Consider the following 57671-nt stretch of genomic DNA (forward strand, 5'->3'; position numbering starts at 1 on the left):
GAAGTTTGGTTCGTCCTCTGAATACTTTGATCCGAGGAGTAGGAGAAGTAAATTTAGGAAATCTTACGATACGAATTCCTGTACTTGTACAAGATGAGATAGGTTATCTTTCCGAATCTTTCAACAAAATGGTGGGAAGTATCCTAGAAGGAAGAACAAAGTTAGAAGAGTACGCAGATACTTTGGAAGAAAAAGTGGATGCTCGTACGAAAGAAGTTACCGAAAAAATGGAAGAGATCCAGTCGCTCAAGGTGCAACAGGATGGAGATTATTTTTTAACTTCTCTATTAAGTAAACCCTTGATGACGAATTGGAATCGTTCCTCTTCTGTTACGACTAACTTCTATATTGAACAAAAGAAAAAATTCGTTTTTAAGAGCAAAGAATCGGAAATCGGAGGAGATATTTGTATCAGCGGAAATCTTCTATTCGGTTCTGAGAAAGAAAGATGGTCTGTGTTCTTAAACGGAGACGCGATGGGAAAATCCATGCAAGGAGCAGGAGGAGCCATCGTACTCGGAACGGCTATGAACAATATCATGGCTAGATCTGCGAGCCAAGGAAAGGTCTTAAATATTTCTCCAGAAGACTGGGTAAGAGAAGCTTATCGAGAGTTGGATGATATTTTCAGAACGTTCGATGGAGTTATGATGGCTTCTGCCATTCTTGGTCTCATCAATGAGAAAACCGGAAGGATGTACTATTTTAATGCGGAACATCCTTGGGCGGTACTCCTTCGAGATGGAAAAGCATCTTTCTTAGAAAAAGAATTAACTTTACGTAAACTAGGTTCTCCTTCCGAAATGAGTTTTAGAATTTTAGAATTCGATCTGATGCCTGGAGACATTCTTTATATAGGTTCAGATGGAAGAGACGATATCAATTTAACCGAAGATGGTGTGAATTGGATCATGAACTCTGACGAGAATATGTTTCTCAAAACGGTAGAAGAGTCCAAAGGAGATTTAGATAGTTTAGTGGATCGTATCCATAGTTTAGGTGCATTATCCGACGACCTTTCTTTAATACGGATTGGATTTCACGAAAAACTTTCTCCGAATATTACAGAATCCAAAACTGGAATTCCTGAATCCGTATTAAGAAAATACACCGAAGCTAAAGCATTATTACAACAAAGAGAGATCGGCACCGCAGTTGTATTATTGGAAGAAGCATTACATTCTGTTCCTTCTTTCAAAGCAGCCGCAAGATTATTAGGGCAAGTATATTATGATCGAAAGGAATATGATTCTTCTTCTCGTTGGTTTGAAAAATATTTAGAGTTTGATTCAGATTCTCCTAATATCTGGTTCTTACTTTCAGTATGTTATAAACATTTAAAAGATTACTCCAAGTCTAGCCAAGCGGCGGAGAAGGTCCGGACCTCTCAACCTCATCGTCTTGCGAACCTGATCAACCTCACGGATAATTATAGATTATTAGGTCGCTTGGACGAAGCACGTTCGATCCTGGAAGCTGCAGTGTCCATAGACGGAGAGAGTCCAGGAGTCAGAAAGCTGGACGAACTCTTGAAATCGAAGGGGTACTGAAACAAATTTAGATTGTGGAATCGGCCATTTCACAATGTTTTGTAAAAAAGACGCCTTTTTAGAACTCCAAAGGTGGAACTCGAGGTGCCACAATGGCTAATTTATACTACGATAAAGATACGGATCTTTCCGTATTAAAAGGAAAGACCATCGCCGTAATCGGATACGGAAGCCAAGGTCACGCACAAGCTCAGAACATGAAAGATTCAGGGCTGAAAGTTATCATCGGTCTTAAAGAAGGATCCAAATCCAAAAAAGAAGCTGAAGAAGCAGGTTTTGAAGTATTCTCCGTTTCTGAAGCAGCTAAAAAAGCAGATATTATCCAAATCCTAGCTCCGGACGAGATCCAAGGCGACATCTACAAAGCAGATATCGAGCCTAACCTTAAAGACGGAGATGCATTAGTTTTCTCTCATGGATTTAATATCCATTTCGAATTCATCCAACCTCCTAAAACTGTAGACGTTTACATGGTAGCTCCAAAAGGACCAGGACACTTGGTTCGTAGAGTATATGTAGAAGGTGGTGGAGTTCCTTGTTTGATCGCTGTAAACCAAGACGCAACTGGAACAGCAAAACAAAGAGCACTTGCTCATGCAGCCGGAGTAGGCGGGGGAAGAGCAGGAATTCTTGAAACTTCTTTCAGAGAAGAAACAGAGACAGATCTTTTCGGAGAGCAAGTAGTTCTTTGTGGTGGTCTTTCTAACTTGATCATGGCTGGTTTCGAAACTCTTACTGAAGCTGGTTACGATCCTGAGATCGCTTACTTCGAATGTTTACACGAAGTTAAATTGATCACTGACCTGATCTACGAAGGTGGATTAGCTCGTATGCGTTATTCTATTTCCGGAACCGCAGAATACGGGGATTATGTTTCTGGACCTCGTATCATTGATGCTGGTGTTAAAGCTCGTATGAAAGATGTTCTTGCTGATATTCAAAAAGCAAATGGTTCCAAATTCGCAAAAGCTTGGATCGCAGAAACCAAAGCTGGTTATCCTGAGTTCAACAAAATGAGAGAGAAAAATGCAGGACATCCAATCGAAGATGTAGGTAAAAAATTACGCAGCATGATGAAATGGCTGAGTAAATAATAAAATCCTAATACTTGGATTTAAAAGGCCGGAATTTTCCGGCCTTTTTTATTTGGTATGCTTACTAATATCTTCTCGCCCCATACTTAATTAAAAAGATCCCTAAAAACCCATAGTTGTTCGAAAACCGGAACAGATTACCGGGAACATAAGTTGGAAATTTCTTGTCCAAAGTCTTAAAATCGTTCTAAGTTTGGAAAAAAAATCGGAAAATCTCAGGTCTTAAGTCCGGTACTTGCTCTAGGAAGGTATCTATCCTTAGGGCAAAAAAATAATGACAAAGCCTAGCTTTTTGCTATTTTGAGACACCCAAGCCAGGAGGCTCTGATTGAAATCCTTAATTTCCATAATCGGAATTTCCCTCTTTTTGTTTTCTACAGATGTGTTCGCACAGAAAAGGTTCGGCCTTATCTTCGGATCCAACTATAAAGGAAACAAAGCCGGAATCCCTGAATTAAATCTTTGTGAGGCTGACGCCAAATATCTACACGATGAGATCAAACGTGTAGGAAAATTCGACGAGATCAAAATTGTTTTGGGTCAAGACGTAACCAAAAACAATATCCAAAAAGAAATTAAGGCTCTTGCTTCTAAAGCAAAAGCAGATGATACAGTATTTCTTTATTTCTCAGGTCACGGCGCTTTTCAAAGAGATGAAAAAGCAAAGAACGGAATGAGGAACCTGATTATCTGTTATGATAGGCCTCACCTTTCTGATGATGAGTTGAATGATTATTTAGAAGGTATTAAATCTCCTAAAACCGTTTTCGTTTTTGACTGTTGTTTCTCTGGAGGAATCGCTAAAAAAGGAAAGGCAACCAGAGGTTCTACTAACGTTCCAATTCCAGAAGGAAGTGATGGAACAGTTAAACAAGACTCTCAGGACTTTTTCTTCCAAGATAAGGCGATCATTTCCAGCGCGGATGATAACCAAACTGCGATCGAAGTCGGCGGAACAATCAATCACGGGATCTTTACTTATAATTTCGGAAAGGCTCTTTCTAACGGGGACTTAAACCAGGACAATGTGATCACTGCACTCGAAGCCTTCTTCGCTTCTAAAGATGAAACAGTGAATATGGCTAAAAAGTATGATCACGAACAAGTACCTCAGATTTCGGGTAACGCGTCCGGTATCTTCTTAGCTGGAGAAAAAAAGCCTGATCCTCCAAAACCTGTAGAGCCTGTTAAACCTCCTGTAAATCCTACTCCAATTCCGGATGTTCAACCTCCTAAACCAGAGCCTGAAACTCCAGTTGTAACGAACGAAGAACCTCCGGTTGTTCCTACAAATTTGAAAGGTGACTTGGTTATCAAGACTACAATCATCCAAGACAGAGCTTATGCAGTATCCGATCTTCCTCCAGAGATCCGTATAACTTCTGGAAAGAAGAGAGTTGGGAATCGTTCTATCAGAGTACTTATTGACGATAAGGAAGTGGATAAGACTATCACTACTGAATCTTCCAATTATTGGGGAGCAGTGAAAAGAATGGGGAAACTCATTCCAGGCGCGACTTATACTTTGACTGTAAAAGGTGTACCAGCTGGTGTTCATAAGGTAACCATCCAAGCGGATGATTATCCTGAAGTCCAAAAGACTCAGGCAGTTCTTCCTAATAAGAGAAATGATCTGGAAGTTGTAACTTCTATGACAGGTTATGGAGCTATCCGAGGAAAAGTATTCTACAGAACCTTGGACAACCCTGTACTTAACCAGCCGATCTTTATGCCTACAATTACAAGTGTAAGCGGTATCCAAAAATTGAATACTGACCAAAACGGTAACTTCTGGTTTACGAATTTAAAACCGGGAGAGTATGAGATCAAGGCTACATTCGCAGAAGATCTAAACTTAAATAATGCTGATATTAAGGTGAGAGAGGGAGAAGTAACGGAAGTGGATATTATCCTGAACGTTAAGTTACCTTCTACAAAAACTAAATACTAAGAACAGAATATTTAGTTTCAGGAGAGCCTCTCGAGAGATCGAGGGGCTTTTTTTGTTCCTGGTTTGGGTTTTAATCTTTTTGAAAACTATTCCATTGTTTGGAATTGATTCTTCTTTTACGAATTTCGACTAAGATTTTCATTTGTCTTCTGTCTAACAAATTCCCAGCTTTTAGACCGGATTCCGGTAAAGCAGTGTCGTTTGTAAGATTAGCAAAGGTTTTTCCGATTTTTGCGAAGGAACTCCGTAGATCCGGATCCATTTCGGGATATATCATAAATCGCCTCCGTGCGACCCCATTCGGGAAAAAAGGGAGAAAGTTCCGGATTTCCATCCTTGGAAAGGAAGCTTTCTCCCAAACTGTACTTCGGGACTTTGCGAAAATACTTGAGATATTTTTTTTCTTGTACGAAAAGAAAGTACGGAGTAAATTCGGTAAAATGCAGATCCGTCTGGAAAATAGGACTGGCAAAAGATCGGGAAGATTCGTCGTATACGAGTACGGAACGGATCTATTCGGTTACGTCTACGTGGACAAATTTTTGGGCCGCGATAGGGGTAAAATGGTCTCTACTTGGTTGATGCAGGATGTAGGTTCTTTGGTTCGTCTTTTGGATCATGAAATATACAAAAGAGAGACTGAAAACTACGAGAACGTTACTTTAGCGGTATGAACGCCACGAGTAGGGTCCACCGACTCGGATCCGAAATTTCCCGCCTGGGCAGGATCATCCAAAAAGAAGAATCCACCCTTTCTCTATTATCCACTTTCAGAATACTTTCCTTCTTATTCTTTATTTCCTGGATTGTCGGAGTTTATCTCTTACGAACTGTATCTGATCTATATTATTTACCTTCTATACTTATCTTAGTCGTATTCTATCGTTTATTGTCTGCATACCAAAAGAGAAGAGAGAAGATCAGAAGGTTACATGTCTGGACTGATTTTTTAACCTCTCAGATATCCAGGATCCAATTGGATGGAAAACATTATCCAAAGTCCAAAAGAGAATATTATAAAAATCTGGTATTAGAGTCAGGGCTTCCTTCTTGGACCAAAGATTTAGATTTTTTAGGGGAGAAGGGGATCTTTTCCAGAATAGACACCACCGTTATTCAAAAAGGAACTTCTAAATTTTTAGAAAGTTTTTTAGAAACTCCAGAAGAATCAAAAGTAATCGCAAGACAAACTGCAATTATTGGCCTTTCTAAAAGAGCAAAGGTTTTACAAAAGTTACTCAGACAATTTAGATTATACGAGGCTTCTTTCCCGGCAAGAAGAGAAGGAGAAGAAGAGAAACTTCCTTCTTATATTCCTAAGATCGGGAATTTACAACCAGAACGTTCTGAAAAGAATAAGATAGATTTTCCATTCAATTTATTTGAAGAAGAGCCAAATGATTTTTGGAAATCTTCTTTTGGAAAAGTTTCAGGAGCGCTTAGAGTTTTATTTCCGATTTGGCTAGCTCTTGTTTGGCTTTTAGTATTAGGAAGTTTTCTATTTGGGCAAAGCTGGGGATTTGGGATCTTTATTCTTCATTCAGCATTTTTCGGATCTTATAGAAATAGATCCTTAAAAATGTTACAACCAATTGCGGAAGATTCTGAAACGTTAGAAGAATTAGGAAAACTTCTTCTCTATATACGCTCTTCTAATCTTTCCGGAACAAACGGAGAAGTTTTCTTATCCAATTGGAAAAAGAAAGATCTCAAAAATTCTTGGAAACAATTTCTTAAAATTTCCAATCTGGCAGCTTATACCCAGTCTCCTTTAGCACATGCATTCTTAAATATTCTATTTTTCTTTGATCTTTGGATATGGAGAAGATACATTTCTTGGTGGAATAAGGATGGAGCTTCTCTAAAAGCATCTATGTCGGATCTTGCAGAGCTAGATTCTTTACTTCCTCTTGCAAATTTAAGCTGGATAGAACCTGGATTTACTTTTCCTAAATTAGAAAAATCAAATACAACGATCCATGCTAAAGATCTTGTACATCCACTAATTCCTTCTGACAAAAGAGTTTCGAATGATCTGGAACACATGCAACCAGGGAAACTTCTTCTTTTAACCGGATCGAATATGTCTGGAAAAACTACCTACTTAAGAGCTTTAGGAATTTCAGGAATATTTGCGATGGCAGGAGGACCTGTACCTGCTTCTGAATTTATAACTCCTATCTTAGAAGTACATTCTAGTATCCGAAACGAAGACTCTGTAGAAGAAGGGATCTCTTTCTTTTACGCGGAAGTCAGACGCCTAGGAAAAATATTACAAGAAGTCAAAAATTCCCAAAAAGGCAGATTAGTACTGTTAGATGAGATCCTAAAAGGTACGAATTCAAGAGAAAGAACAATCGCCTGCAAAGGGATCTTAAAGAAGTTAAGACAGTACGGAGTTTTCGGGATTATTACAACTCATGATTTGGAATTAGCAGACTTGCCTGAGCTTTCTTTATTTCATTTCAGAGAAGAGATCGAGAATGGAAAAATGACTTTCGATTATAAGATTAGATCCGGAATAGTCCAGTCTAGCAACGCTTTAGAAGTATTAAGGTTAGAAGGTTTGGATCTGGACTAAATCAGACTTTGGTTGATAGTCAGTATCTCTCTTTTTTGTCTTGCCCGACAGGCTCTCTAAAATTCTAATCAATTGGAAAAGATGAAACGTTTACCAAGCAATCTTAAATTGATCGGCGGATACGCCATCTACTTTGTTCTCATTCTTATTCTTTATAAATCAGCTTTCCTTTGGGTGTATTCCTATCGATTAGAAGGGGCAGAAACCAAGGATGTTTTGTGGGCAATCTTGGTAGGGCTTAGGTTCGATATCTCGGTAATTGGAATGATCTTAGGGCCATTCGCTTTTCTTTCCTGTCTTCCTTATATAAATCGATTTAAGTTTTTCAATTTTTTTTGGGGATACTTTCCAATCCTAATCAGCGTTTGGATGCTTTCTCATTTGATCGCTGATATAGTCTATTTCGAGAACGCGAATAAACATATAGGCTACGAAGGTTTTGTATTCATTGGAAAGGATATGGGTGTGATCTTAAAATCCGCCTTTGAACAAAATCCATTCTTAGCTGTGGTGGCTTCTCTTTTAGTTTTAGTCTTCTTACCCTTGTCCACATATCTTTTCTTAAAATTTAATCCATATAAACATGAACCTGAGTCTTGGAAAAGGGACTCTATTCTCTCGTTCGTTGTGTTAGTACTGGTTGTTTTTGCAATCCGAGGAGGAATTCAAGAAACTCCTTTGAGAGCAAGTAATGCAATTGTTTCCGGACATTCTTTTGTGAACAATATTGCATTGAATGGTGTATTCACTTCCATTATGGATTTGAAAAGCCAATCCATTCCGAACTATTTAAAATTAGAAACTAAAGAATCAGTTCGTATCGTTAGAAAAGAGATTTCTTATGATGGTGCTGAATTTGTCGGAAAAAAATATCCTTTATTAAGAAAACAGAAACAAACGAATAATGGAAAACCTCCGAACATAGTTTTAATTCTACTCGAAAACTGGACTGGAAAATTTATAGATCCGATCAGTGATGGGAAAGTTTTCGGAAAAGAACTCACCCCTAATTTTAATAAACTTTTAAGAAAGGGCAGATTTTATACCAGGTTTTTTGCCTCAGGGGGAAGAACAACTAATGGTATGATGTCTATCTTGACTGGATTGCCAGATCGTCCCGGATTAACCGTCGTCAGAACTCACCAAGTATTAGGAAATTTTTCTGGCATAGGAAATATCTTCAAAGGTTTAGGATACGATACATTCTTCGTAACGGGTGGAGATTTAAGTTTTGATAATAAAGCTACTTTAATGCCTCATTGGGGATTCGATTCTGTTTTGGGCGAAAAAGAGATCGCTAAGTTGAATAGATTTAAGATCGGAGCCTGGGGTTATGATGACGCAGATGTACTTCAGGTACTTCACGAAAAAATTTCAGAATCTAAAAAACCTTTCTTAGGAGTTTCTCTTACATTATCCACACATTATCCCTATCGCGCTCCAGATCCTAAGTTCCGGATCTTTAAAGAAGATGAAAGAGACTATGAATATTTAAATGTGTATCATTATGCGGATTGGGCTCTGCGAGATTTTATGGATCGAGCGGAAAAATCTCAATACTTCGACAATACGATCTTTATATTTGTGGCAGATCATACTCACCATCGCTATTTAGATTATTATGAAGATAGGAATATTCCATTTTTAATATATTCCCCGGGAAAAATATTACCTGCGATAGATGATAGAGATGCTTCTCAGTTGGATGTGATCCCTACTATTTTGAGCCTTGTTGGTAAAGAGGCTTATTTCTCCGCAATGGGAAGAAATCTACTCGCTCCTAAAAAGACTGAGTCTGCGTACTTCGCTTACGGAAATTTGATCGGTTGGATCGAGTCCGATCTATTCTATATCCATTTCGTGGATGGAAATCGTAACTTAAAATATTCTGCAAAAGGTCCAAGAGAAGAAGTTAATCTTTGTGATACGGAAGCCCGGATCTGTGATTCTCATTTTAATAAGGCGAGAGCGTTCTTGAATCTTAGCCATGAATTGATGAATCAGAATTTAGTGTTTCCAACTAAAGAAGAATTGGAAAGAAAAGAGTATTAATTATTTCTCTTTTTGTTTTTTATCAGGTTCTGAGCTGCTACCGCCAAATAAACCGGTAACACCATCCCAAAGATCTCTGACATATTCTCCGATTACGGACCCCGCAACACCGCCTGCATAAGGTCCACCGAGAGGAATCAAATAAGGGCCTAATAAGGTCATACCAGTATACACACTTCCAAGCCAGATTGGATCTACATAAGGTATACTTTTTCCGAAAGTCCCTGCGTAGATAATTGGGATCTGTAAACCTTTGCCGATGTACTTTCCGCCTAGACGGAGATGTAATCTCATATCTATCTTTTGGTCAAAACCTACAGTACCTTTTCCATCCACATCCATTCCGCTGTTTTCGATTTCCAGTTTCATGTTGGGAAAATACATCTCGTTGCCTGAAATTTTTACATCAGATCTAAGAGTTTCAAATTTTAATTCTCTACCATCTACACCTTTGAATGCGATAATTTTACCGACGGTATTCAAAACTGGGACCATGAAGTTTGCGTAACCTACTAGCTCTCCATTTTTAATGGTGATATTCCCGATCCCTTTCATGTTTGCGAAAAGTTCGGTCACAGAATCTCTGGAATGATTTCTGATCTGTGTTTCAAAGGAGAACCAACTGGAAAGTTCACCTTCCATGATTTTTTCTGATAAATAAGGAAGAAGGACTTTATCCACTTGAAGCCTATGAGCATCTCCCTCTACTTCTATTTTGGGAATATCAGGATATATTTTAGCTTTTCCTAATATTTCTCCATTATAGATATATGCGTGGAAGTTTGGAATAGAAAGAAGTGGATCCACATACTTTGCTTCCATTTTTATATGAGCAAATCTATGTTTGAACGCGAAAATATTATTCAATTCTCCTGTAAAATAGAAGATACCTGGAGGAGAATTTGGATCGAAAAGATCTTCTCTTACTTGGAATAATTTTCCTAGTTTTAAAAGATTATGATAATCTCCATAATCTGCTTTGATATCGAACTGGCCTAAACTTCTATTTTTCCAGTTCACACTTCCTTTTGCTGTGGCTTTTGCTACTCCTTCCCAAACCGCTTCAATAAAAGGAAAGGCTACTTTTTTATTGATAAGGTCCAGATCAAAATCCACGTTCAATCTGATATTGCCGAAAGGTAGTCCTCCTTTATATGCAAGATCCTTAATTTGATTTCGGACCTTAAATTTAAAAATAGTACCTTCTTCTTTTATTACTTCCGTTCTTCCGGATAGTTTTGTTTTGGAGAAGTCTCCTGAAGGAAAAATATTGAATATTTCTCTAAGTAATGATAGAGAAAGTTCTTCTGTTTTTAGAACCGCGCTAAATTGCAATTTTTCCCAATTCACTGGGAAGTTTTGCAGGCCGCCTGTCATCTCCAGATCAATAGGTTGATCGTCTATACTTCCTTGGAATAAAAGATCTACATCCTTTCCGTAAAAGGAAACGGAGATCTGAGACTTTTTGAAATATACTATGTATTTTTTATCGTGACTTTGTTCGTTATATACTAATGTGAAATTATCTATTTCAATATTTTTCAAGCTGACTGCGAAAAAATCCTCAGTAGAAAATCCGATCCTAGAATTTACATCATCCAGAAGTTCTTTTACGTTACTCTTCTGTTCTATTTCCTTCTTCTTTCCGTTCAGATATTCTACTATATCAAAAGATCCATCTTTTCTTCTTTCTAAATGAAGGGATCCACCACTGATAGAAATATCTCGGATCTCTATCATTCTTTTGATTAGGCCGAACCAAGAAATATCGATATCTACTTTGTCGCTGACTGCGATTAGAATATTATCTTTTCGGATCTCAATTTGATTTAATTCGATCCCAGGAAAAGGAAGAAGATACAGATCAGAATCTGCGACCTTGATATCCAAGTCCGTTGAACTTCTGAGGCGGTCTAGTATGAACTCTTTATATACATCCTTTCTTTGAACGAAAGGAATGTAGACAATCAATACGAATAATAATACAAAAAAGCCGAGAGCTGAGATATAGCGGATCTTATTCTCTTCTAGATACCGATTGACTACATCCCATGAGCGCATTTTACTTTCCGTCCGGAAAATGACAATAGGACTTATGGCCCTCGCCAAGATCCTTCCATTCTGGAGTTGTTTCGGAACAGATCTCTTTAGCGATAGGGCAACGAGTATGGAAATGACAACCTTTCGGTTTTTTTAATATACTCGGAACTTCTCCTTGCAGAGGAGTTTTTCGGACCTTACGATTTTCTACTTCGAATATAGCTCCAAATAATGCTTTTGTATAAGGATGAGAAGGTTTCTCTGCGATCTGTGACTTAGTACCGATCTCTACGATCTTTCCTAAATACATGACTGCGATCTTGTCAGAGATAGATTTTACAATACCTAGGTCGTGAGAGATGAATAAATAAGAAAGTCCGAAATCTGCTTTCAGCTTTTGTAATAAAAGAAGTACCTGGGCTTGGTTGGATACATCCAAAGCGGAAACTGCTTCATCAAAAAGTATAAATTCAGGTTTTAGGATTAAAGCTCTTGCGATTGCGATCCTTTGTCTTTGTCCTCCGGAAAATTCGTGAGGATATCTGTTCAGGATTTCTGGAGATAGCCCTACTTTTTCCAGAATGTCTGATGCTTCCTTCTCTGCTTGCTCATCTGTATAATTTTCATGGATAAACAATCCTTCCGTTAAAATATCTTTAATATTTCTTCTTGGGTTTAAAGAAGAATAAGGATCTTGGAATACGATTTGGATTTGTTTTCTAAGAGGTAAAAATTCTTTTTCTTTTAGATCTAAGATCTCTTTTCCTTTAAAGAATATGGAGCCTGAATCTGATTTTAAAAGTCTGAGTATTGCTCGGCCTAATGTTGATTTTCCGCAGCCGGATTCTCCTACAAGGCTGAAGGTTTCCCCTTCTTCCATTTCTAAGTTTACATTTTCAACGGCTTTGATTACTGATTTTCTTCCACCAAAGAAACCTTCTTTTCCGTAACTTACGTTCAGATCTTTGATCTCTAAAAGTTTCATCCCGCAAGCTCCTTTTTCTCATTTAAGAAGCATGCGGATAGATGCCCGGATCCATTCGTATTCTTTAATATAGGTTTTACGGTGTTACAGTGAGAGAATACAAAATCACATCTGTCTGAATAATGGCAACCTTTAGGATAATTTCCAGGAGAAGGTAATCTACCTTCTATAGGTTTGAAAACTCCAGTTTGTGAAAAATGAGAAGGTAAAGAATCCAAAAGGTCTTTTGTGTATGGATGATTGGGCTCATCCAAAACTTGATCCACTGTTCCGAGCTCAGCAATTCTTCCTGCATATAATACGCAGATACGATCTGCTATATGGCTGACTAAACCAAAATCATGAGAGATGAATAATACAGATAAGTTCATCTTTTCTTTGAGCCTTAGTAGGAGTTCCACCAACTGGGCCTGGACAGTAACATCCAAAGCAGAAGTGGGCTCATCCGCGATCAAAAGTTCAGGATCACACATCAATGCCATTCCGATCCCGACCCTTTGCAAAATCCCGCCGCTCAACTGATGAGGATAACAATTCATCCTTAACTTTATGTCTGTAATTCCTACAGCTCCAAGAAGATATTCGGCCTTATCTTCTGCTTCTTTACGAGTTCCAAGCCCATGTTCTATAAATCCTTCTGTCATTTGGTCTTTTATTTTGCTTAAAGGATTTAAAGCGGAGAAGGGTTCCTGGAATACGTATGAGATTTTTTTTCCTCGGATCTTTCTTAAAGTTTCTGAGTCGGTTTGAAGAAGGTCCGTTCCTTGGAAGATTACCTTTCCATTCGAGTATCTAAAAGATTCATGCGGAAGTAATTTTGTGATCGCAGCGGAACATACTGATTTCCCACAACCTGATTCACCTACGAGTGCTAAAACTTCTCCTTTGCGGATCTCGAAATTAATATCTTCTAATAATGGTACGAACCTTCCTTCTTTGGAAAGTTCTAGATTTAAGTTAGATACTTGGAGAATAGCTTCCGAATTCATTCGTACGTTACCTTCTCCTTAGAATCAAAAGAATCACGTATCCCTTCCCCTATAAAAGAAGAAAGAAGAATGGTCGCTGCCAAAGACAAAGAAGGAAATGCGATCAACCACCAAGCTCTAAGATTATCTCTTCCTTGGCTGATCATTTCTCCCCAAGAAGGATTTGGTGCCGGGATTCCGTAACCTAAAAAGTCCAAAGCACTTAAGATTGAGATCGAACCGATAAGTGCAAAGGGTAAGAAGGTCACAAGTGGAGTGATCGCATTCGGGAGAATATGATTTTTCATGATGCTCCAAGAGCTAGCGCCTAATGCTTTAGCTGCATCCACATAAGTAAGAGCTTTGGATCTGTAAAATTCTCCTCTCATGTACATGCTGATCCCTATCCAGCTCAAAGCTGAGTAAGTGATCCCGAGTACTATAAATCCTCGGCCGAAGAAGGAACCCATGATGAGTATCAAATACAAGAAAGGGATAGCGGATAAAATTTCGATGATCCTTTGTAGTATGATATCAGTTCTTTTTCCGTAATATCCTTGGATCCCACCTATAATTGTTCCAAATAGAAATTCAATAATTACTAAGATCAGTCCGAAACTCATAGAATTTCTATACGCATAAAAGATCCGAGTAAACACGTCTCTTCCTCTATCATCAGTTCCCAACCAATGTTTCAGGCTAGGAGAAGAAGGAGGATTTTCGTCATCATCAATTGTTTCTAAATTGTCTTCGTTATATCCGTATGGAACTGGGGGAAATAAGATCCAGTTATCATCGTCTTCTTTGAAACTTTCTCTTAATTTTAGTTTTTTATAATTTATAGGAGAATATTCAGATCCACCGAAATCTTTATCGGTATAACGGAAGAAGATCGGGAATTTCCAAGAATCATCATAAGAAACAATCCAAGGTTGATTATTCGCAAGTATTGGTGCAAATAAGGAAATGATATAGGAAGTCCCTAAAATCCAAAGAGAGATCCATGCTTTTGTATTGGATCTGAATTTTTCGAATCTTCTTTTTGCTAGAGAGTTCATGCTTCGAAATTGATCCTAGGGTCGATGATAACATAACAAAGATCTGAGAGAATATTTCCGATCAGTGAAAGAAAACTTTGGATCAATAATAATCCCATCATCAGGTTTGTATCTCTTTCAGTAACTGCCTGGAAACCAAGCAGTCCGATCCCATCAATACTGAATACCAACTCGATGATTAAAGATCCTGCTAAGACCAAACTAAGATTAGAACCGAAACCAGTTGCTATCGGGATCAGACTGTTCCTAAAAGCGTGTTTATAAATTGCATCTTTAAAAGATAAACCTTTGGAAATCGCAGTTCTAACATACTCTTTAGAGATTTGATCTAATAGAGAATTTTTCATTAAAAGAGTGAGCATCGCAAAAGATCCGGAAACATAACAAAGTACCGGTAAGAACATATGTTCTGCTCTATCTATGATCTTTTCGAAAAAATCCAGATCATCATAATTATCAGAATATTCGTGACCTAGAGGAAAGACCGAAAACACTTCTCCGGAAGAGAACAGATATAATAATAACATAGAAAGCGCAAACACTGGAATAGAATATGCGATTAGAATGATTATACTTGTTCCACTATCGAATGCTTGTCCACTTTGGATCGCTTTACGGATTCCTAATGGAATACAGATCAGATAGGAAAGTAAAAATCCGGAAAGGCCAAATGTTAGAGATACAGGGATCTTCTCAAAAATGAGCTCGTTTACCGGACGAGAATGTAATCTGGATTCTCCCAAATCCAAACTTGCAACATCCCATAACCAGTACAAGTAAGCGACCGGAAGAGGTTTATCTAAACGAAGTTTTTGTTTTAAGATCTCTATCTCTTCGTTATTAATTAAAGAAGATCTAGCCCCGTCTTCGTTGCCGTATCCTCTTAATTTTGCGATCTCTCTTTCTAACGGTCCACCTGGAGCCAAATGGGATAAAATAAATACCAGGAAGGTGATTCCTATGATTGTGGGAACAATCAGAAAGATCCTTTTTAAAAAATAATTTCTCATTCGGATTAAAGTCCGTTATAAATCCCAGCCCTCTTAGAGCATCGAACAACTTTCCATACCGTTTGCCAGGGATAAAGGTTTTTTCTCCGGCCTAAATCGGCAATTAGCGGAAAGGTTTTAGTTCTAGATAACCTTTTCCTTTTACGGATTTTCCATCGATATCTCCGCCAACTTTGACTGCGCCTTCCCAATAAATTAGTCCAGTGCTAGATCTTGCGTCGAATTCCTGCTCTTCGAATTTGGGCGAGATATTCAAATTAAATCGTTCGGAAATTAATTTCCATCGTAATTTGTAGGAATTCCCAGTTTGGTCGCTTTTCCAGGTCTTATCTTCCGGAACAAATTTCAGATCGTTTTCATTTTCTAAAGAGATTACTTTTCCATCTGGAGAACGATAAGTCCCGAAAGTTTCCACATCTCCGGATCTGTTCTTAAAATTGAATGCCATGATATCGGAGCCATCTTCCATTTGGATACAGATCCAGTCCCAGGAAATGTCTTTGGAAGAAAGATCAAATGCAGCCTCGGTTCCTTCTGGACTACTCCATTCATGGTCCATCCAACTTGTGCCTGATTTGACATGATATTCTTTTCCTTCCAGATAAAGAGAACCCTTGGTTTCTAAACGAGGGATGCTATAATAATAAGAGAAAAATTTAGGATTCTTTCTGCTCTTGAGTGACTTTCCGTTTTTGCCGTGGATAAGAATATTTTTTGGTTTGGCGCTCAGCTCTAATTCTAAACCGAAGCCAGAGTCTGTTCTTGGAAAAGCAGAGATTCTAAAATCCGCAGGACCTGTGACTTCCATACGATAGTCTCCGCTCCATAAGTTGCTCTTGTCTTGGCCTGCAACTCCCCCTAATTCTCTTTCGATGGTTTGGGAGATTTTATGTTTTTCGTCTTCCAGATCAGAGATTGCAAAGTGAACAGGATACAATGCAACTTTAGGTCCAAGGTAAGCTCGGAAGAAGCTTAATTCATATCCTAATTCTTTACCTTCTTCCGTATCTAAGATACCGATGAAATAACACCATTCTACTCTGTATCCTTTATGGAAAAAGTGGTCTTGGGGAAATTTAAAACTTTTGCCTTGGCTTTCTTTTAGATCGGTTTTAGGGGCTGCGAACCCGCTTCCGCTCGTGATTAGGAACATAGATGAGAACAGAGCTAAAACTAGGATCGCGGAGGTTCTATTTGGTCTTGCGACTTTATTTTTTAAAAATTGAAAGGGCATATATTGTCCTTATTATTCTGTCGGACAAAGTCCTGAGAAATTAGACCCGACCATGGTTTCTTTTTCTTTTTAACTATTCAATCGATTCGTTTTTTTTATTATTAGATTTGGAGAAGATCCTAAAATTTAAAACAAGTCGTGTGATCCTGGATCTGTTTATAAAGGCGGGATTGATGTTATGGCGAATCCAAAACCTCGAAGCGAAAGACAAAAAGTCAAAAAATTCCTGCAGTACCTATTTGCGAGAATATTGGTAGGCACACTTTCTATATTCCCTTACGTTCTTAGGGGAAAAATCCTATTTTATATCATTCGATTCCTGGCCAAAACGACAGGTGCTACCAAAAAAAGGATCGAAAGACATGTCCGAACTGCTTTCCCTCAAATATCCGAATTAGAGATACAAGAGTATATTCTTCATAACCTCAGAAATCTTTCTCATATGGCTAACGAGTTCTGTGAAGAACCTAGAATGAACAGAAAGTTCATAGATAAATGGGTGAGCTTCTTACCAGATAAAGAAACTCACACTAGACTATTTGAGAAGGGCGGGATCTTAGTTTTAGGTCATTTAGGAAATTGGGAAACTATGGGAGTTTCCATTTGTTACACAGCCCCTAAAAACGATCTATACGTATTCGCAAAAAGACAATCCAATCCTTGGTCCAACGCCTGGATCGAGAAAAATCGAGCTTCTCAAAGAATTAAATTGGTTTATACGGATGAAAGTCCTAGAAAGGCTCTGACTTTGTTGAAGCAAGGAAAGTTAGTCGCCTTTATCTCGGACCAGGACGCAGGCAATACAGGCTCCTTCTTTCCTTTTTTAGGAAATATGGCTTCTACATTCTTAGGGCCTGCAACATTCTCCAGAATGACAGATGTCCCTATCTTATTCTGCAGCAGCTGGTATGATAAGACTGGAAAATTATATTTTCATGTAGAAGAATTCGAAAAACCAAATTTGGATCCCAGAAAGGACCCAGAATTATGGGAGAGAGAATTTACTTACAAATGGGTAAAACGTTTAGAAGAAGAAGTTTATAAACATCCAGGTGATTATTTCTGGTTGCATAGACGTTGGCATACCAAACCTGAAAACAAAGAAGAACTAGATAAGTTCTGGAAAGAATTTAAATCTTCTTCTGAAAGATCTAAGGTTTAATTAAAAAGCTGCCGGTTTAGTAGAACTTCTTTTTAGTTCAGCAGTTTCCAGATTTTCTTCTGAAGTCTGGTATTGTAAACCTTGGGAAGTGAATAATTCCACGCAGACCCCACAGTCTTTTACCACTTCTCTAAAATGGATCCTATTTTCTTCACTCGCTTCTGCCCAAAGATCTTTTAACTCTTTCGGATCTTTTGAAAGATCGAATAGACGTTCTTTGGAAGGGTTTGAGTTCAGGTTCATTATATAATGATAATTTCCCTTAATATAGCTGATCCCAACTTTATATAAAGAGATCTCATTATTATTGGTGATAATGATCCTACGATCTCCGTAAATATCTCTGAGTAAGGATTTACCTTCCAGATTTGTAGAATACCTTTTGACTGCAGGATTGTTTTCCAGATTTAAAATATCAATAAAGGTTGGAATTAGATCTGTATTTGCAACAGGTCTTTCAGTGTTTCTGCGTATAGCTTGCAGATTAACTGATTCTTTAAGAGAATTTGGAATGTATACCAACATTGGAATGGCAACAGTTTCTACGTAATTGCTATCAATATGCCCTAGATAATCATGTTCAAAAAGAGATTCTCCATGATCAGAAGTGAAGATCACTACAGTATTCTCTAAGAAACCTTCTTTTTTGAGATAAGCGTAAACTTCTTCCAGAAGACCGTCCATATGACGAACAGAGTTATCATATTGGTCTGGAACTGAATCTACTGCAAAGACCTTCGATTCTTCTGGGACTATGTATGGAAAATGATTCGTATTGAAGTGTAAAACTCCCGCGAATCTTTTACCCGAGGTTTTAAATCCTGTAAGATATCTTTTGAATTCTTTTACAGTTTCTCTATCATCTATCCCGATATCGTTAAATACTTTTAAGCCGCTTTTTTCTTTATCCCAAAGGAAATCGATCCCTGAGTTTTTGAAAAACCCTTCGAAGTTATTCCACTGAAGGTTATGGCTCGTAATATAGAATGTAGAAAGCCCGGCAGATTTTCCATACTCCCAGAATAATGGATAAGTATGAGTCATCGGAACAGGTTGAGAAGGAGATACTCCAGTTAAAATACTCGGAAAAGATAGAAGAGTAGAACTGGAATTTGAATATGCTTTCTTAAATAAGAAGTATTGGCTGCGGTCCGCTGTCTGAGCAAATTTAGACATGAAAGGAGTGGTGTTTCTTTCGTAACCGTAAACTCCTAAACTTCCTTTTCTCAAACTTTCTGTTACTACAAACAGAACATTGAATCCAGGATTAGAAACGATCTGAGGAAGTCTAGGTTTGTTCCTAGATTGTAAACCGGCAGATCCTAAACTATCTCCTGTTAGATGATTGTATAAGTTTCTCCAAACGAATGCGACCGTGTTTGTATCAGAAACATATACTTGGTCATTAAACCTAGTATTATTATGTAAGAATCCGCTGATCGCTAAAAATACGATGACTACTCCAATCCTTACTGGAGTTTGGAATTTGTACTTTAAAGGTTCCTTAATAGTTGTGAACCAAAGAGAAGCACCTAACACGATAAAGGATAAAAGTCCAAAAACTAAAGAGGATTTAGTAAATCCACCTTCTACGATTGTCCAACTGTTTAATGGTTCATGGAATATAAAAGAAAACACGAAAAAGTTAGGCATGATCCCGGTATACGCATAGTATCCGTAAGAACCTAATAGTGTTCCGACATAAAAAGATAAAATCAGAGCAAATACGATATAGTACGCTATTTTAGATTTTCGCTGGTATAATATTCTGAGAAGAATGATCGCTGCAGAATATAGAATTACTGAATAAATGAATGAGAGAAGATAAAACGCCCACTGTAAGGGTTTGAATGTAGGTAAAATTTCATCTCTGACAATGATGTCCGAAATTAGTATTACTGCAGGCAGGACCCAAACTGAATAACGGGAGAATAGCTCTAATATATTTTTTTTATTTATGGTTCCCATCTTTATCCAAAATTCCTAAGGACATGTAATTCGTCAATTACACCAAGTATATCATACCTTCTCAATGACTAAAAAGAAAGTTATAAAAAATGAATATTAGACCGATGTTCAGTCGTGATTGAGATCGATTCTAATTTATTCTTCTAAATTTTAAATTGAACGAATCCAATAAAAAAATTTGGACGATTCAATCTCAATCGAATACGAGGAGTTAGACGTTCTTTGTAAATAGATGGTTAAGTTTTTTTGAAAGTGTATACAGCATGAGATTATAAGTTTTGGAACATTGGAAATAAATTATTTCATAATATAGTTCCAGACTATTTCGAGTCGTTACACTTGCTCATAATTTCTGTGACATAACTGAAAGTATCATTTTATAGAATTCAAAATAGGCAGTAAATTCGGCAGAGAGATAAAATTCTCAAAGCAAATCGGAGAATTTCTATATTCTATAAAAATTCTCTATTCTGTACCGGCTACGGTGGGATCCTTGTAATATAGCATCAACTATACTTTACAAATAGTCCAATATATAAAACTTTGGTACATTATATTGGTCAGCCTTAATTTGGGCAGGTCCAATATATAAAGGTTCGATTTCGATGAGTCCATCCGATCTGGAAGCAAAATTAAAAGGTCTGAGTTTAGAAGATTCTTTGGCGAAAATCTCCCAAGAATTTCCGGGACAAGCAGTGTTCTCTACTAGCTTCGGTCTAGAAGATCAGGTAATTACTCACTCAATCTATTCCCAAAATTTGGACATTCGTATCTTTACATTGGATACAGGTAGATTGTTCACCGAAACTTACGAACTTCATAAACGTACGAATGGAATGTATGGTAAACGTATCCAAACATTCTTCCCAGATGCACAAGCGGTAGAAGATCTTATTAATGAGAAGGGCCCCGATTCCTTCTATGATTCTATAGAAAATAGAAAAGAATGTTGTCATATTCGCAAAGTTGTCCCTTTAAACAGAGCTTTAGAGGGAGCAAAAATTTGGATCACCGGAATTCGTAACGATCAATCCGGTTCCAGAGAAAATTTAACTAAAGTGGAGTTGGATGCAGGAAGGGATATTTTGAAATTCCATCCTATCCTGGATTGGTCTTGGGAGAATGTACAACAGTACGTTCAAGACAAACATATTCCATATAATCCTCTTCATGATAAGGGATATCCCAGTATCGGATGCGCTCCTTGTACGAGAGCGGTCATGGCGGGCGAAGATTTTAGAGCCGGCCGTTGGTGGTGGGAGAATGAATCCACGAAAGAATGCGGACTGCATTGGGTGGATGGAAAACTGGTAAGAAAAAAAGGATCAGAAGTATGACGACTAGAACTCGATTGTCGCATCTCCAACAACTAGAAGCGGAGTCCATTTATATACTTAGGGAAGTAGCCGCTCAATTTGAAAGACCTGCGCTTTTATTTTCAGGGGGGAAGGACTCGATCACTTTGGTGCATCTTGCGCTAAAAGCTTTCCGTCCAGGAAAATTCCCATTTCCTTTGGTTCATATTGATACAGGGCATAACTTTCCAGAAGCATTACAATTTCGTGATGATCTTGCAAACCGTATCGGAGAAAAACTGATCGTTAGATACGTTCAGGATTCCATAGACCAAGGAAAAGCTGTAGAGGAAAAAGGAAAATTCCCAAGCAGGAACGCAATCCAAACAGTTACATTATTAGATACTATCGAAGAATTCAAATTTGATGCATGTATAGGCGGAGCTAGAAGGGACGAAGAAAAGGCACGCGCGAAAGAAAGAGTATTCTCCGTGCGCGATGAATTCGGAAGCTGGGACCCTAAACTGCAAAGACCAGAACTTTGGAATATTTATAATGGAAAGATCCATGTAGGAGAGAACGTAAGAGTTTTCCCTATTAGTAACTGGACGGAGCTGGATGTTTGGGAATATATCAAATCAGAAAATATCCCTCTTCCTTCATTATATTTCTCTCATAGAAGACAAATTGTATGGAGAGAAAATGTAGTATTCCCTGTTTCAGAATTCGTGACCTTAGATTCTTCCGATAAGGTAGAAGAGAAAACTGTACGTTTCAGAACTGTTGGTGATATGACTTGTACTGCAGCAGTAGAATCTGAAGCAAATTCCTTAGATGATATTATTCGTGAGATCCAAACTTCCAGAACAACTGAAAGAGGATCCAGATTGGACGATAAGCGTTCCGAAGCTGCGATGGAAGAACGCAAAAGAGGCGGTTACTTCTGATGGACTTATTACGTTTTATTACTGCTGGAAGTGTAGACGACGGAAAATCCACATTGATCGGTCGTCTTTTGTACGATAGCAAATCAGTATTCCAAGACCAGTTGGAAGCGATTGAAAAAACAGGCCAAGTAAATGGTCAGATCAATTTAGCACTTCTTACAGACGGACTTAAGGCAGAGAGGGAGCAAGGGATCACAATTGATGTGGCCTATAAATACTTCTCCACTCCTAAAAGAAAGTTTATCATCGCAGATGCTCCGGGGCATATCCAGTACACTCGAAACATGGTGACTGGCGCTTCTAACTCTGAGCTAGCAATTATTCTGATCGATTCTCGTAAGGGAGTGATCGAACAAACTTACAGACACTCTTATATCGCTTCTCTATTAAAAATTCCTCATGTAGTTATCTGTGTGAATAAGATGGACTTAGTGGATTTTTCCAAAGAACGTTTCCAAGAGATTGTAGAAGATTATAAAAACTTCGCTTCCGATCTGGATTTTAAAGGGTTGGAGTTCATACCAATTTCTGCCCTGAATGGGGACAATGTTGTAGATACTTCTCCAAACATGACTTGGTGGAAAGGTAAAACTCTTCTGGGTTATTTAGAAGATCTAGAGATCGAAGTAGATGAGACCAAACATGAGCCTAGATTTCCAGTTCAATACGTGATCCGTCCTCAAACGGAAGAGCATCATGATTATAGAGGATATGCTGGCCAGGTCAGGAGTGGCGTTTTCAAAAAGGGAGATGAGATTGCAGTTCTTCCAAGTGGTTTACGCTCTAAGATCAAATCTATTCTAACACACGAAAGAGAAGTGGAAGAAGCTTTTGCTCCTATGTCTGTTACTATTCTTCTGGAAGACGAAATAGATATTAGTCGCGGTGATATGATCGTAACCGATAAACACCAGCCGGTTGTTTCCCAAGATCTGGAAGCTGAACTTTGTTGGATGGATGCCAAGTCTTTGGTTCCTGGAAATAAATATCTTTTAAGACAAACTACAGGCTCTGTAAAATCCGCAGTTAAGGAAATATCTTTTAGGATAGATATCCAAACTCACGAAAAATTAGAGTCTTCTCAACTTGCTTTGAATGAGATTGGAAGGATCAAGATCAGAACTGCGAAACCTATTGCATTCGATAGTTATTCCGAAAATCGCGGAACTGGAAGTTTCGTATTAGTAGATGAAGGTACGAATAATACCGTTGGCGCCGGAATGATCGTAGGAGCCTACTGATCTAATTTAATGAATACCGAAGTAGGAAAAGTATATTTGGTGGGTGCAGGTCCCGGAAATCCGGAATTAATGACCTTAAAAGCCCTTAGAATATTAGAAAAAGCGGAAGTAATTCTGTACGACGCTTTATTAGATTCTTCCTTTTTGGAATATTTTCCTTCTTCTTGTCTTGTCCATTATGTAGGTAAAAGGGCGGGGCAACATTCCGCCACCCAAGAAGAGATCCAAGAGCTGATAGTTCGATATTCTCTCCAAGGTAAAACCGTAGTACGTTTAAAAGGAGGAGATCCTTTTGTATTCGGTAGAGGTGGAGAAGAATTACTCACTTTAAGAAAACATAAAATTCCTTATGAAATTATTCCTGGTGTAAGCGCATTGAGTGCAGGATCTTCCGGTGCAGGTTTTCCTTTAACACATAGAGGATTGTCCAGACAGGTTCTGATCATGGACGGTCACACTGTTTTACAGGAAGATACTGATTGGAAATGGTTTGCTGAGTTCAAGGGCACGATCGCTCTATTTATGGGAACTTCTTCCATTGTACAGATCTCTAAAAATTTGATCGATAACGGAGCTTCTTCTCTTGTTCCAGTAGCTTTGGTAGAAAATGCGAGTTTAAAAAACCAAAAGACAACTGTGACTAGCTTGGGTAGAATTATAGAAGAAGGTTTATCCAAACAAAGTTCCGGACCTGGAATTATTTATATAGGCCCTGTTGTACATCTGATCGGAGAAAATCCTGAACTAGATTTTCAGGGATTTGCTTCTCAAGGAGAAGGGGTATGAACCAACTTCTCCCAGTTTTTATAAAATTAGAAAATAAAAAAGTGTTAGTAGTCGGCGGGGGTAATGTTGCTCTCGAAAAACTTCAACATTTGAAAGATACTGGATGTAAGCTAACAGTTATCTCTAAAGAATTCAAACCAGAAACTGTTCGTTTACTTTCTTTCATTAAAGATGCAAAAATAGAAACAAGAGAAGTTCAGATCTCTGATCTAAATGATTTTGATCTAGTATATTCTGCTACAAATGATAGGCAGACCAACCGTGACCTGGTGGAGTACGCCAAACAAAAAAAGATTTGGATCAATTGTGCAGATGATCCTTCTCTGTGCGATTTTTATTCTTCTGCATATTTTGATAGGGGGCCGATCCGTGTGGCGGTTTCCACTCAAGGAGGGTTCGCTGGGCTTGCAGGAACCATCCGTACGATTCTTGAAGAGATCCTTCCTGAGGATCATGATCCAGAATTGGAAAATTTATTAGAAATCCGTAATTTAAGTAAGAGTAAACTGGGAGATCCTGAAAAAAGAAAAGCGGCTCTCAAATTTCTTCTTGGAGAGTTTAAAGAAAAATATCTCTCCACGGATGCGAAATCATAGGAAAGCTATAATCCAAAAGGACGATACGATCGATGTCAGAACAAAAAGAACTTAGCGAAGTCGAGCATATTAAAACCACCTCTAAGGGACTAAGAGGAAAAATCGGTACTGCTATCGAAACAGGTGCAGATGGATTTGAGGAAGATGATAAACAATTAATCAAATTCCACGGAATGTACCAGCAAAAGGACAGGGACCGTAGAAAGGATGATGCTGGAGAATTTATAGAGAACCCAACCTCTTTTATGATCCGAGGAAGGATCCCTGGCGGAAGACTTACTTCGGACCAATACATGGTTTGGGACGATCTTGCTGATAAATTCGGCGGTGGAGCTTTACGTTTAACGACTAGACAGTCCATTCAAATGCATACGATCCTTTTAAAAGATCTGAAACCGATCATGCAAGCAGTTCATAAGGTGAATCTTTCTACCATGGGAGCATGCGGTGATGTTGTGCGTAACGTGACTCAGGCTTTAAATCCTTGGGGAAATAAAGAACTTACACAATTAGATCCGATCGCTCAATTATTATCCGATCATTTTAAATATAAGAGTAATGCATACGCCGAACTATGGTTAGGCGAGAGCCAACTTAATAAAGAGGATGAGCCGGATCCGATCTATGGAACTACTTATCTTCCTAGAAAGTTCAAAATAGCTGTTACACTTGCTGGTAATAACTCAGTCGATATTTATACGAACGATATGGGATTCGCGGCTACATTGGATGCAAATGGTAAAATAGACGGTTATTTCGCTTTTGCGGGTGGTGGACTCGGGATGACTCATAATAAGCCTGAGACTTATCCTAGAGCTGCTGACTTACTTGGTTGGATCCCTGAAAAAGATCTGATCTCCGTTGCAGAAGGTATCGTAACTTCTCATAGAGATTTCGGAGATCGTACTAACCGCAAACATGCTCGTTTGAAATATGTTTTAGCGGAGAAGGGCGTGGAATGGTTCCGCTCCGAAGTTGAACGCAGATCCGGTGCAAAATTCGATATCGATCGTAAACTTCCTAAATGGGAAACTCCAAATTATCTGGGTTGGACAGAAAGAGCAGATGGAACTCTTGCATTAGGATTCCATACTCTTTCAGGAAGGATCAAAGACTTCCCTGAGAAACCATTAAAAACTGCTTTGAAAGATATTATTTCTGGTTTTAACCTGAGTGTGCAGGTAACTGCGGATCAGGATCTAGTTTTGATGGGAATCAAAAAAGAAGATAAGGTAGTATTAGAATCTAAATTAAAAGAATATAATATTAATCCAGCTTCTCCTAAACCTTTGTATGACCGTGCGCTTGCATGTCCTGCGCTTCCTACTTGCGGTTTAGCATTGACTGAATCCGAAAGGACTTTCCCTCAATTATTGGAATCTATCCAAAAAGTGATCGATAAATTGGATCTGAATGATAGAGCCCCTATCGTAAGAATGACTGGATGTCCTAACGGTTGTGCAAGACCTTATTCCGCAGAAATCGGAATCGTTGGCCAACAAGCTGGAGGAAAATATTCCTTATTCTTCGGAGGAAATCCAGAAGGAACCAAAGTGGGTGACTATGTTGCTAAGAAGGTTCCATTCGCAGACATTCCTGTCCAATTAGAGAAAGCATTCGAAGTTTGGAAAAACGAAGGAAACGCGAATGAAAGATTTGGAGACTTTGCTGCTCGATATTCCTTAGATAAGTTTAGGGAATTGTTAGGAGCGATGTAATCTTCAGCGATGTGTTTCACTTTGAAGGAGCGCTCCAATCGGGGCGCTTTTTTGTTTAGAAAAACATCTCCAGGGTTTCAAACTTCCACTTCCAAACTTTCTGGGAAGAAAATCCAGCAAGTAAAAGTCCGGATCCGTACTGCAAAGCAGATGTAATTGATCCTAATTTATCCGAAGTATTGTCCATCAAAGAGAGACTGATATCTCCTTCTTCATTCATCGAAAGAATATAAGCTAATTCTCCTTCTAAGGGTTTGAAGAAGAATGGAAGTGCAGCGATTGCCTTTTTCAAAATTGGGAAATTTTGTATCTTATCGATTGCGATATGTCTGGGAGAAGATAAAGCGATCCAGAAATTTCTCTGAGAGTCTGAGCTGATCAATGCTGGGCTTCCTGGAAGATGTGTGATAAGGAACTGGTCTTTGCCTGCCTTCTTCCCTTTTAACCAAATACGAGAAACACGATGCCTATACTTTTCTCCAAAGACCAAAAAATCTTCGAAAGAAGATAAACTGATCCCAGTAGGATGATATAGATCTTCTAGAACTGTTTTTACTTCTTGGGTTCTTGGATCATAAGAAAGAATTCTGCCATTAGGTTTGGATTCCAATTCTTCCAAATAGGAATCTTCATAGGAAAACTTTCTACTTACTTCTGTAAAATAAACAGTTCCATCTGAAGCAATATCTAAACCGTACAGATTTGTTAATGGATTTCCTTCCGAATCTTCTCTCAGAAGTACATTTTCATTACCTTTAGAATCGTAAAATGCAAGTCCTAATCCGGAAACACAGGCGACTAGATTTTCCTTTCCATCAAATACAATTCCTAACGCTCTGCCAGAAGTTTTAGCAAATAGTTCTGTTTGCCCGTCAGTTTTGATCTTATAAATATTTCCATCAGAAGAACCTGTATAAATAGATCCTCTTGAGTCAACCGCAAGGCCGAAAGGTTTCTCGATTGGGGATTTTTCATTTACTACATTAGATATAAATAATATATCTCTTTCTTCTTGGCGAATAATATCATCTGGATCATAATCTGTCGGATCGGTTTTAGCCCAACCGAATAGAATAAATGTACCGAAAATTAGGAATAATAGAATAGAAGGAATAAGTATCCTAATTGCTGGATTCGAAAGTGATCTATGAAACATCAGACATGACCCTTAAAAATGGGCCTCTGTCTCAAACTATTTCTTAATACTTCAAAATGTAAATGAAATCCGGTGGCTCTTCCGGTCATTCCAACTTCTCCGATCAATTGTCCTTTTTTGACCTTTGAGCCAGGAGCTACCAATAATTTACTTAAATGTCCGTACTTGGTTTCGTAACCTAATCCATGTTTTAAAACGATTAGGCTTCCGTAGCCGCCTCTTGTTCCGGAAAAAGAAACTTCTCCTTCTGCAGATGCATAGACTGGGGTTCCTTCTTCTGCAGCAAGATCAATACCTCCGTGAAAGGTGTCCTTTTTAGTGAAAGGGTCTTTTCTTCTTCCGAACTTGGAACTGATTCTTCCTTCATCTGCTAAAGGATCAGAGAATACTAATCCGTAAAAAAAGTTTTTCTCTTCTTTAGGTAATCCTCTTCCTGGAACGAACCATGATTTTCTGAGGTCATCATAGTATAAGAATTTGGGAGAGATCCGAAAACGGGCCGCGACTTTTTTGCGTGTGGATTCGTCGGGAGAATGTTCTTCCGAGTCGTAAACTCCTCTCATGTTCGGGATCAAAAGTTCCATCCCAGGATAAATGTCTTGGGGAGAAGCTAATTCGTTTACAGAGGAAAGAGTGTCCAAGTCCATTCCGGTCCTGGCCATGATCTTAAAAAAAGTATCCTTGGGTCCAACTTTGTAGACTAGGAATCTAAGATGGACTAGATCTTTTTGATCCAAGTTGGAAACTGAAATTTGAAGGTTATATTTTATCTCTTCTCTGACTCGGATGATCTTAGTATCCGAATATTCTAAACTTTTTAAGGGAAGGCGATCGTAAACCGCGTGGACCTCGTTTAGAGAGACTAGTATGAGTGCGGATAACCAAACTAGGAAATGTCTTTTGAAGGAAGGCATATCTTTTCTCTAGTCGGCAGATTATAAAAAAACAATGACGCAAAAAATCCCCCATAAATGATTGGAAGGGCCCTTTGGAATGGATTTAGAAAAGGAAGATCAAAAACTCGCACCCGGCAGAGACGTTCTGCTTATGGGTCTGATCCAGGTTTTCGTACTGTTCATCGGTATGTATTCCTATATGAGGATCACCCGTCTCCAAGTAGAGAGCACCTTATCTCTTAAAGCCCCCAAGCAGAATTTTGTTAAAACAAAAGAAGTAGTAAATACAGTATCTTCCGAAGTAGCTTGGAACGAACCAGCCTCAGCTGAAAAAGCAGTTAGAGAATATACAGAATATGTAGTCACTAAACGTCCTTGGTTATTGTCCTTGGACAGGATCATCTGGGGATTATGTTTTTTAGTCCCTTCTTACTTTTTTATTCGTAAGATCGCTAGGATAGAAACTGCCGAGTTTACTGATTCAGCAAACGGCAGAGATATTATAGCAGGTGTAGCAACTGGATTTGCTACATTCTGTTTTGTGAATGTAGCCAGTAGCTTGATCTTTTTTATTATAGGTAAACCTCAATCTAATTATCTTGAGATCATTCTTACCAAAAATCTCTACATGAATTGGAAGTTATTAGGATGGACCTTGCTTGCAATTTCTTTCGGAGCCGGGATTTTCGAAGAATTTTTCTTTAGAGGTTTTTTATTAAAATACTTTGAAGAAAAAAGCTTAGGTTCTATCGGACTCATTATCACCTCCGTTATTTTTGGTGTGGTACATTTTAACGGAGGATCTTATGTGGCACCGTTCCTGCTTATATTTGTGGGACTTTCATTCGGAATTTCTTATTTAAAAACCGGTAATATATGGGTGCCTGTGACGGCGCATATTACTTATAATGCGTCCATGCTTTTAGCCGGATTTCTACTTGGAGACAGGATCTCTTAATGAACATGCAAAAATTTTTTCAACATAAAATCCTAAATACCTTATTCGTATTTTTCTTTTTGTCTTCCTTCTCTTCTATATATGCTGGAGAAGTTTTCGAATTAGAAGGTGATCCTGGAGAGAACGATATCAGGCTTCTTTCCGCATTGAATCGATTGACTTATGATAGAGTATTATCCAACCAAAACACAAAAGGTTTTGCATTTAGATATACCTCGAAATGGTATTCTCCTCTGCAATTGGATGTATTCGTTTTAGGACTCGCTAAAAGAGAAAAGATGAGTTTGATCCGGATCGAATCTTCTAAGAAGGGATCTGAAAGAGTTTTTAGGAATTTTATACAAGAAGAGCTTACTAAAAAAGAATTAACAGGTGGACTTACAAATTATACCGATGTTTCGGAAGCAGCAAAGTTCGAACCTTATCGTAAGAGCTATTTTTGGAGTGAATCTTTGGCTATAGTCCAACCTGCAGCTTCTGTTTTTTATAACTCTTACAAATCTCCAGTTTATGGGGGTTCGGATAGACTCAAAAGTATGTTCGGTTATATCGGTTTGGATCTTTTACTCGCAGGGATTGGATATTATTACGCAACCACTACGATGGAAAAGAATAGTGCACTTGAGACTTACTTTTTCAAGCCTACTCCTTCCGGAAACGTATTGGATTCTCCTGGAGCACCTGTATTTATTGGTTTGTTGATCCTACCTAGATTGTATAGAATGATCGGTGGTTGGCAAGATACGTACACTCATAATCGGATCATGGAGATTTCGGTTTCGAAATCATTTTAAGGATCTTTTATGTTCGGAAAAGCCTTCACAGAATTCCGACAAAGACCAATTTTATCTTATTTTACAATTAAGGGTAGAAGGTCCTTATATCTATATTGTGTTCTGACAGGTATTGTTTCCGGCTTGGGCGCCCTTCTTTTTTCCAGAGCGCTTGCTTGGGCAGAATACATTTCTTTAGAATCTATATCAGGTTTGCATAATACACATTCAGGTGGAGAATATTTCGTTTCTCTCGAGCCGATCGCTTCTGTCTATTTAGGACGATGGGTTCTTTTGATTCTTCCTGTATTAGGAGGATTGATCGCTGGTTTGGTAATCTGGAAATTCTCTCCTGATTCTGCAGGCACCGGAACAGATTCACTAATAGATTCTTTTCATAATAAAGAAGGTAAGGTAGATCCTAAGGTTCCTCTTATCAAGTCGATCGCAACCATATTCACATTATCTTCTGGAGGAAGTGGAGGGAAAGAAGGTCCTATCTCTCTAATTGGTGCAGGATTTGGTTCTTTGGTCGCAAATCTTACTAAAGCAGGTGCGAGAGCAAGACGCACATTACTGCTAGCAGGGACCGCGGGAGGCCTAGGCGCAATTTTTCATGCTCCATTAGGAGGAGCATTGACCTCTGTAGAGATGATGTACAGAGAAGATATCGAAAGTGATACATTGGTTCCATGTATCATTTCATCCGTGACAGCATTCCTAACATATTCTTCCTTTAACGGATTTGGTTCTGTGTATAAGGTTCCTGAGATTGGATTTATAGAATATAAGGAACTCATCTTTTATTTATTTTTAGGGATCTTATGTTATATGAATGGAGCCTTTTTGATTAAGGTATTTCAATTCATACAAGAATGGTCCAAGTCTTTGAAACTTCCAATGTGGATCAAGCCTGCTTTAGGTGGAATTCCTGTAGGCATCATTGGTTATTTTTTGCCTGAAGTTCTCGGAACTGGAGCTGGCGCTTTGCAAGATGTATTGGAAGGTAGCTTTCAATTTCCTATCTACACTTCTTATCTAAATCAGGATCTGCAGATTATATTCTTTTTCTTACTTCTCGCGTTCCTAAAAATTATCACAACTTCATTTACAATTGGAAGTGGTGGATCAGCAGGAATGTTCGGTCCATCTTTATTCATTGGCGGAATGTTGGGAGGAGCACTTGGAACATTTGCAAAATTAGTTTTAGGTTACCAAGTGTCTGTTGCTTCCTTTGTGCTCGTCGGGATGGGCGCTTTTTATGCAGGTATAGCGAGCGCTCCGATTGCAGGAATGGTGATGATCTGTGAGATCATAGGAAGTTATTCTCTTCTTCCCCCATTGATGATTGTTTCGATCATCACATTTGTTCTTTCTCATAAACTGAATTTATATAAAAGCCAGAAGAACACTCGTTTCCAATCCCCAGCTCATGATTGGGATATGAATCGAGATTTGTTAGAAGGTATCCTCATCCAGGATATCCGGGGCAAACTCAGAAATATAGCAGAGGTAAAAACTTCTACCCTTCTTTCTAAGTTGGAAGAAGAAGCGCTGAAGATCAACGCAAGTGACTATATTGTTCTGGAAGAGAATGGAAACTACTTCGGAATGATTTCCTTGCGTACAAGCCGCTTATTTTTAGAAGGAAGAGATCTCACTCAGAACCTGGTCCTTGTGAAAGATGTTACTGACACCTCAATTCTACCGATTTCCGTTCGAACCGACCTAGCAACTGCATTCAAGACTCTCTTAGATATGGGGATGGATAAGATTCCCGTTGGAGAGAATGGTAAATATTTGGGATATTTACGTTATGCTGACATCATTTCGATATATTTTGAAAAGACTAGGTCCTCAAAGCCGACTCCAGGCGTTTAAACTGGATTTTTAGCTCTTCTTCAAAACCCAAAAATATATGTAGCGTTCATTCTTTTACAATAATCAATATTTATCTTTAAATTTTAATCATTTCTACCGTTTTACGATAAAAAATGACCAATGGTTCTTTTTTTGATTTTAGTGGACAATTTTAGGCTTTCCGCTAAGATACGGAAAATTTTTAAAAAATAACTGATGTGTAATAAAGAGATCAGCCAATTCTAGATGGGTTAGGGTAAGTTATGGAATTGGTTCAAAGCAGGAAGGAAAATGCGAAACAGAGCTTATAGTCAAAAAATTATCTCCGGATCGAGGATTATCCTCGCAGTTTTGGGGATATTAGGGGTCGGCACATCTGAGCTGACTGCTGGTAGTTACGGGGATATCTACGGTGCCCATGCAGGTGCAGCGGGGATGGCAGGCGCAGTTACTGCTACAGTGAATAACTCATCTGCGGTTTTCTATAACGTTGCCGGTTTGGGAAGATTGAACGAAGCAGATTTGTTTGTCGCTCAATGGGAACAAAAGGAAAAAGATAAAGAAGCAGCAGCAGCGAATGGAGAAGTTCCTAAGGATGCGAATGGGAATCCAATCCCTCAAGAAGGTCCTTTACTTAACACTGAACCTCAAGCTGAAAACGGCGCGCCTCCTGATAAATGGTATAAACGAACTTGGTTTAGTTTCAGAGATGGCTTTGCGAATATGGGAAAGGGGATGTTCACTTATCAGCCTCTTCTCCGCCCGAACCGTCCTTTTCATGAAGTGTCTTTTTTAGGAACATACGCGAACCCTACTTTAAAGAACAACGCTCCTAAGAATGAGAACACAAAAAACCCTGACGACAGTTTTGTTGGTTTGGGTTTTACAATGAACCTAAACGAAATTTTCGATATAGGTAGAACTATCCGTTTCGGATTGAACGCTATTGTTCCTGCTTCCGGAAACTTAATGGTGGTTAACGATCAGAACCCTACTGTTCCTAGATACCTTCAATCAGGAAAAAGTAATGAACGTCCTACCATCATGGCTGGGGTAGGTGTGGAACTTTGGAAAGACCGTCTTTTTGCAGGGGTTGGTATCACCGCACTTGCAGGTGGTTCAGGTGCGATCTTATTAAAAGACGTTCCTATCTCTCCAGATCCTGTACAAGCAAACTCGCAAGTAGTTCTAACTTTAAAACCGATCATCAACCCAACTTACGGACTTCAATTTACTTATGGTAAATGGAGTGCTGGGGTTTCCTATAAAAGAGAAACCTATCTGTCTGCGGATCCTATTCCTGCTCGCGCTCAAACTACTCTTTTAGGGATCCAATTAGATTTCGATCTGGCTTTATTGGATCAGTACAACCCAAGAGTTTGGTCTTATGGTCTTGGATTCAGACCTTCAGAAAAACTTTTATTAAGTTTAGATGTGAACAGAGAGATGTGGAGTTTATATAAACTTTCTAGAATTAAGGAAAAATATTCCGAACCTCTGGATTTTCATGATACCACAAACGTTCGTATGGGAGCTGAGTATGCTTTCCGTCCTTTCTTGAAGTTTAGAGGAGGTCTTGGGAAAAGACCGAGCCCAGTTCCTCATTATGCAGGAGCAAACAACTGGATGGATAATGATCGTATGATCTACTCCGTCGGTGTTTCCTATATCTTCAACGGAAAGAATTTTGCATTCTTGAAAGACAGATTGAAAAACCCAGTGATTTTCGATTTGGCAATTACGAACCAACAGTTGAAAAACGTGGAGATCAATAAAACTTTCCCTACTGAAAGGAATCCAAGCTATAATTACGGCGGATATATCTGGTCCGTGAACTTCTCCGTAAGCTTGTTCTTCTAATCTTTTTTCCCTTCCTGGGAAAATGAAATAACATCTGTTATCTAATAGCTCCATCTGAGGCGGAATTCGAAAACCGCCTCGGTTCTTTTTCTTGACCGAATGATCGCTACAGAGATAGTCGAAACTCGGTAATAGAGATGGAAAAGAATATAATTGAACTGATCACCCCCGTATTTTTCGTTTTGATAGTAGTAGAACTACTTTATTCCGTGTTTGGAGACAAACCATTCTATCGTTTTAAGGATTCTATCAATAATCTTTCAGCCGGGATCTTCATGCAGATCTTTACAGTGTTTATCACTCTGGCATTGATGGCGGTATACTCCTGGGTATATGCAAAATTTGGAATATTGAATATTTCGAACGATTCCTGGATAGGTTGGGTGTTTTGTTTCGTTCTCGCGGATTTTTTCTATTATTGGTATCATAGATTTGGACACGAGATCAATATTTTCTGGGCTTCTCATGTGGCTCACCACCAAAGTGAAGATTATAATTTTACAGTGGCCTTAAGACAAGGAGTCACTCAGAATACATTCTCTCTTCCATTTTACCTTCCGTTAGCATTGATGGGATTTCCTCCTATCATGTTCCTTCTTTGTATCCAGATCAATTTTGCGTATCAATTCTGGCTTCATACTAGAGCGATCCCTAAGTTAGGAATTTTTGAGTGGGTATTCAACACTCCTTCTCAACATAGAGTCCACCATGGAAGAGATCCTAAGTATATTGATAAAAATTATGCAGGAACACTTGCGATCTGGGACAGAATGTTCGGATCTTACAAAGAGGAAGAAGAAGAGCCTATCTTTGGGATCGTAAAACCTATGCAGACCTGGAGTCCTATTTGGACACAGTTCCATTATTTCGAAGAGTTATTTCATCTTTCCTGGAAAACTAAAAGCTGGAAGGATAAATTTTTAGTCTGGATCAAACCTCCAGGTTGGAAACCAAAAGATCTGGGAGAATCAGTGGTTCCTCCTGAGATTGATAGATCTACTTATGAAAAATTTAATACACATATTCCTTATACATTACTAGCGTATTCTATCACTCAGTTCTTCTTCGGATTGGGTGCTTCGATGGTTTATCTAGAGTTCAAAAAAGAATTACCTCTTTTTGAAATGTGTGCTTTAGGTTTTTATGTTCTTTGGACTCTTTGGAATATAGGTGCGATCTTTGAGCTAAAAACTTCAGGTATTGTTTCTGAGCTGCTCCGCCTGGCTTCTATAGCCGCATTGACCTATGTGTATCCTTTTGATTTTACTCATGTAGAAAAATTGACTGCTGTTCTTCCAGTAGAAACTTTACAATATCTTCCTGAGCTAATGAAGCAGGTTGCATTGATCTCCTTCTTTGTATTGGGAGGCTTTTTGGTTTCTCAAAAAAGGTTTTTCAGCATCAAAGGATATACGCCTAAAACAGTTTAGTTCCTGATTTTTGAGCTAGTTTTTAGAGCTAAAAGCGCCTTTTCAACGAAGGCGCTTTTTTTGTGGTCGTGAAAATAAATTGACGAACTATGTTTCGGCAAGTATCCACATAGAACCTATGATTTCTCGTTTTTCTTCCTCGGTTCTTGCAGCTTCCTTTCTGATTTTGCTAGGGACTAATTTTTACGCCCAAGAATCCGATCCTTCTGCAAGTGATACTCCTACAGCCATTACGGAAGAGGAGAAGGCTTCCAAGTCCCCTGTCTCAGTCTCTTACGCAAGGATTGATTCTGTTCTGCTATATTCCGATCTGGTTTACGTCACAAGACAATCCGAGGTCAAACTTCCTACAGGAGTTTCGGAAATTTTATTGGGAGAAATTCCAATCGCTTCTTTGGACAAGAGTGTGATCATCACATTTACCGATCCGAATAGAAAATTTAAGATCAAAGGGATCCGAGTTTCAGAAAAAGCTTCTAGAAGAAAAAAATCCCAAGAAGCCGAAGAATTGGAAAAAAGAAAAGAAGGTCTACTTTTAGCTTTAAGTACAAAGTCGCGAGAAGTCCAAGATCTTTTGGATTGGGAAACTTCTATCAAATCGATTAAACCCGCGATCCGAGAACAAGATGGATTAGTGGAGAAAATTGACTCAGAAAATTTTTCTTCCTTCCGTAAAACGTATACCGAATTAGCTGAAGATAATACAAAACTTAGATTAGCAAAGCTGGAAGAGTTAGATCGTATCCGAGAAGAATTCTATATAGTTAGCACTAAGATCGCTCATCTTGCAGAAGGTGATACTCTACGAAGAAAAGAGATCCGGTTAGATGTGGAATCAGATTCAGCAAATGTATTTCCTTTCGAATATAAATATTTGATCAGAGGTGCGAACTGGTATCCTCGTTATACATTGGAGTTAAATTCAAACGGACAAGAGGCAGAGTTAGGTTGGCATGCATTAGTTCGTAACGAAACTGGAGAAGATTGGAAAAACGTTAGATTAGAATTTTCTACTGCTAATCCAAACCAAGACATAGATTTACCAGAATATAGAGAATACAGGATTGCTTCTAAGGAAGTAGCTGTTTATTCAGGAGAAGGAGATTATTCTCCAGCTGATAAGGAATATGATGCTCCTTCTAAACCTTCTGCAAATGCTGGTAGCAGCGTACTCCGAAGCAAAAAAGAATCTAAAAAATCTGCTCCTTCACCAAAGGTCTCTCAAAGAAGTAGATCAGAAGAGAGAATCGATGATGTACAATACCAGGAAAAAAATGATAGTCCTTTAATGCAATCTCGTGCATTGATAGAAGGAAATTATAAAGATAGATCCAATTCACTTCGTGTAGAAGAAAATATGAATAGGCTTCAAGGAGAACTTGCGAGCCAAAAATATTCTTTCGACCAAGGATCTTATGAAGAATCCATTCGATACGGAAAAGAAGCTCTCCGCAGATTTTCAGGTTTAAGAGAAAGTTCCAGAAAAGAACTGAAAGAGCTCGAAAATGAAGTACAAAATCTTTTGAATAGATCTTCTCAGTTGAGTTCGGATAAAAAATATTCTAGCCAGTTGATTGCTCCAGGAATTTCTTCCGAAGGATTTGATTTCAGATATATTGCTCAGTCTAGAGAAAAAATTCCTTCTGATCGTACATTAAATCGAGTATTTCTTCGTAAAAGAAATATCGCAGTTCGTCCTGGTTATGAAACTTCTCCGCTTACAAATGACGGAGTTTTTCTGAATGTAGTTTCTTCGAATACAGAAAGAGAACCTTTACTTGCTGGTCCTCTAGAAATTTACTCTGGAGAAAATCTTTTAGGAACAACTTCTGTCTCCACTTTAAAGCCAGGCCAAGAAATCAAAATGGAACTTGGACCTGATAGAGATATCAAGGTAGAAAGGAAACAGGAGAAACTGGATGATAAGTCTGGGATCATTTCTCGGAAAAAGAATATTCGTTATAGAGTTACTATTTCCATTAAGAACAACAAACGTAGAGCAGTTCCTGTCCGTTTGATAGATCGTATTCCTTATACAAACGATGATAGTGTAAAAGTGGAATGGTCGGCGGGCACAGATATTCCTAAGTCCAAAACGGAAGATGGAATTTTAACTTATGAATTTGAAATAGGTGCGAATTCTCGTAAGGCGGTTCAATTCGAATACACAGTTTCCTATCCTGCGGATAATATACTCCGCGAAACGCCAGGTTCGGATTCATATTGAGGCTTATTATGAAAAATTATAAAAATTTAATGTATTCATCTTTTGTTAGATTCTCCGTGATTTTTGGTTTGGTTTCTTTTCCGGTGTTTGGAAAAGAGTTCAGCCTTCCGATTAAGGAGGTAACTGTTCATCAGGGTACAGCTCAGATTTTAAGATCTGGAAGAGTCCAACTGGAGCCTGGAACAAACAAGATCGAGATCTCTTATTTACCAGTTTCTCTTTTAGAAGAAACCTTAACTGCGGCGGTAACTGCACCACAAGTTGAGGTCACAGGTTCAAGAACTTGGAAAGAAGAAGGTACTGCTGCTTCTAATCCAGAGGTTGCTCAACTCCAGAAAAAAGTTCAGCAATTAGAGAAGGATCAAGAAAGTATATTAGCAAAAGAGAATGATCTAAAAGCAGAAAAAGAGCTATTATCCGAAATGCGCAAAAAAGTCTCGGATGTTGTAGGTCGAAATCTTTTATACGGAAGGGTAGAAGGAGATGGAAAAAACTGGGGAACTTATCTTAAGAAAACCAGAGATGAGGCCGTTTCTATTTTTGCTATTTGGGAGAAGTTAGAAAGATCCAAACGTAAGGTCCAAACTGAACTGGAGGAGGCTCGGGCCCAACTCTCGCTCCTATTATCCCAAGCAGAAAAAAGTACACGCACCACTTGGGTTCAAATCGTAAATACAAGTTCTGAGGCAAAAAGTGTAGAGCTTCGTTTGAGTTATTTAGTTCCGAGTGCAGATTGGAAACCTACTTATATTCTAACTGCAGATGATTCTTTGAGCAAAGCGAAGTTAGAATATATAGTAGAGGTCCGACAAGAATCAGGAGAAGATTGGCGAGGGGTACAACTTTTACTTTCTACCACCAGACCAGATCTATCTCTCAGAAGGGACAGACTTCGTCCATTAAGGTTATTTGATGTAGAAGTAGATTCCAAACAAGAAATTCTCACTAATCAAACTCAGGCAGTTGGCGCAGCTCAAATGCCTAACGAAGAATCTAATATTCCTTCTACCGAAGAACCTTCTCCTTCCAGTGAAAGAGGAAGTGGATTTTTGTTTAGGCTTCCTAAAACGATCACATTGGCGTCTCAAAAAGAATCCAGAAAGTTTGAGATGTTATCTTTTAGTGCACCTATTCAGGTAAAAACTGTCGCTTCTCCTAGATACAAACCATTTCCTTTATTGGAAGCAGAGTTTCAAAACATGGGAGAATTTCCGATCCTTCCCGGAGAAGTTTCTTTGTTTAGAAGTTCAGGACTTGTAGGAAGAACAAAAGTTTCTTATGTTTCTCCGAAAGAAAATCTATCCGTATCTTTGGGGACCGAAGGTAGTTTAAGACTTTCTTATAGAAAGGATTGGAACCAAACAAAAGAGGGACTTATCTCTACTCAAAAGGTAATGGAGAAGAAGGTCTATCTAAGTCTGGAAAATTTTGGCAAAGAAAGTAAAACTGTGATCGTAAGAGAGCAGATCCCAATTTCTGAATCTGCAAGTGTAAAGGTAGAAGTGAATCAAGAGGCAAGCACTCCTGGTTCTAAGGAATATCGAGCTAACTCAGGAATTATAGAGTGGAGCTTGGTGATCCCGCCTTCTGGAAAAAAAGAGATCAAGTTGGAGTATAAGGTGACTTATCCAAATCACCAAAACTTAGATTTTTTAAGATCATTCTAAGATCTTATTCTGTTAGATTTTTTTCTCCACTCTTGTCTACGGAACTTGGGATACCTTTTGTATCCCAAAGTTCCAATTCCAAATTTAAAGGAAGATGCGCTGGAGCTGAAATTTGAAATTCTCCTTCTCCCTTTCTTGCATGGAAACAGATCTGTTCTGTTCGTTCAACTCTTTCCGGCTCAGCGGCTCTTTGTGGATTCCAGTTTTGTATTTTAGAAGAAGCGGAACTTCTTCTTTTCAAATTTAAGATCACACATTGATTATCAGAATCGGAGTTTTCAAAAATAAATTTTACTCTATAAAAATTCTCTTCTGAATCAGTTTGATTTTTTTCAATACCTGCAATTCTGATCTTAGGCCTACGTTTTTCTGGGTCTATTTCGGTTCTTTTAGGAATAGGTTCTTGTTTTAAAAGATCTTCCATTGCAAGAAAGAAATCACTATCTTCTCCCACATTATAATATCTTCCGTTCCCTGTTTTTGCTAAAGATTGCATCACTCTTTTTTCGTCTGGTTTCAATCCGAGACCGAAGATATGCATTTTAAAATTTATTCCTTTTTGTTGAAGGACCTGTAATTCTTTTTCTGGATTTCCGTAACAACTTTCAATTCCATCAGTCACTAGGATTAAGTCAGTCGGAGATTTTCTGCGGATGATATAATCTCCAGCGATTCGGATGGACTCTGCAAGTGGAGTTGCGCCGGAAGGAGTGAGACCGAAAAGTTTATTTTGAAAACCTGGACGATTTCCTTTTTCTAAAGGTTGGTAAAGTCTGGAAGATTGGCAACCAGGTAGGCGATTTCCGTAAGCGATAAAACCTACTTCAGTTTCTTCGGGAAGTTTATCTACATAATGGCGAACATACTTTTTTGCAAGATGTACCTTTTGGTAGATTCCAAGATATTCATTCATGGAGCCACTTGCATCTAGGATGAATAGTTTTGCTGTTTCTGGTTGCCCTGGTACTGCGAGCTCAGGTGATGTATCTGAAATAATAAAAGAAGGGCCAAGAAGCAAAGACACAATAAGAATAGATTTAAAATTTCGGAAAAAGACCATGATGGATTCGAAATACTATAATCCTTATCGGATAAAAATAAAAACACCTTAGCGATATGGTTTTTCTATTTATGTCTTATTTGTTCTAAGTAAGTTTACTTCTTATTCCAATAAACAAACTGAGGATAAGATTCCATTTCTCCAAATCGGACCTTAAAACAAGAAACAGATCCATATTCTAGAACCAATCGAAACGAATTCTCTAATGGAAAACCTAATACGATAGATGATAAACATCGGATTGGTCCGCCATGACTTACCCAGATGGTTTTGTATTCGGAAGTTTCCCCTTCTTCTTTTTTAAGATTTTCCCAGGTTCTTGCTTCTCGCAGACCTTCTTCCCAGGATTTCAAAATCCTTGTTTTTAATTCTGAGTAAGTTTCTCCGCCTGGAGGCCTTCTGTTTACATAATCTTCCATCCAAGGATCTGTTTCCGATCTTGGTAGGTCTTCCCACAAACGTCCTTCCCAATTACCGAAATCTAATTCTTGGATATTTGAATCTACTTTCCAAGCAGGAGCGATTGATTTTGATTCTAGATGTTTGCTGATATATTCGGCTAGACTATAACATCTAAATAAGGGACTCGTGCGGATAGAATGTACTTTTTCAGGAAGAAGTTTTAAAACATTTTCCGCTTCTTTTTCAAAACTAGAAGGAAGTCCTAGGTCCGATTTACCGTAACAGGTTCCAGGTTCAACTTCAGGAGTTGTATGTCTGACTAAAAAGATTTCCATGCGGCGACGATCCCGATCAGATACAATAATTCAGTGACTTGTTGGACTGCGCCTAAACAATCTCCAGTATATCCACCCAGCCATTTTTTATAAAAACTTCTGAGATATAAATATCCGAACATTTGTAAAAGGAACGGATATAATAAAAATCCAAAAACTCTGTCGGAAGGAAGATATTCATTATGAAAGAATGCAAGCCATGGAACAAATCCCCAAATTCCTGCGATAACTACATTATAAGTTTTTAAAGTTTGGATGATCGGTTTTGCCTTGGACAGCTGGTCTTCTCTTACATAAGAAAGAGTTTTTGCAGTAAATAATGCCCAAAACCTACTCGAAGAATGAGAAGAAAGTATTGTGATGAAGAGGACTTCTATAGAAAATTCTTCCAAAGATTTATAACATGCAAATTTAAGAAGAAGAACAAGTATGATACCTATTGTCCCGAAGGCGCCGATCCTACTATCCTTCATGATCTCTAGGATCTTCTCTTTGGTCCAGCCCCCACCGAATCCGTCACATACATCTGTGAATCCGTCTTCGTGAAAAGCACCGGTAACCAAAACAGAAACTGCCATAGCCAAAACGATGCTGATCTCCCAGCTCAGAGAAAGGTCTGCAACCCATAAAACAAACCATGTTGCAGCTCCAACAATCCATCCTACTAATGGAAAATATCTGGAAGAAGAATTGAGATATTCGTCTGAATGTTCCACCCAAGATGGAACGATGATACGAGTATTATAACGTACGGAGGAAAGAAAAATGATCAGTTCTTTGCGGATAAATCCAAACATGCAAAGACGAATTTATTCGTTCCTCCGATTCGGGCAGCGAGAATTTGATCTGAATTTAGTCTTTTTTTTCAGAAACACCTGCGGATTCGAAGCTTGCCATTTCTCTTAAGAATGCCAATGCGGATTCTAAGATAGGGTAGGCAAGTGCGCATCCAGTTCCTTCTCCCAAACGAAGTCCTAAGTCCAAGATTGGATCTGCATCAAAAAATTCCAGGATCAGTTTGTGGCCTTGTTCAGAAGATTTATGAGCGAAGACAGCGTTACGAACGATCTTAGGTTCAATTCTAGAAGCAGTTAAGAATGCAGAACTTGCGATAAAGCCATCCACAAGGATCAAACGATTTTCTTTATAAGAAGAAAGCATCGCTCCGCATATCATTGCGATCTCGAAACCTCCAAACTTGGCAAGAACTTCAATCGGGTCTTTTGGATTTACTGGGTGTTTTGCCCTACATTCTGCTAGGATCTTTTTTTTACGTTCTAAGGATTGATCATCCAGACCTGTTCCTCTTCCGGTAAGATCTTCTGCAGACCGATCTAAAAATACGGAGGCAAGTAGTGAAGCACTGGATGTGTTTCCGATCCCCATTTCTCCAAAGCCGATCACATTACAATCTTTTGGGACTTTGGTGGTTGCGATCTCTTCACCGATACGAATTGCTTCTTCACATTCTTCTCTTGTCATTGCTGGTTCGTTTAGAATGTTTCTGGTTCCAGCTGCTATCTTTGCAGGTATGAAATCAGGATGAGATTGTTCGAAGTTTCCTGAAACTCCAGAATCTACTACTAATAGTTTGATCCCATGTTGTTTGCAGAATACATTGATCGCTGCTCCTCCATTCAAAAAGTTTAATACCATTTGGTAAGTAACTTCTTTTGGAAAGGCGGACACTCCTGAGTCAGCAAGTCCATGATCTCCTGCAAATACTAATAAATGAGGATTTGATAAAACTGGATCTATTGTGTTTTGGATCGTACCGATACGATAAGCAAGGTCTTCTAATTTTCCCAAGGCGCCTAATGGTTTAGTCTTGGTATCTATTTTATTACGTAAATGTTTGTCTAAGTCCAATTGGTGTACTTCTTTTGGGCGGATCATATTGTTTTCACTTTTAAAAATTTCAAATTATCAAACTGAAATAAGATTTTTATTTCAGTTATAGGTTAGGGAGTTACGGATTTCGCGATGACCCCGTCGATATCAGGACCTCCATCGAAACTTCCTGCAGGACTTGGAAATGTAGATTGTCCTTTCGCATTTAATAGTTTAATAAACTTAAATCCGTTCGTTTGTAGATTAGAAAGAACTGTAGAGTCGCATCCATTTGCAAATCGAGCATCTAATGATAGATCATCCAAATCGAATGAATCTCCGCCTGCATTTGCAACAAATGGGTCGGGAAAAATTTCCGCAGGAGTAAGAGGATGAGTAAGCATATTCCAAAGAACAGGATTTGCTCCTCCAAATCGGATCCAATCTGTAGGATCTAAACTCGCAGGACTCGCTGCTCCAGTATATTGAGGATTGAACCCGCAATAATTTGTTCCATCTAAGCTCACTTCTACAATTACAGGTTCTATGAAATAATTGATAGAACCTTGCTGCTGGAAACCATTCTCGAAAACGATAAAGTCAACGCCAGTACCGTTAGTTACAGTTGCTCCATTCCAAGAAAGGATCAGGAAATTATTCGGATCTGCAGAACCCATAGTATAAACATCTATACCACCTGAGTTTTGCCCTCCTCCACAAACTCCGTTGATCGCTTTTTCGGGATCTTTGTATCGGATGCTCGGATTATTACCTGGCGCGCTAACTACAGTATTTGCTAAAAGATAATCAGGATCTATAGTTCCCGGAGGACAATTTTCAGAAGTCGAAATAGAATTTTGTCCGGTCAATAATAACCCTGTTAAGTCAGTGCTGGCTCCGGAGCCGTCACAACCTATGAGAAAGAAAACAATAGACATTCCCAAAAATGCAAATTTGCTTATTTGTTTCATATGTTGTGACTCTCCTTTAAAGTTTTAGCAACTGATTATGGAATCATGTAATTCCAACCAAATCCGCCGCATCCGGAGGATTTGAAGTTAGAAGGATCAGTAGTAGTAGAGTCGCTTTTTGCTTCTGCCAAAGTATTTTTTCCGAAGACTGCTTGGCAATATTCGAAACAACGACTCGCGCTAGAAGGGCAAGAATTACTGTGAATTGCGGTCCAATCAATTCTTCCGTATTTGTTTGGATTGAAAGAATCATCTGCAGATGCGCGGTAATATAGTTTTCTATTTGCGTTATCAACTTCTACTATAGTTAACTTTTGGCCGCCTTGTTCGATCCAAGATTGAGCAGTGATAGATGCATTACCGAAAACTCCTCCATCGGATCCTCCGGTATAAAAGCCAACTTGCCAAGAACCGCCAACTTCTATGTAATTAGCTTGTACTAATGCGGTGATGATCGCGCTATTATCCGAGTCTGACTTTTCTGTTTCGAAACAAGCGGTGTTGATTAATGATAAAGCGAATAGAAGGATTATCGCTTTTGTCCTGAATTTTCTCATTTTTCTCTCCTGATTTCTGCCGGATGTCGCAGAAAAAGAAAATATAAGCAAGATAACGTTAGTCGATCATTGACCTTTTAAAGATCCGAACGATTATGTATTTGCGTTGGTTTCTTTTTCCGTTCGAGAGCCCCGACATTTTAACTTTCGGGGCCCCATCGCAGAAAGCGCGGATGCGCTAAAGAGCGAGATTTACGATACCCCCCAACCTCGAGGTTAAAGTATCGCGGGGAAGATCTGGCTTATTCCGTTTAAAACGGACATCACAGTTGCGGGTCAGCGCGGGATTTTTACCCGACTTCCTCCCTGAAAGCGTAATTCCAGGTTTTGGTTTAGCACTTCCGCTGGCAAGGGAAAAAGTATAAGGATACGAAAGTCATCTATTCCTTGCAATATCTGAATAAATCGGCGATATTCAATGTGTAAGAACCATTAGAAAGGATTCGGTACATAATTTCATATCGATGAGACATTCTATTCTGCAAAAAATTCGGGAAAGATCTTTCATAGACCGAAAATAAAAGAGAGAGTTCTAATAAAACTTTCAAAGAGGAATCCGATGAAAATTACCCGATCCACTTTTCTGAAAGCCGGAATTTTAAGTACCGCAGCTTTGTTAGGAAGTCGTAAGGGAAATTTATTCGCTCAGAATACAAACTCTGGAAAAAAAGTAATCGTACTTGGCGGTGGACTTTCTGGACTTTATTCAGCATACATCTTAGGAAAAACAGGAAGTAAAGTAACTCTTATAGAAGCCACAGATAGAGTTGGAGGAAGAGTTAGATCTATACAAGATCCTTCTGGTCATGTTGTGGATTTAGGAGCGGAATGGGTTTCTTCTGAAGATAAAACGGTTCGCAGTTTAGTTAGGGAATTAGGATTAAAATTACAATCTTCTCCTTTGGTTCCTGATCTATTTTTGGGGACTTATAAGAAGGCTGGGACCTGGGAACTTTCTACTAAATCACAGGAGATATTAAGCAAATTAGTATCACAAAATTCTAAATTAGATACTGCGCAACAACAAGCATTAGATCGAATCAGCATTTATAATTATCTAGTCTACCAAGGAGTTAGTCCAGAAGATCTAACTTTACTTGGTCATAAACTTTCTCTTCATTATGGGGATAGTATCCGAGTTCTGTCCGCTGAAAAAGTTTTAAGTGATCTTGCACAATTTCCTCAAAGAAATAGCAAGATAGAAGGTGGGATGGAAAACATTGCCAAGACCTTGGTGATGAATATAGAAAACACAGAGTTCGTTTTTTCAGATCCAGTTCTTTCTGTAGACCAAGATTCCACTGGAGTTACTGTAACTACTGCTTCTGGAAGAAAATTTAACGGTTCTACTTGTATCTGTACTTTACCTGCAAACCAAATCTCTAATGTAAAATGGAATCCAGGCCTGGACAAAGAAAAACTTCTGGCAGCATTAAGAGTTCGTTATTCTCAAATTTATAAATTATTTTTGGTACTAAAAGAATCTCCTTGGGAATCTTCTCCTTTTGCAGTTCATTCTGATGCTGCTGCTCAATTCTTATATGATGCGGGCACCAAGTCTGATACTTCAGATAAGGTTTTAGGAGTGATTGCAAATGGGGACAGATTTTCTGTATTCGATTCTGCCAACCAAGACCAAAAGGTAGAATATATTCGTCTTACTCTGGAACGTCTTGGTTTGAAGAAGGATTTACAAATCCAAAGATTCTATTTTACGGAACCTAAAAAAGATTACGTTCCGAATGGGATTGCCGAGTTTCCTCCGGGAAGTTTTGGATCGGAGATCATTCTAAGAAAACCATTTGATCGTATCTTCTTTGCGGGAGAACATACTGGAGAAATTACTGGAACAGTAGAAGCCGCCTTGAGCTCTGCGATCAAAGCGGTGAATCTGGTTTAATAAGAGAGTCATCTTAAAAGTTTATAATCGAATCTAAACTGTTCGTTTTTGCTTCGATCCAACTAGTTGCATCCAGTAGAATTTTTTCGATCCCATCCTCTGTTATCGCCCAATGAGAAAGTTTCGGATATAATTTCATTATCGAATTAGTATATTTGGATGCGATCTTTCTGCCGATCCTGGGAGGAGTTACTCTATCTTTTCCGGTTGTCGCAACAAACACAGGACACTGGACTTTTTCGAAGTTTACTCGAGTGGGTTGAGAGTAGGTTAGGAAAGGCAGGAAAGTCTGGAATGCAATTTTGCCAGACTCAGGAACGTAAGTTGGGTAGAGTTCGTTTTGTTTAGATTCGCTTAGAGTATTATAAATTCCATATGCGAATTTGTTCTTACTTAAGAGATTCGTTCTCTTCCAAAAAAGAGGAGTTCTTAGAATGTCCCAAATTGTTTTTAGGCCCGTCCAGGAAAGCCCACTAATTTGTTTGGGTTGTACTGGAGTGATTAATATCAAAGCCTTTGCATTGACTCGGGTGGCCAGAAGTTGTGCGAGCAGCCCTCCTAACGAATGGCCTAATAATATAGGTTCTTTCCAACCTAATTGGTTCAATGTATTCTCTAAAAAATCTAAGTAATCCGAAATTCCTAATTTGGAAAGCTTTTGTAAATCTACCCCTGGCTCATGCATCGGTAGGTCAATGGATTTGCAAATATAACCTTCCTTCTCTAAAAATTCATGTACTTGCGATAAATGTATTCCTCTGCACCACATTCCGTGGATGAGAAGTATGTTTCCTTTCGTTTGCATTTTCTTTCTCCTAAGAAAGAAATATAGCTTGGAAGTGAAGTAGTGACGACCCGATTCTTGCGATGTGAATCTGTTTTTGTATTATGGGGAAAAGCCTGAGTTCTCTAAAATGAAAAACCCGAATATCATTCTATCTCTAAAATAATATCCGGGTCTTATGCAGAAAAGAAAACTGTTATGAATTAGTCTTCGATAACGCTCATTGCGTATTCAGAGATTGCATCCCTTCTTTGTTCTGCAAAATCTTTGTGGAACCAAAGGTTCTGTATCTTAGAAGCCTCTTTTTTGTTTCCGATGGTGATCTTGGTCATACACTCATCTACTGCAAACTTCATTGCTTCTTTTCCAGTCTCTCCGAGTCCTTTATTCCGTTTTTTGCGGACGATCTGGCCACCGGATTTTTCGACCCGTTTGACTAGAGCGTCATAATCTTTATCATCGATACAGAATATAGTCTCAGTCTTTTTGGAATCTACACCTTTAATATCCACCTCGTAAAGAGGAGCGCTGGATATATGAATGAGTCCTAATTCAAATAGTTCAGGCCAATACTCATAAAAGAAAGAGAGCATAAGAGATCGAATTGCGTATCCATCAAAGTCCGCATCTGTGATGATACTTACTTTTTCGTAATTCAGTTCTTCTATAGATTTTACTTTTTGGTCTAGAGGAAGTCCTAGGATCGCTACTATGTTCTTTAACTCTTCGTTTGCGATTGCTTTTGCAAGAGATACACCTTTACAGTTCATTGGCTTTCCTCTCAAAGGAAACAAACCATGAAGTCTAGGATTTCTCGCAGGACGAAGACCAGCGATTGCCGAATCTCCCTCTGCTACGAATAATACTCTTCCTGCATCCCCAGATTTGCCTGTAGGAGGCATTAGTTTAGGAATATTCATCTTACTTGCTTTTTTGAGTCCGCGTTGTGCATCTTCGAAAGCTTTCAGCTGAGTTCTTTTCTCCATCTGGAGCTTAACTTCTTCTAATAAGCCAGTTTTTTTAATGAACTTATCTAAATGTTTATCTACTGCATTACGAATATCTTCATTCAAGTCGTTGATTAGATAAGACTTATCCTGAGATTTAAAACGTGGATTCAATAACCTCATGTTCACGTACATGTGGAAGCAGTTCCTTACGTCGTTACGAGTACAGCTTGTTTTGAGTTTTTTCTCTAAAGAAACGATCTGGCTTTTTTTACGGACTTCATCGCAAAGTCTGTTTTCCAGATACTCAATTGCAGAACCACCTTGAGGAGCAAATATTGAGTTCACCCAAGTTAGGTTTTTATTCTGACCGATTACTAAGTATGCTTCCAGATGTAATTGGGATCCAGCAGCAGGTGCATTGTAATCCATTTTGTAGTAAGTAAGATCTGAATGTGAGAATATCTCATCCAAACCTTTTTTGAACTTATACTTTTCCTTCTTACCTTTATGAACAAATTGAACTTCCAATCCAGGATTGGTCATTGCGATGTCTTGTAGATACTGTTTCATCAGATCTACATTGAAGGAAGTATCTATATTATTAAAATATTTCGGATTTAGTTCGAATTCTACAGAGGTTCCATGATCTTCTTTGGAAGCTTTTTCGATCGCCTCGATCATATTTGTTTTTTTGCAGATCGGACCTAACTTTTCGATCTGATCTTTTGTGAGAAGAGGACAATCATCAAATTTTCCATGCTCGTCAAAGTATAAGAAAACTCTTTCAGTATCTTCTTTAGAAAGTTTATAACTACGGATCTGCTTCTTTGCGTCTTCGTGAATAGTGAATAGTTTTTTGAATGTACTTCCGTCGTTGGTTGTTTTTACTTTAAAGTAAGAAGAAACCATTCTTACCAAAGAAATACCCACACCATTCTGACCTGCAACATGGTCTTGTTTTACGTGGTCGTCAAAGTTCTCCCCATACATCAAATGCAGATATACACCTTCCGCATTCTTTGCAGGGATACCTCTTCCGTTATCAGCTACTGTTACAGTTTTTTTGTCGGAAGAAAGTTGGATGATCAATTTGGACATCTTATCCTTTTCAGGAATAGCTTTGTCCTTTTGGTTCTTGCGGTATTCATCTACCGCGTTCATACAAGCCTCGTCCAAACATTTTAATTTGGCAGGAACATCTTCCAATTCCTCGTGTACGATCTCGTATAAATTGCCGCTGTTCTTACGGAAAAAATGCTGCTCGAATGTGGAAGCAGAGTTTTGCCCCAACCACATTCCGGTCCTCATCCTTACGTGTTCTACGTTGGAGAGTTTTTTGAAGTTCCGTTCCCCTCCGGTCGCGGGCTTCTTTTCGGTTTTGGTTTTAGCAGTACTCATTCCTTGTCCCATTTATCCTTCAGCTCGGTTAATTCTCCGATCATGAATTCTGTTAATTTTTTATCTTCTTTCACAAGCCCCTGGTATCTGGACAGGGCGGTTTTTGCTTCTACGATTGCTTCTTCACATTTGCGAACTTCTTCCAAAGTCATTCTATAGATTGGAATAGAAGCTAACCATTCATAGTATACGAATTTCGATTTTTGGAGTTTATCCTCGAAATCCTTTTTGGATTTGATCCCGATTACTTTTTCGTTCCACTTTTCTTTGATGAAGCGGATCAATTCGGAGTTTCTTTCGATCTTCTCTTGTTCCAAACCCGCTAGACGTTTGAATCTACGGATCAAGTGGGTCTTTCTGAAATCGCAGAAACGTTTGATGATGTCTTCCGGTCCGAAGTTTTTCAGACGACCATCATAAGTGATCACGTTATTCGCAAGAGTTTGGGTATCTTCTTTGGAGATGACTGCAGCGATTTCTTTCGCGCTAGGTTTTTCTCCCTTCTTATAATTCAATTCTATACGGAATGTTTGGCTGGAATGATCCACATAGTCTTTGAGCCAAGAATCTTTTCTTTCTACAATGTCATCTAGAAGATTGATTACCTTCTCTCTGTTCCAGTTCATTGGAGCATCTGTAAGATAAAGAGAGTCGCCTTCCCAAGTAAAACCGAAGGTAGTGGTCATTGTGATATTGCCCGCTTCGGTTTTAGCCATTTTCACTTCTCCCTTGTAATCCTTGTACCAAGGTTTTAAAGGAAGAGGCTTTTTGGTTTTGAGATAATTCATCTGCGAGTTGATGATCGCAGAAAGTTTATGGCCTGGGATAAAACAACGGAAACCAGTTGCAATCCCCATAATATTGTTCAGAAGAACGATTGGAACTTTTCCTACGAAGTGGATTGGTTCGTCTTCTGTTTCATCGTAATTTTTAACGTAATCTATATCAGGTAAACTTTCGAAAAATCCCAGATCTTTAACGAAGTCAGAAAGTTTTACCTCAGTGTATCGAGGAGAAGCGATTGCTCCCGGATCCAATACGTCTCCGAAAGTACCTTCTCCCGCAACTAATGGATGATTGTTTGCGAATGTAAAGTCCTGAGCCATCTGCGAAAGAGCATCTTGGATGGATCTATCCCCGTGCGGGTGATATCCCATCGCGAGTCCCGCAACTTTTACAGTCTTAGTGAAACGGTTCCTTGCGTCCGAATTCCACATTGCCCAAAGAATTCTTCTCTGGACGGGCTTTAACCCATCGATTTCGTGAGGAATTGCCCGAGAATCGCAGACATATCGAGAGTATTTCCTCTGATCGTCGTTGACTTGGTCCTCAAATGGTATTTTTGGGAAGCTTTCTTTGCCTGGTTTATTGGAATCTTTCATGGGACTTTTATTGCCAAAGGATTTTAGGACGGTTTTACTGTCAACCTTTTAACGTACTACCTGAATTCGTACATACTTTTTAGGAAGAAATCGACTCAAGTTGCAGTAATTCTTACTTTCTCGTTGGGAAACACCGATAAGGAAAGAAAATTTCCCGGTTTTTCCTTGAAGATTCGAACGAAAACGGGAAGTTTTTCAAGAAATCCTCTTTTTCCGGCTGTATTTTTTTGGAACCGAAGTCTCGATCTTATCCCACAGAAATATTCTTTTCACTAGGTTTGACCTATTTGTTTTTTTTAATGTCTTGTTCTCTTTTGACGGAATGGACGGAAGAAAAACCTTTAGTTTCTGATCTTCCAAGTATTCGTATCTATACTAATATCAGTTCGATCCCTGCAAGTTCCGAATCTTTCCGGAACCAGCCTGGTCATCTAAGATATTTAGTACTGCAGACCCAATCTTCTAAGGAAAAAATTTGGACTGGAGAAGTGGATCTTTGGGAAACAAAAGAAGATTTTCATACTACTCTTCCTAAAGGGATCGTTTTTCCCAAATTAAGTTTTAAGGCATCCTTATTCTCTGGTGCGGCTAGATTAGAAGAAGGAGAATCTTCTAACCCTAAACATATTTCTTTTCATCCACAAGGAGTTCTTTCTTGGAATTGGGAAGGAGAAGGTTTCAAATCAGGGACACATATCCCTTCTCCAAAACAACTCAATGTTTCTGATTGGGGGATCCTATATAATTTTTCCCAATCAAATATTGTATGGGCCGCTAAAGAATACAGAAGTTTAGGTAAGAATGTAGAATTGCATTGGGAGAATGTCCGTAATAGCCGGACCAGTTTGAGTACCGATTATACAAGTCCTGGTGGCAGAAGTTTTCCATACGCGGATTACGATTATAAGAACCAAATATTCCAGTATGTAAATTTAGTAGAAGGTAGACTTCCTGTTTGGATATTCAGAGAAGAAGGTGAATTACGCTTAGCTTGGGGAATTCTTCCTGAAGATCTATTATCTTCTAAGAACGTATCCCAATGGAAACAGAAGAGAAAGGATGAGTTTGTATCCATGCATTTTTATGATGCAGCGAATAATATTCCGTTTACTGCCTCGGCCGATTTGAAGAACTATCCAATCATCCTCTTAAAAGATTACGACAATGCCAGAAAATAAGGAAGTTAGAACCAGGTTCGCACCATCACCTACCGGTTTCCTTCATGTGGGCGGAGCTAGAACCGCTTTATTCAATTACTTATACGCCAAATCCCAAGGCGGAAAATTTTTATTAAGGGTAGAAGATACGGATCAAGCCAGATCCACCGAAGAATCTTTTAAAACCATCCTTGAGTCCTTAAAATGGTTAGGGATAGAATGGGATGAAGGTCCTCATGTCGGGGGCCCTTACGGTCCTTATGTACAATCCGAAAGGATCTCTATCTATAAAGAATATACTGAAAAGTTGATCTCCGAAGGAAAAGCCTACCGCTGCTTCTGCACCCAAGAAGAATTAGAAGCAAAGAAAAAACAGGCAGAGGCAATGGGAGTTCCGTACGTTTACGACGGACTTCATGCGAACATGAGCGAATCAGAAGTTCAGGAAAAACTGAAAGCTGGAACTCCTTATTCTGTTCGTTTCAAAACTCCTTCTAAAACTCTGATCTTCGATGATATCATCCAAGGGAAAGTGAAGTTCGAAACAAAACTGATCGGCGACTTCATCATCGTAAAATCAGATGGTTTTCCTTCTTATAATTATGCTGTCGTTGTGGATGACGGGCTCATGAAAATTTCTCATGTGATCCGTGGAGTGGGGCACCTTTCTAATACACCTCGTCAGATCCTTATTTATGAGGCTCTGGGTTTTCCAGTTCCTGAGTTTGCTCATGCTTCCGAAATCGTAGGAATGGACGGTAAAAAATTGTCCAAACGTGCTGGAGCTACTTCTATATTAGCATTTCGTGATTTAGGATATTTGCCTGAAACATTCTTAAATTATATGGCACTACTGGGTTGGACTTCTCCAGATGGTCAGGAATATTTGCCAGGGGATATTCTCCCTAAAACATTCGATGTACATCGTTGTTCCAAATCACCTTCTACCTTTGATGTATTCAGAAAACCAAAAGGTGGAGATGAAGAAGTGGCAACTAACTTCTCAAGCTTAGATCAAATCGCAGAAGCGATGAATCCCAAGTCTAAATTGAATTGGCTTTCTAATAAATATATTAGAGAACTTCCTATCCAAAAGGTCGCGGACAGTTTGGCTCCATTTTTGGAAAACAGAACTGATATTCCGGCAGAGTATAGAGATCCGAAAAACAAAGAATTACATTCTTTAGTAGATAGTGTCAGAGTATATCTGGATAATTTGCGTCAGGCACCTGATTATATCGCAGAATTTTTCGTATCCGACCTGAAAGTAGAGGATGGAGAAGCGAAAGAAATTCTTTCCCAAGAATTTTCTCCAAAAGTGGTCGCTACATTTTACGAATTATTAAAAAAGTCGGATCCTAAAACCGATGAAGATTATAAGGCTTTAATGACCCAAGCGGGAGAACAGACCGGCCAAAAGGGAAAAACCCTATTTATGCCGATCCGAGTCTCTGCTACAGGAAAAGCTCACGGACTAGAGTTACCTATCCTATTTCCCCTCTTAGGGAAGGAAAAGCTACTCAAACGAATAGAGAAAATCTCGGTACAAGTAGGAATTTCTTTACCTTAGGATTTTTTCGGGGGATTTTTGTTGCAAAACCCCCCTTTCGGTCTGTATTAATATACAAGAGGACTTCTCAGATAAGAAATGAGGGATACGGCCGATTCACTTTTGGTTAGGCATCATTCGGGTTCGTACGTCATGTTCCTACCTCCTGACTTAGCTAGCATTCGGGAGTTCAGAAGAGCACTTCGTCAATCCCTAGAAGAGAATACTTTTATCTCTAAAGATATCCAGCAGATTGAGCTAGCCGCAGACGAGGCGCTCACCAATTCAATCTCCGCAAATTATAATTCCAGTTCAGAAGAAACGATCATCTGCAGATGGATCGTAGATAATTCTAAATTTACTTTATGGATCGTGGACTATGGTTCCGGTCTTAAAAAAGAAAAGATAGAAGAGCAAGTAGCAGAAGCTAAACCTTCTTCTCTCCAAGAGTTCTTAAAAAAAGTAAAAACCTACCAAGAAGGTAAATGTGAGGTGCTTCCGAATAGAGGAAAGCTTACCCAACATAGAAACTTAGGTAAAGGTTTGCTTATCATGCAATCTTTAATGGATTCTGTGAAGATCATGTATCACTGCAAAGAAGGAAGAATTTCATCTGACCCTACAGATTCCAGCATCCGTGGATCTATTATCGAATTAGCATTCGATTCTAAAAAACATTCGCTTTGACTTTAAACGAATACGCTCAATTTCTTTTAAGTTCCCCCAATTTAGAAGATAAATTATATTCTCCGGAAAAAATGCCGGAAGATATTCTTTGGCTGAATTTTGTCCCTAAAGACAAACCAGAAAGATCTTCTAAGATAATTTTCTCAGATAAAAAATCAAAAATGCCGCGGGTAGAACATTTAAATTCCGAGGAGAATAGAATACTTTCTCTCCATCATTTTGCAAATCATGAACTTATGGCCGTTGAGATATTTGCATGGGCCATATTAAAATTTCAGAATGCTCCTTCTTCTGTTCGCAAAAGTTTATACAAAACAATTTTGGAAGAGCAGAAACATCTTAGGCTTTATTTAGATTCTATCAGAGAATGGGGAATGGATCTGGGAGATCGTCCTCTCAATTATATCTTCTGGAAACAAACTCCTAATATGCAATCTCTCCAAAAGTTTTTTGCAGTTATGGCTTTAACTTTTGAAGGAGCCAATTTGGATTTTTCTATGATCTACCAAAAGGCATTCGAAAAATTTGGGGATCAGAAAAGAGCTGATATCATGCAGATTGTTCATGATGATGAGATCAGGCATGTTAAAAGGGGAGTTAAGGTAGTATTCTCGGATGGGATATCCCAAGACCAACAATGGGAAAAATATCTAGACCTTTTGACCCATCCATTCACTCCCAGAAGGGCAAAGGGATTTTTATACTTTCCGGAGCTTAGGACCAAGGCAGGGTTATCGCCTGAGTTTGCTGAGGCCTTGGGAGCTTATTCGGACGAATACGATGGTACTACAAATGCTAGGATCGTAAAAAATGTATTCGGTATGGAGGCAGGTTAGGGCCTAGGAAATCGATAGACATCTCATTTTCTTGGAAAGAAGCTGTAGTTCAGAATATGTTTCGTTTCATTTCTTTTTTCCGAGTATTGATCCTTTTTTCAGTATTCATTCTTCTCATCGCTTGTAATTCAAAAACACCATCCGATTCCAAGATCATTTCTTTAACCATTCCAGAGTCCGAAGAAAAAAGTCCGGATGTGGTCCTCAAAAAACTAGGAAACCTGGATGAGGATCCTGATCTAGAGGTTTTCTCCTTGGTCCGTAATGGAACCGAAGAGATTCTTGCAGTTTTCAAAAAACAAAACGGAGAATGGACACTCCAGTCCAAGATAGGTTTTAATCTTCTGAACATAGGACCTTTTATTCATGATCCTAAAGCTTCTTCTTGGAAAGCAGGAGAAGATGAGAATGCAAAAGAATCCGGCTACGTAGTTAAAAGAATTCTAATGGAAGAACTTCCCGGAGATTCTTTCAATTCTCTCTTTTTAGAAGTTTTAAGCGAAGAGCCTCCTTTGGGTCTTTTTTCAGTTCCTTATGTGATCCGTAAGGGAGAAAAAATTTTAGATGGGCTTGCTTCTTTAAAAGATCATCAGTTTTTAGCAAAATCAAAACGTATCGACTTCTCATATAATAAAGAAGAAAAGAATCTTACCATTTTTCCGAACAATCGTACTTACGCTCAGAATTTTAACTTCAATGGTTGGGAATTAGTACCTGATGTTCCGAGTGTTGCCGCTCCAGGTTTATTAAGTGTAGAAGCTCCTGCCGAATGGAAGAAAGATGTGGCATCTGAAGTTGTGATCTGGTTCAAAAACAGAGGATCTTATTCAGGAACTACTTATATCTCTCTTTCTTTTCCTCAAGGTGGAAAAGTGGAGATAGATTCTGGTAAAGAAGGATTAAGATATTATTCTCCTGGATCTTCGGTATATTCTTTCGAGAAAAAATATATTAATTCCAAAGTTCCTTTATTAGAAATTACGAAAGAAGGTTGGGCAAGAAATCATAAGTATGGAGTTCGTTTTAAATACACTCCTGATGCTGATGGTGTGCCTAATTTACTACTTCGTTCCAGTTCCAAGTCTTATAGGGATACGATCAATCTTCCGACTGATTATAGTTCCGTGAAAACAGAGATAGACCAACAAGGTTTTAAAAGTTATCCCCTTCCATTGGTATCCAGAGGAAAGTCCAAATAATAACCGGATAATATCGTGAGTAGTTTCGAAGAACATAAACTTAAACATGCCAAGATAGAGGTCGTTCGAGCTCAGGTGGAAAGATTCCGCAAATTTTATGCGGACTATTTCCATCTAGAAGAAACGATTTCTATGGTGGAATATTTTTTCGAAACAATTTACAACCTAGATGGCAAGGAAGCTTGGATGCATTTAGCTTTAGACACATACCAAAAAGTAAAAGGTATGATGAAAGAAACTACCAGAGCTAATCTAGAAACTCTAATTGAGTTAAACAATCTCACTGATCATTTAGATTCAGAAATGGCTCAGTTACTTATCCAAAAAGATTGGGATGGCAAAAAACTTTCTAGAGAAGAATACGACGATCTATACAAAGCTTACGGTCATAAAGAAGAAAGAGAGAAGCAGTTAGAGATTGTTCTTCATAACCTGAGAACATTTTACGAATTAGCACATAAGCCTATCTCCGCTTATCTGATCCGTCCTGCTAGATTTATGGCAGGTCTGTTAGGAGTTTCCCTTTTATTCGATTCAGTAGAGAAGGCATATAACGCGGTTTTACCAGTATCTCCTGAAATTTTTGTTTCTTTTATCGAGCAAGTGGAGAGAAGAGAGTCGGAATATCTAGAGTCTGCCTTCTTAAATGGAAAGCAACCTAAGGAGCCGTCTGCTTGAACGGAAGATCACGTTTTTCCAGATACAGGAAGCATGTCGAAGCCGGAGATGAGAACCGGGACAGATGGCTTTTGACGTATGCGGATATGATCACACTTCTTCTTGGACTTTTTATCATTTTATATTCTATTTCTCAAGTAGACCAAAACAAATTGAAACAAGTTGCCGACCTGGTCCGAGGTGGATTCGGTCTAGGAGAATCTTTTTTTGAAGGTTCTAATATCACATTAGAAGAGGATCCCTTATTACAACCAAGGACCCAAATGTATCGCTTCTGGGAAAGGATCTCTTATGCATTAAAAAAGTTGAAAGAGAAAACGAAATTATTCATAGGCATTAACGAAACAGAAGAGATTCGTATCCAAGTATTCGCACCGTCCTTGGGTGAAGGTGAATTTCATCCTGATGAGGACACTGATTTCACTTTCAAAAAAGTAGCTGAGGTTGCACAAGGAATGGATGTGGATATCACATTGAGAGTCCAAGTTCCTTATGCAGAACAAGCAGGCCAAGGATTCAGAAATATCTGGGAATATAATGCTCATCGTGCTGGTTTGATCGCAGAAACATTGGCAGAAAAATATGGGATCTCTAGAGAAAGACTTTCAGTCCAAGCATATCATGGCTTTAGAAAATTAGGACCGGAAGAAGGTCCCAGCCCGGAAGTTAAGGCTTCTCAAGAAAGAATAGAAATCATCATTCGTAAACGGGGTAAGGAAGAATAAGGAATGATCTCTAAAATAAATAAAGTTGTAATTCCTTTCGGATTGCTCCTCGTATTGACGGGAGCATTCTTCTCAGTTGGTTGTTCCAAGAAGAAAAAGGTTCCGGCTGCTGTGGAATCTGTTTGGAAAACAGATCAGGAAGGAGTGGAGAATTCCAGCGGGTTTGCATGGGTTTCCAAGTATTGCGAGAAGGTTAGACAATGTGCGG

At 38.7% G+C, this 57671-nt stretch carries 48 protein-coding genes and 1 riboswitch (2 of these 49 only partly in view); of the genes, 29 read left to right on the forward strand and 19 right to left on the reverse strand.

Going from position 1 to position 57671, the window contains the following annotated elements; translation table 11 throughout:
- The 3 genes from CH362_RS02405 to CH362_RS02415 all read left to right on the forward strand — a co-directional run.
- Positions 1–1550, forward strand: the 3' portion of a protein-coding gene (locus tag CH362_RS02405) for a SpoIIE family protein phosphatase (protein WP_100708741.1). Its footprint begins 1222 nt before the window's first position; the window shows 1550 of its 2772 coding nt (coding positions 1223–2772); its start codon lies off the left edge, out of view; the stop codon is at positions 1548–1550.
- A 92-nt stretch (positions 1551–1642) separates the two neighbouring features.
- A complete protein-coding gene (ilvC, locus tag CH362_RS02410; RefSeq protein ID WP_086447694.1) occupies positions 1643–2644 on the forward strand; it encodes a ketol-acid reductoisomerase in 1002 nt (333 codons plus the stop codon).
- Between the two features lie 328 nt (positions 2645–2972).
- Entirely contained in the window at positions 2973–4595 is a 1623-nt protein-coding gene (locus CH362_RS02415) for a caspase family protein (protein ID WP_100708742.1), read from the forward strand.
- Positions 4596–4665: 70 nt separating this feature from the next.
- Here CH362_RS02415 and CH362_RS02420 read toward each other — a convergent pair whose 3' ends face one another.
- On the reverse strand, positions 4666–4872 hold the full coding sequence (locus CH362_RS02420) for a hypothetical protein (protein ID WP_086447697.1): 207 nt from the start codon (positions 4870–4872) through the stop codon (positions 4666–4668).
- Between the two features lie 163 nt (positions 4873–5035).
- On the opposite strand from CH362_RS02420, the gene CH362_RS02425 reads away from it, so the two are divergent.
- The 3 genes from CH362_RS02425 to CH362_RS02435 all read left to right on the forward strand — a co-directional run bounded on the left by CH362_RS02425 (position 5036) and on the right by CH362_RS02435 (position 9228).
- Positions 5036–5269 (forward strand): hypothetical protein, encoded by a 234-nt coding sequence (locus CH362_RS02425; protein WP_100708743.1) that lies wholly within the window; start codon positions 5036–5038, stop codon positions 5267–5269.
- Positions 5266–7176, forward strand: coding sequence for a MutS family DNA mismatch repair protein (locus CH362_RS02430; RefSeq protein WP_100708744.1), 1911 nt, complete (start codon positions 5266–5268; stop codon positions 7174–7176). Before CH362_RS02425 ends, CH362_RS02430 begins: the two co-directional genes overlap by 4 nt.
- 81 nt (positions 7177–7257) lie before the next feature.
- A complete protein-coding gene (locus CH362_RS02435) occupies positions 7258–9228 on the forward strand; it encodes an LTA synthase family protein (RefSeq protein ID WP_100708745.1) in 1971 nt (656 codons plus the stop codon).
- Here the strand turns inward: CH362_RS02435 and CH362_RS02440 are convergent, their stop codons facing one another.
- The 6 genes from CH362_RS02440 to CH362_RS02465 form a co-directional block, all read right to left on the reverse strand.
- A complete protein-coding gene (locus CH362_RS02440) occupies positions 9229–11289 on the reverse strand; it encodes an AsmA family protein (protein ID WP_100708746.1) in 2061 nt (686 codons plus the stop codon).
- 1 nt (position 11290) lies between these two features.
- The gene (locus CH362_RS02445; RefSeq protein ID WP_100708747.1) at positions 11291–12253 is read right to left on the reverse strand and encodes an ABC transporter ATP-binding protein; all 963 of its coding nucleotides are present in this window, start codon (positions 12251–12253) and stop codon (positions 11291–11293) included.
- Positions 12250–13242: an ABC transporter ATP-binding protein gene (locus CH362_RS02450; protein WP_100708748.1), complete on the reverse strand. Its 993-nt coding sequence runs from the start codon at positions 13240–13242 to the stop codon at positions 12250–12252. The genes CH362_RS02445 and CH362_RS02450 overlap by 4 nt, the downstream gene beginning before the upstream one ends.
- Complete coding sequence (locus CH362_RS02455; protein ID WP_100708749.1) at positions 13239–14279, reverse strand: ABC transporter permease subunit; 1041 nt, start codon at positions 14277–14279, stop codon at positions 13239–13241. The genes CH362_RS02450 and CH362_RS02455 overlap by 4 nt, the downstream gene beginning before the upstream one ends.
- Positions 14276–15289, reverse strand: coding sequence for an ABC transporter permease subunit (locus tag CH362_RS02460; protein ID WP_100708750.1), 1014 nt, complete (start codon positions 15287–15289; stop codon positions 14276–14278). Before CH362_RS02460 ends, CH362_RS02455 begins: the two co-directional genes overlap by 4 nt.
- Before the next feature lie 103 nt (positions 15290–15392).
- Entirely contained in the window at positions 15393–16523 is a 1131-nt protein-coding gene (locus tag CH362_RS02465) for a lipocalin-like domain-containing protein (protein WP_100708751.1), read from the reverse strand.
- 178 nt (positions 16524–16701) lie between these two features.
- Here CH362_RS02465 and CH362_RS02470 point away from each other — a divergent pair, with 178 nt between their 5' ends.
- Complete coding sequence (locus tag CH362_RS02470; RefSeq protein ID WP_100708752.1) at positions 16702–17685, forward strand: lysophospholipid acyltransferase family protein; 984 nt, start codon at positions 16702–16704, stop codon at positions 17683–17685.
- On the opposite strand, the gene CH362_RS02475 is transcribed toward CH362_RS02470, so the two are convergent.
- On the reverse strand, positions 17686–19653 hold the full coding sequence (locus CH362_RS02475) for a phosphoethanolamine transferase (RefSeq protein ID WP_100708753.1): 1968 nt from the start codon (positions 19651–19653) through the stop codon (positions 17686–17688).
- A gap of 605 nt (positions 19654–20258) precedes the next feature.
- On the opposite strand from CH362_RS02475, the gene CH362_RS02480 reads away from it, so the two are divergent.
- Genes CH362_RS02480 through CH362_RS02505 form a run of 6 tightly spaced genes read left to right on the forward strand, consistent with a single transcriptional unit; the run spans position 20259 to position 26236 of the window.
- Positions 20259–20990, forward strand: coding sequence for a phosphoadenylyl-sulfate reductase (locus CH362_RS02480; protein WP_100708754.1), 732 nt, complete (start codon positions 20259–20261; stop codon positions 20988–20990).
- Positions 20987–21895 carry a sulfate adenylyltransferase subunit CysD gene (gene cysD / locus CH362_RS02485; RefSeq protein ID WP_100704992.1) on the forward strand — a complete coding sequence of 303 codons (909 nt, stop codon included), beginning with the start codon at positions 20987–20989 and terminating at the stop codon, positions 21893–21895. The genes CH362_RS02480 and cysD overlap by 4 nt, the downstream gene beginning before the upstream one ends.
- Complete coding sequence (locus CH362_RS02490) at positions 21895–23136, forward strand: sulfate adenylyltransferase subunit 1 (RefSeq protein ID WP_100708755.1); 1242 nt, start codon at positions 21895–21897, stop codon at positions 23134–23136. Before cysD ends, CH362_RS02490 begins: the two co-directional genes overlap by 1 nt.
- 9 nt (positions 23137–23145) lie before the next feature.
- Positions 23146–23922, forward strand: a complete 777-nt coding sequence (gene cobA / locus CH362_RS02495) for a uroporphyrinogen-III C-methyltransferase (RefSeq protein ID WP_100708756.1) — start codon at positions 23146–23148, stop codon at positions 23920–23922.
- Positions 23919–24518, forward strand: coding sequence for a precorrin-2 dehydrogenase/sirohydrochlorin ferrochelatase family protein (locus tag CH362_RS02500; protein ID WP_100708757.1), 600 nt, complete (start codon positions 23919–23921; stop codon positions 24516–24518). Before cobA ends, CH362_RS02500 begins: the two co-directional genes overlap by 4 nt.
- Positions 24519–24550: 32 nt before the next feature.
- A complete protein-coding gene (locus CH362_RS02505; RefSeq protein ID WP_100708758.1) occupies positions 24551–26236 on the forward strand; it encodes an NADPH-dependent assimilatory sulfite reductase hemoprotein subunit in 1686 nt (561 codons plus the stop codon).
- 55 nt (positions 26237–26291) lie between these two features.
- Here the strand turns inward: CH362_RS02505 and CH362_RS02510 are convergent, their stop codons facing one another.
- Complete coding sequence (locus CH362_RS02510; RefSeq protein WP_100708759.1) at positions 26292–27392, reverse strand: SMP-30/gluconolactonase/LRE family protein; 1101 nt, start codon at positions 27390–27392, stop codon at positions 26292–26294.
- Positions 27392–28306, reverse strand: coding sequence for a peptidoglycan DD-metalloendopeptidase family protein (locus CH362_RS02515; RefSeq protein ID WP_100708760.1), 915 nt, complete (start codon positions 28304–28306; stop codon positions 27392–27394). The genes CH362_RS02510 and CH362_RS02515 overlap by 1 nt, the downstream gene beginning before the upstream one ends.
- A gap of 79 nt (positions 28307–28385) precedes the next feature.
- Here CH362_RS02515 and CH362_RS02520 point away from each other — a divergent pair, with 79 nt between their 5' ends.
- From CH362_RS02520 to CH362_RS02550, 7 genes are all read left to right on the forward strand, one after another.
- A complete protein-coding gene (locus tag CH362_RS02520; RefSeq protein WP_100708761.1) occupies positions 28386–29246 on the forward strand; it encodes a CPBP family intramembrane glutamic endopeptidase in 861 nt (286 codons plus the stop codon).
- On the forward strand, positions 29246–30040 hold the full coding sequence (locus tag CH362_RS02525; protein ID WP_100708762.1) for a hypothetical protein: 795 nt from the start codon (positions 29246–29248) through the stop codon (positions 30038–30040). The genes CH362_RS02520 and CH362_RS02525 overlap by 1 nt, the downstream gene beginning before the upstream one ends.
- Positions 30041–30049: 9 nt before the next feature.
- Positions 30050–31900 (forward strand): chloride channel protein, encoded by a 1851-nt coding sequence (locus CH362_RS02530; protein ID WP_100708763.1) that lies wholly within the window; start codon positions 30050–30052, stop codon positions 31898–31900.
- 270 nt (positions 31901–32170) lie between these two features.
- Entirely contained in the window at positions 32171–33739 is a 1569-nt protein-coding gene (locus CH362_RS02535) for an OmpP1/FadL family transporter (RefSeq protein WP_100708764.1), read from the forward strand.
- A 137-nt stretch (positions 33740–33876) separates the two neighbouring features.
- A complete protein-coding gene (locus CH362_RS02540) occupies positions 33877–35169 on the forward strand; it encodes a sterol desaturase family protein (protein WP_100708765.1) in 1293 nt (430 codons plus the stop codon).
- Between the two features lie 118 nt (positions 35170–35287).
- Positions 35288–37396: a DUF4139 domain-containing protein gene (locus CH362_RS02545; RefSeq protein ID WP_100708766.1), complete on the forward strand. Its 2109-nt coding sequence runs from the start codon at positions 35288–35290 to the stop codon at positions 37394–37396.
- A gap of 8 nt (positions 37397–37404) precedes the next feature.
- Positions 37405–39063, forward strand: coding sequence for a mucoidy inhibitor MuiA family protein (locus CH362_RS02550; protein ID WP_100708767.1), 1659 nt, complete (start codon positions 37405–37407; stop codon positions 39061–39063).
- Positions 39064–39067: 4 nt separating this feature from the next.
- On the opposite strand, the gene CH362_RS02555 is transcribed toward CH362_RS02550, so the two are convergent.
- The 6 genes from CH362_RS02555 to CH362_RS02580 all read right to left on the reverse strand — a co-directional run bounded on the left by CH362_RS02555 (position 39068) and on the right by CH362_RS02580 (position 44218).
- The gene (locus CH362_RS02555) at positions 39068–40123 is read right to left on the reverse strand and encodes a vWA domain-containing protein (protein ID WP_100708768.1); all 1056 of its coding nucleotides are present in this window, start codon (positions 40121–40123) and stop codon (positions 39068–39070) included.
- 95 nt (positions 40124–40218) lie between these two features.
- Positions 40219–40860 carry a histidine phosphatase family protein gene (locus CH362_RS02560; protein WP_100708769.1) on the reverse strand — a complete coding sequence of 214 codons (642 nt, stop codon included), beginning with the start codon at positions 40858–40860 and terminating at the stop codon, positions 40219–40221.
- The gene (locus CH362_RS02565) at positions 40845–41657 is read right to left on the reverse strand and encodes an adenosylcobinamide-GDP ribazoletransferase (RefSeq protein WP_100708770.1); all 813 of its coding nucleotides are present in this window, start codon (positions 41655–41657) and stop codon (positions 40845–40847) included. The genes CH362_RS02560 and CH362_RS02565 overlap by 16 nt, the downstream gene beginning before the upstream one ends.
- A 55-nt stretch (positions 41658–41712) precedes the next feature.
- Positions 41713–42756, reverse strand: coding sequence for a nicotinate-nucleotide--dimethylbenzimidazole phosphoribosyltransferase (gene cobT, locus CH362_RS02570; RefSeq protein ID WP_100708771.1), 1044 nt, complete (start codon positions 42754–42756; stop codon positions 41713–41715).
- A 65-nt stretch (positions 42757–42821) separates the two neighbouring features.
- A complete protein-coding gene (locus CH362_RS02575; protein WP_100708772.1) occupies positions 42822–43661 on the reverse strand; it encodes an LIC_13355 family lipoprotein in 840 nt (279 codons plus the stop codon).
- 35 nt (positions 43662–43696) lie between these two features.
- On the reverse strand, positions 43697–44218 hold the full coding sequence (locus tag CH362_RS02580) for a hypothetical protein (RefSeq protein ID WP_125169705.1): 522 nt from the start codon (positions 44216–44218) through the stop codon (positions 43697–43699).
- Between the two features lie 193 nt (positions 44219–44411).
- Positions 44412–44538: riboswitch (adenosylcobalamin (AdoCbl) riboswitch) on the reverse strand.
- A 239-nt stretch (positions 44539–44777) separates the two neighbouring features.
- Between CH362_RS02580 and CH362_RS02585 the strand changes: the two genes are divergently transcribed.
- Positions 44778–46118: a flavin monoamine oxidase family protein gene (locus CH362_RS02585; RefSeq protein WP_100708774.1), complete on the forward strand. Its 1341-nt coding sequence runs from the start codon at positions 44778–44780 to the stop codon at positions 46116–46118.
- 13 nt (positions 46119–46131) lie between these two features.
- On the opposite strand, the gene CH362_RS02590 is transcribed toward CH362_RS02585, so the two are convergent.
- The 3 genes from CH362_RS02590 to CH362_RS02600 form a co-directional block, all read right to left on the reverse strand.
- Complete coding sequence (locus CH362_RS02590; protein ID WP_100708775.1) at positions 46132–46923, reverse strand: alpha/beta fold hydrolase; 792 nt, start codon at positions 46921–46923, stop codon at positions 46132–46134.
- Positions 46924–47105: 182 nt separating this feature from the next.
- The gene (locus tag CH362_RS02595) at positions 47106–49250 is read right to left on the reverse strand and encodes a toprim domain-containing protein (protein ID WP_100709248.1); all 2145 of its coding nucleotides are present in this window, start codon (positions 49248–49250) and stop codon (positions 47106–47108) included.
- A complete protein-coding gene (locus tag CH362_RS02600) occupies positions 49247–50632 on the reverse strand; it encodes a DNA gyrase subunit A (RefSeq protein WP_100708776.1) in 1386 nt (461 codons plus the stop codon). The genes CH362_RS02595 and CH362_RS02600 overlap by 4 nt, the downstream gene beginning before the upstream one ends.
- 299 nt (positions 50633–50931) lie before the next feature.
- Between CH362_RS02600 and CH362_RS02605 the strand changes: the two genes are divergently transcribed.
- The 8 genes from CH362_RS02605 to CH362_RS02640 form a co-directional block, all read left to right on the forward strand.
- Positions 50932–51810 carry an LIC_13346 family putative lipoprotein gene (locus CH362_RS02605; RefSeq protein ID WP_208859515.1) on the forward strand — a complete coding sequence of 293 codons (879 nt, stop codon included), beginning with the start codon at positions 50932–50934 and terminating at the stop codon, positions 51808–51810.
- A complete protein-coding gene (gene gltX / locus CH362_RS02610; RefSeq protein WP_100708778.1) occupies positions 51797–53359 on the forward strand; it encodes a glutamate--tRNA ligase in 1563 nt (520 codons plus the stop codon). The genes CH362_RS02605 and gltX overlap by 14 nt, the downstream gene beginning before the upstream one ends.
- Positions 53360–53437: 78 nt before the next feature.
- Complete coding sequence (locus CH362_RS02615) at positions 53438–54025, forward strand: ATP-binding protein (RefSeq protein WP_208859516.1); 588 nt, start codon at positions 53438–53440, stop codon at positions 54023–54025.
- Positions 54022–54861, forward strand: a complete 840-nt coding sequence (locus tag CH362_RS02620) for a DUF455 family protein (protein WP_100708780.1) — start codon at positions 54022–54024, stop codon at positions 54859–54861. Before CH362_RS02615 ends, CH362_RS02620 begins: the two co-directional genes overlap by 4 nt.
- 56 nt (positions 54862–54917) lie before the next feature.
- Positions 54918–56060: an LIC13341 family surface-exposed protein gene (locus CH362_RS02625; protein WP_100708781.1), complete on the forward strand. Its 1143-nt coding sequence runs from the start codon at positions 54918–54920 to the stop codon at positions 56058–56060.
- Positions 56061–56075: 15 nt separating this feature from the next.
- Positions 56076–56738 (forward strand): FFLEELY motif protein, encoded by a 663-nt coding sequence (locus tag CH362_RS02630; RefSeq protein ID WP_100708782.1) that lies wholly within the window; start codon positions 56076–56078, stop codon positions 56736–56738.
- On the forward strand, positions 56735–57463 hold the full coding sequence (locus CH362_RS02635; protein WP_100708783.1) for a flagellar motor protein MotB: 729 nt from the start codon (positions 56735–56737) through the stop codon (positions 57461–57463). Before CH362_RS02630 ends, CH362_RS02635 begins: the two co-directional genes overlap by 4 nt.
- 3 nt (positions 57464–57466) lie before the next feature.
- Positions 57467–57671, forward strand: partial view of an LA_2478/LA_2722/LA_4182 family protein gene (locus CH362_RS02640; RefSeq protein ID WP_100708784.1) — the 5' portion only. 257 nt of this gene lie beyond the right edge of the window; the window shows 205 of its 462 coding nt (coding positions 1–205); it begins with the start codon at positions 57467–57469; its stop codon lies beyond the right edge, outside the window.

It is taken from the genome of Leptospira saintgironsiae (assembly GCF_002811765.1).
Lineage (GTDB): Bacteria > Spirochaetota > Leptospiria > Leptospirales > Leptospiraceae > Leptospira_B > Leptospira_B saintgironsiae.

Coding starts and splice junctions, on each gene's coding strand:
- ilvC (WP_086447694.1), top strand. CDS start 1,643: ATGGCTAATTTATACTACGATAAAGATACGGATCTTTCCGTATTAAAA.
- CH362_RS02420 (WP_086447697.1), bottom strand. CDS start 4,872: ATGATATATCCCGAAATGGATCCGGATCTACGGAGTTCCTTCGCAAAA.
- CH362_RS02425 (WP_100708743.1), top strand. CDS start 5,036: ATGCAGATCCGTCTGGAAAATAGGACTGGCAAAAGATCGGGAAGATTC.
- CH362_RS02430 (WP_100708744.1), top strand. CDS start 5,266: ATGAACGCCACGAGTAGGGTCCACCGACTCGGATCCGAAATTTCCCGC.
- CH362_RS02435 (WP_100708745.1), top strand. CDS start 7,258: ATGAAACGTTTACCAAGCAATCTTAAATTGATCGGCGGATACGCCATC.
- CH362_RS02440 (WP_100708746.1), bottom strand. CDS start 11,289: ATGCGCTCATGGGATGTAGTCAATCGGTATCTAGAAGAGAATAAGATC.
- CH362_RS02445 (WP_100708747.1), bottom strand. CDS start 12,253: ATGAAACTTTTAGAGATCAAAGATCTGAACGTAAGTTACGGAAAAGAA.
- CH362_RS02450 (WP_100708748.1), bottom strand. CDS start 13,242: ATGAATTCGGAAGCTATTCTCCAAGTATCTAACTTAAATCTAGAACTT.
- CH362_RS02455 (WP_100708749.1), bottom strand. CDS start 14,279: ATGAACTCTCTAGCAAAAAGAAGATTCGAAAAATTCAGATCCAATACA.
- CH362_RS02460 (WP_100708750.1), bottom strand. CDS start 15,289: ATGAGAAATTATTTTTTAAAAAGGATCTTTCTGATTGTTCCCACAATC.
- CH362_RS02465 (WP_100708751.1), bottom strand. CDS start 16,523: ATGCCCTTTCAATTTTTAAAAAATAAAGTCGCAAGACCAAATAGAACC.
- CH362_RS02470 (WP_100708752.1), top strand. CDS start 16,702: ATGGCGAATCCAAAACCTCGAAGCGAAAGACAAAAAGTCAAAAAATTC.
- CH362_RS02475 (WP_100708753.1), bottom strand. CDS start 19,653: ATGGGAACCATAAATAAAAAAAATATATTAGAGCTATTCTCCCGTTAT.
- CH362_RS02480 (WP_100708754.1), top strand. CDS start 20,259: ATGAGTCCATCCGATCTGGAAGCAAAATTAAAAGGTCTGAGTTTAGAA.
- cysD (WP_100704992.1), top strand. CDS start 20,987: ATGACGACTAGAACTCGATTGTCGCATCTCCAACAACTAGAAGCGGAG.
- CH362_RS02490 (WP_100708755.1), top strand. CDS start 21,895: ATGGACTTATTACGTTTTATTACTGCTGGAAGTGTAGACGACGGAAAA.
- cobA (WP_100708756.1), top strand. CDS start 23,146: ATGAATACCGAAGTAGGAAAAGTATATTTGGTGGGTGCAGGTCCCGGA.
- CH362_RS02500 (WP_100708757.1), top strand. CDS start 23,919: ATGAACCAACTTCTCCCAGTTTTTATAAAATTAGAAAATAAAAAAGTG.
- CH362_RS02505 (WP_100708758.1), top strand. CDS start 24,551: ATGTCAGAACAAAAAGAACTTAGCGAAGTCGAGCATATTAAAACCACC.
- CH362_RS02510 (WP_100708759.1), bottom strand. CDS start 27,392: ATGTTTCATAGATCACTTTCGAATCCAGCAATTAGGATACTTATTCCT.
- CH362_RS02515 (WP_100708760.1), bottom strand. CDS start 28,306: ATGCCTTCCTTCAAAAGACATTTCCTAGTTTGGTTATCCGCACTCATA.
- CH362_RS02520 (WP_100708761.1), top strand. CDS start 28,386: ATGGATTTAGAAAAGGAAGATCAAAAACTCGCACCCGGCAGAGACGTT.
- CH362_RS02525 (WP_100708762.1), top strand. CDS start 29,246: ATGAACATGCAAAAATTTTTTCAACATAAAATCCTAAATACCTTATTC.
- CH362_RS02530 (WP_100708763.1), top strand. CDS start 30,050: ATGTTCGGAAAAGCCTTCACAGAATTCCGACAAAGACCAATTTTATCT.
- CH362_RS02535 (WP_100708764.1), top strand. CDS start 32,171: ATGCGAAACAGAGCTTATAGTCAAAAAATTATCTCCGGATCGAGGATT.
- CH362_RS02540 (WP_100708765.1), top strand. CDS start 33,877: ATGGAAAAGAATATAATTGAACTGATCACCCCCGTATTTTTCGTTTTG.
- CH362_RS02545 (WP_100708766.1), top strand. CDS start 35,288: ATGATTTCTCGTTTTTCTTCCTCGGTTCTTGCAGCTTCCTTTCTGATT.
- CH362_RS02550 (WP_100708767.1), top strand. CDS start 37,405: ATGAAAAATTATAAAAATTTAATGTATTCATCTTTTGTTAGATTCTCC.
- CH362_RS02555 (WP_100708768.1), bottom strand. CDS start 40,123: ATGGTCTTTTTCCGAAATTTTAAATCTATTCTTATTGTGTCTTTGCTT.
- CH362_RS02560 (WP_100708769.1), bottom strand. CDS start 40,860: ATGGAAATCTTTTTAGTCAGACATACAACTCCTGAAGTTGAACCTGGA.
- CH362_RS02565 (WP_100708770.1), bottom strand. CDS start 41,657: ATGTTTGGATTTATCCGCAAAGAACTGATCATTTTTCTTTCCTCCGTA.
- cobT (WP_100708771.1), bottom strand. CDS start 42,756: ATGATCCGCCCAAAAGAAGTACACCAATTGGACTTAGACAAACATTTA.
- CH362_RS02575 (WP_100708772.1), bottom strand. CDS start 43,661: ATGAAACAAATAAGCAAATTTGCATTTTTGGGAATGTCTATTGTTTTC.
- CH362_RS02580 (WP_125169705.1), bottom strand. CDS start 44,218: ATGAGAAAATTCAGGACAAAAGCGATAATCCTTCTATTCGCTTTATCA.
- CH362_RS02585 (WP_100708774.1), top strand. CDS start 44,778: ATGAAAATTACCCGATCCACTTTTCTGAAAGCCGGAATTTTAAGTACC.
- CH362_RS02590 (WP_100708775.1), bottom strand. CDS start 46,923: ATGCAAACGAAAGGAAACATACTTCTCATCCACGGAATGTGGTGCAGA.
- CH362_RS02595 (WP_100709248.1), bottom strand. CDS start 49,250: ATGAGTACTGCTAAAACCAAAACCGAAAAGAAGCCCGCGACCGGAGGG.
- CH362_RS02600 (WP_100708776.1), bottom strand. CDS start 50,632: ATGAAAGATTCCAATAAACCAGGCAAAGAAAGCTTCCCAAAAATACCA.
- CH362_RS02605 (WP_208859515.1), top strand. CDS start 50,932: ATGTCTTGTTCTCTTTTGACGGAATGGACGGAAGAAAAACCTTTAGTT.
- gltX (WP_100708778.1), top strand. CDS start 51,797: ATGCCAGAAAATAAGGAAGTTAGAACCAGGTTCGCACCATCACCTACC.
- CH362_RS02615 (WP_208859516.1), top strand. CDS start 53,438: ATGAGGGATACGGCCGATTCACTTTTGGTTAGGCATCATTCGGGTTCG.
- CH362_RS02625 (WP_100708781.1), top strand. CDS start 54,918: ATGTTTCGTTTCATTTCTTTTTTCCGAGTATTGATCCTTTTTTCAGTA.